The sequence below is a fragment of the Roseateles koreensis genome (genome assembly GCF_028595305.1).
In the GTDB taxonomy this organism is placed as follows: Bacteria; Pseudomonadota; Gammaproteobacteria; order Burkholderiales; family Burkholderiaceae_C; genus Paucibacter_A; species Paucibacter_A koreensis.
Genome location: NZ_JAQQXS010000015.1, coordinates 57,672 through 113,964 on the forward strand (window position 1 = coordinate 57,672; position 56,293 = coordinate 113,964).

Annotated in this window: 54 protein-coding genes, 2 tRNA genes and 1 riboswitch (1 of these 57 running past the window's edge); of the genes, 19 read left to right on the top strand and 37 right to left on the bottom strand. The window is 60.1% G+C overall.

What is annotated here, in order from left to right:
- Positions 1-9: 9 nt before the first annotated feature.
- The 12 genes from PRZ01_RS16010 to PRZ01_RS16065 form a co-directional block, all read right to left on the bottom strand.
- Positions 10-966, bottom strand: coding sequence for a GDP-L-fucose synthase family protein (locus PRZ01_RS16010; RefSeq protein ID WP_273597868.1), 957 nt, complete (start codon positions 964-966; stop codon positions 10-12).
- 117 nt (positions 967-1,083) lie between these two features.
- Positions 1,084-2,199, bottom strand: coding sequence for a GDP-mannose 4,6-dehydratase (gmd, locus tag PRZ01_RS16015; protein ID WP_273597812.1), 1,116 nt, complete (start codon positions 2,197-2,199; stop codon positions 1,084-1,086).
- Positions 2,200-2,223: 24 nt separating this feature from the next.
- Positions 2,224-2,907 (bottom strand): exosortase-associated protein EpsI, B-type, encoded by a 684-nt coding sequence (gene epsI / locus PRZ01_RS16020; protein WP_273597813.1) that lies wholly within the window; start codon positions 2,905-2,907, stop codon positions 2,224-2,226.
- Positions 2,897-3,799: an exosortase B gene (gene xrtB, locus PRZ01_RS16025; RefSeq protein ID WP_273597814.1), complete on the bottom strand. Its 903-nt coding sequence runs from the start codon at positions 3,797-3,799 to the stop codon at positions 2,897-2,899. The genes epsI and xrtB overlap by 11 nt, the downstream gene beginning before the upstream one ends.
- A gap of 12 nt (positions 3,800-3,811) precedes the next feature.
- Positions 3,812-4,702 carry a polysaccharide biosynthesis tyrosine autokinase gene (locus tag PRZ01_RS16030; protein WP_273597815.1) on the bottom strand — a complete coding sequence of 297 codons (891 nt, stop codon included), beginning with the start codon at positions 4,700-4,702 and terminating at the stop codon, positions 3,812-3,814.
- Complete coding sequence (gene epsF, locus PRZ01_RS16035; RefSeq protein WP_273597816.1) at positions 4,702-6,129, bottom strand: chain length determinant protein EpsF; 1,428 nt, start codon at positions 6,127-6,129, stop codon at positions 4,702-4,704. The genes PRZ01_RS16030 and epsF overlap by 1 nt, the downstream gene beginning before the upstream one ends.
- Before the next feature lie 10 nt (positions 6,130-6,139).
- On the bottom strand, positions 6,140-7,015 hold the full coding sequence (gene epsE, locus PRZ01_RS16040; RefSeq protein ID WP_273597817.1) for a polysaccharide export protein EpsE: 876 nt from the start codon (positions 7,013-7,015) through the stop codon (positions 6,140-6,142).
- Between the two features lie 38 nt (positions 7,016-7,053).
- Positions 7,054-8,049, bottom strand: coding sequence for an EpsD family peptidyl-prolyl cis-trans isomerase (locus PRZ01_RS16045; RefSeq protein WP_273597818.1), 996 nt, complete (start codon positions 8,047-8,049; stop codon positions 7,054-7,056).
- Between the two features lie 600 nt (positions 8,050-8,649).
- The gene (gene ubiE, locus PRZ01_RS16050; protein ID WP_273597819.1) at positions 8,650-9,381 is read right to left on the bottom strand and encodes a bifunctional demethylmenaquinone methyltransferase/2-methoxy-6-polyprenyl-1,4-benzoquinol methylase UbiE; all 732 of its coding nucleotides are present in this window, start codon (positions 9,379-9,381) and stop codon (positions 8,650-8,652) included.
- A gap of 29 nt (positions 9,382-9,410) precedes the next feature.
- Positions 9,411-9,824, bottom strand: a complete 414-nt coding sequence (locus PRZ01_RS16055) for a gamma-butyrobetaine hydroxylase family protein (RefSeq protein WP_273597820.1) — start codon at positions 9,822-9,824, stop codon at positions 9,411-9,413.
- Between the two features lie 98 nt (positions 9,825-9,922).
- Positions 9,923-10,063: a hypothetical protein gene (locus PRZ01_RS16060; RefSeq protein ID WP_263520013.1), complete on the bottom strand. Its 141-nt coding sequence runs from the start codon at positions 10,061-10,063 to the stop codon at positions 9,923-9,925.
- A 147-nt stretch (positions 10,064-10,210) separates the two neighbouring features.
- On the bottom strand, positions 10,211-10,720 hold the full coding sequence (locus PRZ01_RS16065) for a DUF1993 domain-containing protein (RefSeq protein ID WP_273597821.1): 510 nt from the start codon (positions 10,718-10,720) through the stop codon (positions 10,211-10,213).
- Positions 10,721-11,020: 300 nt separating this feature from the next.
- Here PRZ01_RS16065 and PRZ01_RS16070 point away from each other — a divergent pair, with 300 nt between their 5' ends.
- Positions 11,021-11,464, top strand: coding sequence for a hypothetical protein (locus PRZ01_RS16070; protein WP_273597822.1), 444 nt, complete (start codon positions 11,021-11,023; stop codon positions 11,462-11,464).
- Positions 11,465-11,560: 96 nt separating this feature from the next.
- Here the strand turns inward: PRZ01_RS16070 and PRZ01_RS16075 are convergent, their stop codons facing one another.
- Positions 11,561-12,502, bottom strand: a complete 942-nt coding sequence (locus PRZ01_RS16075) for an NYN domain-containing protein (RefSeq protein ID WP_273597823.1) — start codon at positions 12,500-12,502, stop codon at positions 11,561-11,563.
- A gap of 214 nt (positions 12,503-12,716) precedes the next feature.
- Between PRZ01_RS16075 and PRZ01_RS16080 the strand changes: the two genes are divergently transcribed.
- The 13 genes from PRZ01_RS16080 (at position 12,717) to PRZ01_RS16140 (ending at position 24,134) form a co-directional block, all read left to right on the top strand.
- Positions 12,717-13,484: a sulfite exporter TauE/SafE family protein gene (locus PRZ01_RS16080; protein ID WP_273597824.1), complete on the top strand. Its 768-nt coding sequence runs from the start codon at positions 12,717-12,719 to the stop codon at positions 13,482-13,484.
- A gap of 97 nt (positions 13,485-13,581) precedes the next feature.
- A complete protein-coding gene (locus tag PRZ01_RS16085; protein WP_273597825.1) occupies positions 13,582-15,309 on the top strand; it encodes a nitrite/sulfite reductase in 1,728 nt (575 codons plus the stop codon).
- A 20-nt stretch (positions 15,310-15,329) separates the two neighbouring features.
- Entirely contained in the window at positions 15,330-15,821 is a 492-nt protein-coding gene (locus PRZ01_RS16090; protein WP_273597826.1) for a DUF934 domain-containing protein, read from the top strand.
- Positions 15,818-16,636, top strand: a complete 819-nt coding sequence (locus PRZ01_RS16095) for a phosphoadenylyl-sulfate reductase (protein ID WP_273597827.1) — start codon at positions 15,818-15,820, stop codon at positions 16,634-16,636. Before PRZ01_RS16090 ends, PRZ01_RS16095 begins: the two co-directional genes overlap by 4 nt.
- Positions 16,633-17,592: a sulfate adenylyltransferase subunit CysD gene (gene cysD / locus PRZ01_RS16100; RefSeq protein WP_273597828.1), complete on the top strand. Its 960-nt coding sequence runs from the start codon at positions 16,633-16,635 to the stop codon at positions 17,590-17,592. The genes PRZ01_RS16095 and cysD overlap by 4 nt, the downstream gene beginning before the upstream one ends.
- A 2-nt stretch (positions 17,593-17,594) precedes the next feature.
- Positions 17,595-18,905 (top strand): sulfate adenylyltransferase subunit 1, encoded by a 1,311-nt coding sequence (locus tag PRZ01_RS16105; protein WP_273597829.1) that lies wholly within the window; start codon positions 17,595-17,597, stop codon positions 18,903-18,905.
- A 46-nt stretch (positions 18,906-18,951) separates the two neighbouring features.
- Positions 18,952-19,734, top strand: a complete 783-nt coding sequence (gene cobA / locus PRZ01_RS16110; RefSeq protein WP_273597830.1) for a uroporphyrinogen-III C-methyltransferase — start codon at positions 18,952-18,954, stop codon at positions 19,732-19,734.
- A 75-nt stretch (positions 19,735-19,809) separates the two neighbouring features.
- Positions 19,810-20,133: a ferredoxin FdxA gene (gene fdxA, locus PRZ01_RS16115; RefSeq protein ID WP_273597831.1), complete on the top strand. Its 324-nt coding sequence runs from the start codon at positions 19,810-19,812 to the stop codon at positions 20,131-20,133.
- Positions 20,134-20,173: 40 nt separating this feature from the next.
- Complete coding sequence (locus PRZ01_RS16120) at positions 20,174-21,298, top strand: NAD(P)/FAD-dependent oxidoreductase (RefSeq protein ID WP_273597832.1); 1,125 nt, start codon at positions 20,174-20,176, stop codon at positions 21,296-21,298.
- 125 nt (positions 21,299-21,423) lie between these two features.
- Positions 21,424-21,525: riboswitch (TPP riboswitch) on the top strand.
- A 105-nt stretch (positions 21,526-21,630) separates the two neighbouring features.
- A complete protein-coding gene (locus PRZ01_RS16125) occupies positions 21,631-23,784 on the top strand; it encodes a TonB-dependent siderophore receptor (protein ID WP_273597833.1) in 2,154 nt (717 codons plus the stop codon).
- Between the two features lie 36 nt (positions 23,785-23,820).
- Positions 23,821-23,896 (top strand) — tRNA-Asn (locus PRZ01_RS16130).
- 4 nt (positions 23,897-23,900) lie between these two features.
- On the top strand, positions 23,901-24,068 hold the full coding sequence (locus PRZ01_RS16135) for a hypothetical protein (RefSeq protein ID WP_273597834.1): 168 nt from the start codon (positions 23,901-23,903) through the stop codon (positions 24,066-24,068).
- A tRNA-Asn gene (locus PRZ01_RS16140) sits at positions 24,059-24,134 on the top strand. Before PRZ01_RS16135 ends, PRZ01_RS16140 begins: the two co-directional genes overlap by 10 nt.
- Positions 24,135-24,232: 98 nt before the next feature.
- Here the strand turns inward: PRZ01_RS16140 and PRZ01_RS16145 are convergent.
- The 12 genes from PRZ01_RS16145 to PRZ01_RS16200 form a co-directional block, all read right to left on the bottom strand.
- Entirely contained in the window at positions 24,233-26,371 is a 2,139-nt protein-coding gene (locus PRZ01_RS16145; protein ID WP_273597835.1) for a DUF6600 domain-containing protein, read from the bottom strand.
- Positions 26,372-26,477: 106 nt separating this feature from the next.
- Positions 26,478-27,026 (bottom strand): peptide deformylase, encoded by a 549-nt coding sequence (gene def, locus PRZ01_RS16150; protein WP_273597836.1) that lies wholly within the window; start codon positions 27,024-27,026, stop codon positions 26,478-26,480.
- 111 nt (positions 27,027-27,137) lie between these two features.
- Positions 27,138-28,436 (bottom strand): solute carrier family 23 protein, encoded by a 1,299-nt coding sequence (locus PRZ01_RS16155; RefSeq protein WP_273597837.1) that lies wholly within the window; start codon positions 28,434-28,436, stop codon positions 27,138-27,140.
- A 73-nt stretch (positions 28,437-28,509) separates the two neighbouring features.
- Entirely contained in the window at positions 28,510-30,054 is a 1,545-nt protein-coding gene (ntrC, locus tag PRZ01_RS16160; RefSeq protein ID WP_273597838.1) for a nitrogen regulation protein NR(I), read from the bottom strand.
- A gap of 33 nt (positions 30,055-30,087) precedes the next feature.
- A complete protein-coding gene (glnL, locus tag PRZ01_RS16165; RefSeq protein WP_273597839.1) occupies positions 30,088-31,167 on the bottom strand; it encodes a nitrogen regulation protein NR(II) in 1,080 nt (359 codons plus the stop codon).
- A 55-nt stretch (positions 31,168-31,222) separates the two neighbouring features.
- Positions 31,223-31,744: a hypothetical protein gene (locus tag PRZ01_RS16170; protein ID WP_273597840.1), complete on the bottom strand. Its 522-nt coding sequence runs from the start codon at positions 31,742-31,744 to the stop codon at positions 31,223-31,225.
- A 154-nt stretch (positions 31,745-31,898) separates the two neighbouring features.
- On the bottom strand, positions 31,899-33,314 hold the full coding sequence (gene glnA, locus PRZ01_RS16175; RefSeq protein ID WP_273597841.1) for a type I glutamate--ammonia ligase: 1,416 nt from the start codon (positions 33,312-33,314) through the stop codon (positions 31,899-31,901).
- 230 nt (positions 33,315-33,544) lie between these two features.
- Positions 33,545-34,345: a competence/damage-inducible protein A gene (locus PRZ01_RS16180; RefSeq protein WP_273597842.1), complete on the bottom strand. Its 801-nt coding sequence runs from the start codon at positions 34,343-34,345 to the stop codon at positions 33,545-33,547.
- Positions 34,342-35,259 carry an EI24 domain-containing protein gene (locus PRZ01_RS16185; RefSeq protein WP_273597843.1) on the bottom strand — a complete coding sequence of 306 codons (918 nt, stop codon included), beginning with the start codon at positions 35,257-35,259 and terminating at the stop codon, positions 34,342-34,344. The genes PRZ01_RS16180 and PRZ01_RS16185 overlap by 4 nt, the downstream gene beginning before the upstream one ends.
- A gap of 64 nt (positions 35,260-35,323) precedes the next feature.
- On the bottom strand, positions 35,324-36,289 hold the full coding sequence (locus tag PRZ01_RS16190) for a sterol desaturase family protein (RefSeq protein ID WP_273597844.1): 966 nt from the start codon (positions 36,287-36,289) through the stop codon (positions 35,324-35,326).
- The gene (locus PRZ01_RS16195) at positions 36,286-37,188 is read right to left on the bottom strand and encodes a polysaccharide deacetylase family protein (RefSeq protein WP_409993866.1); all 903 of its coding nucleotides are present in this window, start codon (positions 37,186-37,188) and stop codon (positions 36,286-36,288) included. Before PRZ01_RS16195 ends, PRZ01_RS16190 begins: the two co-directional genes overlap by 4 nt.
- Positions 37,188-38,222 (bottom strand): YncE family protein, encoded by a 1,035-nt coding sequence (locus PRZ01_RS16200; protein WP_273597846.1) that lies wholly within the window; start codon positions 38,220-38,222, stop codon positions 37,188-37,190. The genes PRZ01_RS16195 and PRZ01_RS16200 overlap by 1 nt, the downstream gene beginning before the upstream one ends.
- A 175-nt stretch (positions 38,223-38,397) precedes the next feature.
- On the opposite strand from PRZ01_RS16200, the gene PRZ01_RS16205 reads away from it, so the two are divergent.
- Positions 38,398-39,222 carry an IclR family transcriptional regulator domain-containing protein gene (locus PRZ01_RS16205; protein ID WP_273597847.1) on the top strand — a complete coding sequence of 275 codons (825 nt, stop codon included), beginning with the start codon at positions 38,398-38,400 and terminating at the stop codon, positions 39,220-39,222.
- A gap of 140 nt (positions 39,223-39,362) precedes the next feature.
- On the opposite strand, the gene phbB is transcribed toward PRZ01_RS16205, so the two are convergent.
- From phbB to phaC, 3 genes are all read right to left on the bottom strand, one after another.
- The gene (phbB, locus tag PRZ01_RS16210; protein WP_273597848.1) at positions 39,363-40,100 is read right to left on the bottom strand and encodes an acetoacetyl-CoA reductase; all 738 of its coding nucleotides are present in this window, start codon (positions 40,098-40,100) and stop codon (positions 39,363-39,365) included.
- Between the two features lie 209 nt (positions 40,101-40,309).
- On the bottom strand, positions 40,310-41,491 hold the full coding sequence (locus PRZ01_RS16215; RefSeq protein WP_273597849.1) for an acetyl-CoA C-acetyltransferase: 1,182 nt from the start codon (positions 41,489-41,491) through the stop codon (positions 40,310-40,312).
- Between the two features lie 100 nt (positions 41,492-41,591).
- Entirely contained in the window at positions 41,592-43,343 is a 1,752-nt protein-coding gene (gene phaC / locus PRZ01_RS16220; RefSeq protein ID WP_273597850.1) for a class I poly(R)-hydroxyalkanoic acid synthase, read from the bottom strand.
- A 159-nt stretch (positions 43,344-43,502) separates the two neighbouring features.
- Between phaC and PRZ01_RS16225 the strand changes: the two genes are divergently transcribed.
- Positions 43,503-43,796, top strand: a complete 294-nt coding sequence (locus PRZ01_RS16225) for a hypothetical protein (protein ID WP_273597851.1) — start codon at positions 43,503-43,505, stop codon at positions 43,794-43,796.
- Here PRZ01_RS16225 and pgeF read toward each other — a convergent pair.
- Entirely contained in the window at positions 43,728-44,543 is an 816-nt protein-coding gene (pgeF, locus tag PRZ01_RS16230) for a peptidoglycan editing factor PgeF (protein WP_273597852.1), read from the bottom strand. The two genes, PRZ01_RS16225 and pgeF, sit on opposite strands and share 69 nt — an antisense overlap.
- Positions 44,533-45,165 carry a maleylacetoacetate isomerase gene (gene maiA / locus PRZ01_RS16235; RefSeq protein WP_273597853.1) on the bottom strand — a complete coding sequence of 211 codons (633 nt, stop codon included), beginning with the start codon at positions 45,163-45,165 and terminating at the stop codon, positions 44,533-44,535. Before maiA ends, pgeF begins: the two co-directional genes overlap by 11 nt.
- A 93-nt stretch (positions 45,166-45,258) precedes the next feature.
- On the opposite strand from maiA, the gene PRZ01_RS16240 reads away from it, so the two are divergent.
- Positions 45,259-45,807: an NUDIX hydrolase gene (locus PRZ01_RS16240; protein ID WP_273597854.1), complete on the top strand. Its 549-nt coding sequence runs from the start codon at positions 45,259-45,261 to the stop codon at positions 45,805-45,807.
- Positions 45,808-45,854: 47 nt separating this feature from the next.
- Here the strand turns inward: PRZ01_RS16240 and PRZ01_RS16245 are convergent, their stop codons facing one another.
- Positions 45,855-47,813: a bifunctional diguanylate cyclase/phosphodiesterase gene (locus PRZ01_RS16245; RefSeq protein ID WP_273597855.1), complete on the bottom strand. Its 1,959-nt coding sequence runs from the start codon at positions 47,811-47,813 to the stop codon at positions 45,855-45,857.
- A 34-nt stretch (positions 47,814-47,847) separates the two neighbouring features.
- Entirely contained in the window at positions 47,848-48,558 is a 711-nt protein-coding gene (locus PRZ01_RS16250) for a transglutaminase-like cysteine peptidase (RefSeq protein WP_273597856.1), read from the bottom strand.
- A gap of 125 nt (positions 48,559-48,683) precedes the next feature.
- Here PRZ01_RS16250 and PRZ01_RS16255 point away from each other — a divergent pair, with 125 nt between their 5' ends.
- Positions 48,684-49,547, top strand: a complete 864-nt coding sequence (locus PRZ01_RS16255) for an HDOD domain-containing protein (protein ID WP_273597857.1) — start codon at positions 48,684-48,686, stop codon at positions 49,545-49,547.
- 97 nt (positions 49,548-49,644) lie between these two features.
- Here PRZ01_RS16255 and PRZ01_RS16260 read toward each other — a convergent pair whose 3' ends face one another.
- The 4 genes from PRZ01_RS16260 to tauA form a co-directional block, all read right to left on the bottom strand.
- The gene (locus PRZ01_RS16260; protein ID WP_273597858.1) at positions 49,645-50,670 is read right to left on the bottom strand and encodes a porin; all 1,026 of its coding nucleotides are present in this window, start codon (positions 50,668-50,670) and stop codon (positions 49,645-49,647) included.
- Positions 50,671-50,826: 156 nt separating this feature from the next.
- Positions 50,827-51,681 carry an ABC transporter permease subunit gene (locus PRZ01_RS16265; protein ID WP_273597869.1) on the bottom strand — a complete coding sequence of 285 codons (855 nt, stop codon included), beginning with the start codon at positions 51,679-51,681 and terminating at the stop codon, positions 50,827-50,829.
- A gap of 35 nt (positions 51,682-51,716) precedes the next feature.
- A complete protein-coding gene (locus tag PRZ01_RS16270) occupies positions 51,717-52,559 on the bottom strand; it encodes a taurine ABC transporter ATP-binding protein (protein ID WP_273597859.1) in 843 nt (280 codons plus the stop codon).
- 69 nt (positions 52,560-52,628) lie between these two features.
- Positions 52,629-53,642 carry a taurine ABC transporter substrate-binding protein gene (tauA, locus tag PRZ01_RS16275; protein ID WP_273597860.1) on the bottom strand — a complete coding sequence of 338 codons (1,014 nt, stop codon included), beginning with the start codon at positions 53,640-53,642 and terminating at the stop codon, positions 52,629-52,631.
- Positions 53,643-53,800: 158 nt separating this feature from the next.
- Here tauA and pdxR point away from each other — a divergent pair, with 158 nt between their 5' ends.
- Positions 53,801-55,306 (top strand): MocR-like pyridoxine biosynthesis transcription factor PdxR, encoded by a 1,506-nt coding sequence (pdxR, locus tag PRZ01_RS16280; RefSeq protein WP_273597861.1) that lies wholly within the window; start codon positions 53,801-53,803, stop codon positions 55,304-55,306.
- Positions 55,307-55,342: 36 nt separating this feature from the next.
- On the opposite strand, the gene PRZ01_RS16285 is transcribed toward pdxR, so the two are convergent.
- Positions 55,343-56,293, bottom strand: partial view of an NAD(P)/FAD-dependent oxidoreductase gene (locus PRZ01_RS16285; RefSeq protein ID WP_273597862.1) — the 3' portion only. 501 nt of this gene lie beyond the right edge of the window; only the last 951 of its 1,452 coding nucleotides appear in the window; the start codon falls outside the window, past its right edge; it ends in the stop codon at positions 55,343-55,345.

A 56,293-nucleotide genomic window follows, 5' to 3' on the forward strand; every position in this document is an offset into this window, starting at 1 on the left:
GCATCGAACTCACGCCTGAGGCCGTTGCCCGGACAGGAAGTCGTCATAGGCGCGCTGAATGCCTGCTTCCAGTGGAACGGCCGCGCGCCAACCCAGCGCAGTCAATTTCGCGACATCCATCAGCTTACGCGGCGTGCCATCGGGCTTGCTGGCATCAAAGACGATGTGCCCACTAAATCCCACCACCCGCATGACCGTCTCCGCCAACTCCCGAATGGTGACGTCAACACCTGTGCCCACATTCAGCAATGAGCCGGCGTAGCCGCGCTCCATCAAATAGACGCAAGCGTCCGCCAGATCATCCACATACAAGAATTCACGCTTGGGTGAGCCCGTTCCCCAGACAACCAGTTCGTTGTCACCACGTACCTTCGCCTCATGTGTTTTGCGAATCAACGCGGGCAGCACATGGCTATTGCTCAAATCATAATTGTCATTGGGGCCATATAGATTGGTTGGCATGGCACTGACGTACTCACGTCCATATTGAACGTTATAGCTCTCTGCGAGTTTTATGCCCGCAATCTTGGCGATGGCGTAAGGCTCATTGGTCAGTTCCAAGGGCCCAGTCAACAAGTATTCTTCTTTGATGGGCTGTTGGCAATCGCGAGGATAGATGCAACTTGACCCCAAAAACATCATACGCTGCACGTCCGCCAGATGCGCGCCGTGAATCAAGTTAGCCTCAATCAAGAGATTTTGGTAAAGAAAATCTGCACGATAAATATTATTAGCCTGTATACCACCCACCTTGGCCGCGGCAATAAAAATATAATCTGGCAGCTGTTCTGCCAAGAAGGCATGAACAGCTTGTTGATTGAGTAGATCCAGTTCAGCCCGTGTGCGAGTCACAATATTTTTATAGCCAGCCCGCTGCAAACGACGAACCAGAGCTGACCCCACCATGCCACGATGCCCCGTGACGAAAATTTTAGACTCATGAGTGATTGCGATACTGCGGGACATACTGAGCTGCTCCGTAAGAAAAAGCTTCAACGCGGCGTGGAAATTTTCAAGAAAAGGGGCCGGCATTGCCGACCCCTGTCTTTCGGATCCCGCTAAGATCTTGTGCTGCAACTCACCTTATTCATGATAGTCGTAGGCTTGGAATCCCGCCAATTTAACCAAGCTGTCACGCTTCGCTGAGGTGTAATCAGAATTAACCATTTCGGCAACCAATTCCCGCAAACTGGTTTTGGGTGTCCAACCCAATTTCTCCTTGGCCTTGCTCGGGTCACCCAGAAGGGTTTCAACTTCAGTGGGACGGAAGTAGCGAGGATCAACCTTGACAATCACATCACCGATCTTGCACTTCGCCTTGTTGCCCACCGTGGCAACCACACGCCCAATCTCAGCTTCACCGTCGCCCTCAAACTCAATCGTGACGCCGAGTTCGGCTGCAGCGAATTCAACGAATTGGCGCACACTGTATTGAACGCCGGTGGCAATCACAAAATCTTCAGGCTTATCTTGCTGCAACATCAGCCATTGCATTTCGACATAGTCGCGAGCATGGCCCCAGTCACGTAAGGCACTCATATTTCCCAAATACAGGCAGTCTTGCAGCCCCAACGCGATGCGGGCGATAGCCCGTGTAATTTTTCGGGTAACAAAAGTTTCACCGCGAATTGGGCTCTCGTGATTGAACAAAATTCCATTGCAGGCGTACAGCCCATACGCTTCACGATAGTTGACCGTGATCCAGTAGGCGTACATCTTCGCCACAGCGTATGGGCTGCGGGGATAGAAGGGGGTAGTTTCCTTCTGGGGAATCTCTTGAACCAACCCATACAACTCGGACGTCGAGGCTTGATAGAACCGGGTTTTCTTCTCTAGGCCCAGAATTCGAATAGCCTCCAAAATGCGCAGGGTGCCAAGGCCATCGGCATTGGCGGTGTATTCAGGCATTTCGAAGCTGACGGCCACGTGGCTCATCGCCGCGAGATTGTAAATTTCATCAGGCTGCACTTCCTGGATGATGCGGATCAGGTTGGTGCTATCAGTTAAATCGCCGTAATGCAACTTAAAATTCTGCTTGTCAACGTGAGGGTCTTGATACAGGTGATCAATTCGGTCCGTATTAAAGGACGAGGATCGACGTTTGATCCCATGGACTTCATAACCCTTACCCAAGAGGAATTCAGCAAGATAGGCACCATCTTGCCCGGTAACGCCGGTAATAAGAGCTACTTTAGTCATGATTTCAATGAGTCAAATTTATATTCAATGCAAACCGATCAACCGGCTGCGCTTTTCCGCAGGCATTGCGTCCAACAATTCTTTAAGAAAGCCACTTTGCATTGCGAATGCTTCGCTATTATTGGCATCAATTGATGACACTCTGACGAGGACACCATCTGGAATTTTTCCTTGCATGCCATAGCGAATGGCTACCCAACGGTGCGGGTAGCCAAATTCGGTCATTTCATCACCGACCATCACCCAATAGGTAATTGGTTCATTGCGTGGCCCCATCGTGGCAACCATATGCTTGACGTTCAAGGCACGCCCGTCAACCGGAAGCACCGCGTCCTCTACGGCGGAGGTCAGCTTAAAGCCTTGCGCCGGGTAGCAGATTTCCGGCCGATGGGAGAGCATGCCCTTGTGTTGATTTCGCCCATACGCAAGCGACAGCATCATCCGCACACCGGCTGCATTCTTGAACGTCATGGCCAGGGTTTCATCGTAGGTCGCATCAATGACTTTTTGAAGATCCGGACTGGGCGGAATAGGTACCACCGAATCATCCACCCGCCAGTCCCCAAATTGATTGGGAACGATCGCCGCCAGCTTTTCGCGGGCATGAACATCCGCCAGATAGGTTCGCGGGGTGATAGCCAAAGAAAGAAAGTAGGCGCCTACCATCAGCGCCGACAAAATCGACGCTTTAAACAAGTTACTTGCCATGCCGATTGCCCTCGAAAAAGAACCCAAGGACTTTATCAACCGCCAAAATCAAAACCAGTGCCACCAGGAATAAAACCATTCCAGCAAAGCCATGCACAAACCCTTGCCCGGCCTCATCACCAAAGTGATAAGTCACCAATACAAGAATCATGACTCGGATCACATTTGCAGTGAACGAAATTGGAATGATCAAACAGGCCAAAGTAATGTTGCGCGCAACCCGCGTGTAGCGCATCAGGTTCATGTATAGCAGGCCCAGAGCTTCCAAGGTGAACATTGAATTCAACCCCGCACACGCATCAGCCACCAATAGCTGATAAGGGCCAACCGTCAAAATTACGCCTGCACGGCCTACCGGATATCCAAGGCGGTACAACAAATCAGACGCAACCACCGAGACAGCGGCCTTCAAAGGAGAAGTCACCATCGACACCAGATCTGCCGGCCACGGGATCATGAAGATCAGAAAGAACAATGGAAACCAAGCCAGCCGCCACCCTGCTTTTCCGTAAAAAAACAGGAGCAAGGCACTCAGCATCAATATTTGGGAGCCAATCTCGAAGGTCCAGATGACCTGTGAACGACCTATCGCATAAGCCAATATGCCGGCCAGCATCAAGATACTCGGCATAACCGTCATCGGTGTCGGGACCAGCCTCGCAAACTCGGCTCGCTTGCTGTACAAAAGCCAGGCAACGACGGCAAGAATAATAGGACCATGGCCCTGCTCGTCGCTGGCCCATACCGTTTGGGAAAGACCATAGTAGCTGGGCACGTACATGACCAACCACCCGAACACAATCAGAACAACGGCAAGTAGACCTCGATGCTGCAATGAGGCCAGCCCTTTATATTCATTAGAAACGGCTGCAGGCTGGGGGGATCCACTCACAGAAAAGCCCTCTTAGAACTCGTTGACGACCACGCCCACGAGCTTTGCCGGGCTTTGGCTGAACATCGCCACCAAGTCCTGCAACGCATCGACACGGGACGCATCCTTTCGTGCGATGACCAGCGCAGCGCCGCACTTTGCAGCAATCACTGCGGCGTCCGCACCATGAACAGCAGCCGGTGTATCAACAACGACGTGATCGAATTTACTCAACAGCTCACGCAGCATCAAACCGAACGCCGGGCGCTCCACCAATTCGATCGGATTCGGTGGTGTCACGCCGACAGGCAGGACAAACAGGCTGGGAATATTGGGAATTTGTTGAATAACATTGGAGCCACCCCGCCCAGACAAGATGGTGGACAAACCGTCCCGATTGTCTAATTTGAAAATTTCATGCTGACGGGGGTTGCGCATATCGGCATCAACCAACAGAGTACGTCCACCCAACTGCGCCAGCGTGACCGCCAAATTGGCGCAGAAATAGCTTTTCCCGTCTTGGGTATCCGGGCTGATCACGGCCAAGGCACGACGCGGCTCACCCTCGCCATACATTCTCATGATCAGTTGGCTGCGCGTTGCGCGGAAGGCCTCGGCTTGATCGGAGAAGGGCTGAGTCAGTGCAACCAGCTCAGGGCTGAGTTGTTTTTTCTCATCCGGCGAATAAGGGTAATGAAACTGCTGCGCCAGGGCGAAAAGTACATCGTCCGAACTCGCATACCCGAGCTCGACAGCAGCTTCACCAAACCTCAGCCCGGAGCTACGTTGGTGGTCGAGAATTTTTTCGACTTGTTCAGCCGACAGATTTCTCGTTTGGCTGATTAGCGCACCAATCGAATTCTCAGGCAGTCGCGCCTCATCCACTTGAATATTGTCCATACTCGTTTCGTTAGGCATTTTCATCACGAGCTCTTGGCGGCGCTGGGTGCGTTACCCAAAATCCGCTTTTGCACACGGCCCAATTTTTGCGCCCGGATCTTGCTGCGACCGCTTGGATTGGGCATGAGGCCAATAATCGGCAGCCCAATGGCACTGATCAAATCATCAGAGGTGCGAACACGGCGATCGAACAACTCCACGGTAACTGCAACCGCCAGCGCCAGAATGACCCCTGCAAACACTCCAATCAAAATATTGACCCAAGTCCGCGGCGTGGCATGCACCAGGGGTGGCGTTGCCACCGTCAAGACATTGACGTTGCTGGTTGTCGTCTGGCTTTCCAGGCTCGTTTGATTCAAACGCGCCTGCACGGCGTCATAGGCACGTTGCGCATTCTCGACATCGCGCTGCAACACAGCACCTTCATCCCGGGTTGCCTTCAAATGCAGTAACTTGGCACGCTGGGCGTCCAAGGAGGAGCGAATTTCAGCTTCGCGTTGCTTGTTGATCGTGTTTGAAACCCCTATACCGCCAGTGACACGCTTGATTTCAGCATCGACCTTGACGCGCAATTCAGCGATATTTTCCTTGGCTTCTTGAACTTGGGGATGGCTGTCACCGTAACGAGCATTCAATTCCTTGAGGCGCACTTCAGCCCGACTGAGGTCAGATTTGAGGCCACTGATCAACGGGTTATTCAATACCTCCTGCATGCGGTCGGCAGAAACACTATTAGCTTGGGTTTGCCGGCTGGTTGATTCAGCCGAAAGCGCCTGCATGCCAACCAATTGGCTTGAGAGCTCAACCAGTCGATTGTTCTCGACGTCGAGGCGCTCTTCACTGGCGATTAAGCCGTTGTCCTTTTGAAAGGCAGACAGCCGAGCTTGTGCCTTTTCGTAGGTTTCACGCGCTTCTTTTGCTCGATTGTCAAAAAATGCAGAGTATTGGCGAGCCGGATCGACCCTCAATTCCAGCGTGGTTTCGATATAGGATTGAACAAACGCGTTCGCCAATGCAGCGGCAAAACGTGGATCTGGCGCACGGTAAGAAATCTCGATAACGCTTGATTCCTTCGAAGGCTTCACTTCCATGCTTTTCTGAAAACTTTCACTCAGCCACGATTCAACGCTGCCTTGGCCGTTGGTCGCTTGTTTCCATTGCTCCCGAATTTGCGGGTTTTCAGCGAGTTTTAAATTTTTGACCACGCGCATGGCAACCCGATCACTCTTGATCACGTCAACCTGCGTCGCCATCACACCCGGCGAAGACATCCCGGAATAAGCCAAGGAAACCGGATCAGGCTTCGCATCCACGACCACCGATGCGGTTGCCATGTACATCTTGGTGGCCAACAATGTGCCCACCACCGCGATCAAGAAAACGGTCAGGAATGTCGCCAGCGCAATGCGCCACCGAGCCCTGAAAATTGAAAGAAGTTGCGCAATCGTCATGGCTCGGACCTCAGAAGAGACTTTCTTTTACGTACACCACGTCGCCGTCTTTCAGACCGTCATCCATCGGGACCTGTATCGCTTCAATCTTGCCGTCAGCGCCCTTGCGATGCACACGGATACCCTTTTCGGTGCCGCGCAATGTGATGCCACCGCCGGTGGCCAAACACTGCATTAAAGTCATGCCGCGCTCGAGGCGCATGGGCCCAGGGCGTTGTACTTCGCCGTAGATGTAAACCATTGGCGCGCGGTCTACCCAGACCACGTCACCATTCAGCACAAACACATCTTTGCTGCTGCCGCCAGCGGCAAAGATGGAGGGCAAATCAATTTCAGCCCGATAGGGCTTGCCATTGCGGGTGCCTGTCAGCACGACTACTTCAGCGCCTGTTGGCGCCACACCCCCGGCGTTGGCCAGCAGGTCGGTCAGTCGCATATCCGCAGTTTCAAGCGGAAAGCGGCCCGGCCGATTAACTTGTCCAAGCACACTGGCCTGATTGCCACGAACTTGGAGCAGCACAATGGTTGTTTGCGGGTTTTTGACGAAATTGCCCCCCTTCAGCTCAGCATTGATCAAATTTTCCGCCTGCGTCATGCTCAGGCCGCCTACCTTGACATTGCCCAGCAAGGGGTAAGAAATCACGCCGTTTTCAGACACCCGGGTTTCCAGCGTCAGGTCCGGGTTTTGATACACCAAAATGCGAATCAAATCGCCTGAACCCAGGCGATATTCAGTGCTGGCCACCGCGGACGCAGCAGATGCCGGAGCGACGACGGGTTGGGCCATGACAGGCATCAAGGGCCCAATGCCACTCAAAAGCCCAAAGACCAAGCTCAGACACAAGCGGCCGGACAAGGTGCTGCAGTTGATTTGTGTGTGCTTCATTGATTTGGTGACTCGCGCTGTCTTTGCGGCCCAGGCCGTCATTTCAAGCCCATGCCCTTGGAAATATCGGATGCATTCAAAGCCGCGCTGGCAGGAGCTTCATGGGCCGTTGGCGCGAGGGTGGCGGCGCTGGATGCCGCCGCCGCGCTGGCGGCCCCTTCAGCGAACTTGCCCACATACTCAATCTTGGCGGCATCACGCAGGCCTTTGAGGTCTTTTTGCACCATCTCGCTCTTGCGTTGATTGGTCAAGAAGGCTTCGATGGCGGGGCGGGCATGTTCTTCATCCACCGGTTGGCTGCGAGAACCCACCAGGAACAACACCGTCAAACCGGCCGGAGTTTGAGAGATGGCCGAATCGCCGTCTTTCATGCGAGAAATTGCATCCAGCCCGGCCAGCGGCAACTGCTCAGCGGCACGCACCGCTTGATTGCCGGTGAATTTGATATCGTTGGCCTTCAAAAACTCGGCGAAATCTGTCATGTTCTTGGAGTTTTGAAGCTTTTCGCGAATTTGAGCGAACTGCTCCCGCCGGGCTTCAATGGCTACTTCTTGCAAGCTGTAGATGCGGCGATCTTTGAAGAGTGCAGGTTTCTCGTTGTAGTACTTGGCGATCTCGTCGTTTGTCGGTTTGGCGATGGCGTCACCAATCCGCTCAACGTAGGCGCGTGAAATGATTTCGCGCTTGGCGGCTTCAATTTGCTGAACCACGCGGGGGTCGCGATCGATTTTCAGTTCCTGGGCTTTTTGCACCGCCAGTTCCTGCTCAATCAGCCGCTCCAGCACCTGCTTGCCAGCAGCCTCGGCCTGCTCGGGCTTGAGGCCTTGCTGATGCTGCAGAACAAAGTTGATTTGGTGAACCGTAATTTCTTCCTTGTTCACCTTGGCGGCCGTCTGTGACGCCTTGTCGCTTTTTTTGCCATCACCACAGCCGGTCAATACCAGGGCAACAACCGCTGCGGCTACGGCCGCGACGCGAAGGTTTGCAAAGGCATTCGATGCACGAAATTCTTTTGTGTCTGTCGTCAGGTACATGGCAACTTTCTATCTTCTTCGCGAAGCGCCCGTTATGGCGCTGGCGCAATCACTGCAGTCTCGGCAGCACGCGTTTTGACCCTCTAGGGTCGGATCAGTGTAACTTTGGAAAATGACAATTCGCCGTCTGAAACCTACGCCCATCAAGGGGAGGTGTCGGTGGACAAACCCCTACAGAGCCGCTGATTTTCTGAGCGTGCAACTTGTTCGACCATCATCTCTGAATTGTCAAATTTATGACAACTCAATGACGCTATTCATGACAAGTATTCGATATCGGCAGGTCGGCATCCAAATGAACAGCGTCCGCCCCGCTTGAGGATGAGCGATGAACATGGCGTCAACTCCGGCCAAGACGTAACGATACGGCGTTTTCAGCTCACCTGCCGATTGAGAGCGGCTCGAAATGCCAAAAAAATGACAAATTTGGTAAAAATGAGACTTTTGATGGACAGCGCGCGCACGGTTTGCGCGACTGCTGCACGATCCATGGCGTCATCCCGACGCCGTACATAGCAAAACCCCCGCGCATTGGCGGGGGTCTATCTGCGGGAGCACATAGATGCAGGCCCCTCGCCCATCGTCGCGGACATCAACACATCAGCACTTGATGCCTGCGTGAAGCGCGACGACTCCTGCGCTGAGGTTGTGAACATCCACGTGACCGAAGCCGGCCGCTTTCATCATCGCCTTCAGTTCTTGCTGAGCCGGATGCATGCGGATCGATTCAGCCAGATAGCGGTAACTGTCCGCATCACCGGCAATCAGTTGCCCCAAGCGCGGCAAAATCTTGAAGGAATACCAGTCGTAAGGCTTTTGCAGGGGCGCGGCAACTTTGGAGAATTCCAGCACCAGCAGTCGCCCACCAGGCTTCAGGACGCGGCACATTTCTGCCAAGGCCTGGTCTTTGTGCGTCATGTTGCGCAAGCCGAATGCAACGCTCACCAGATCAAAGCTTTCTGACTTGAATGGCAGTTTTTCAGCGTCACACAAGCCCGTGGGCAAGATCAGGCCTTCATCCAGCAACCGGTTGCGCCCCTGGCGCAGCATGGCCTCATTAATGTCGGTGTGCACCACCATGCCGCTATTGCCGACCTTGCGGGCAAAGGCACGTGAAAGGTCGCCGGTTCCGCCGGCGATGTCGAGCACCCGGTCGCCCACCTTCAAATTGGCAACCGCGACGGTGTAGGCCTTCCAGGCCCGATGCATGCCCATGGACATGAGGTCATTCATCACGTCGTAACGAGAAGCCACCGAATCAAAAACACCGCGCACGCGGCTGGCTTTCTCGCCCTCGTCAACGGTTTGAAAGCCGAAGTGGGTACTGCTCATGGCGTGGAATCTCTCCGTCTTTTCTTCAATCAATGGCTGCTGCAGGCGCCTGCCGACTTCACCAGCATGGGGTCGTCTCGGCTTATGCCTGCAGCCTGCAGTCGCGCCTCATAGTCGAGCCACAGCGCATCTTGTCGGGCACCCAGGTCGTACAGGTAGTCCCACGAGTACAGGCCACTTTCGTGCCCGTCTGAAAATTGGGGTTGAATGGCGTAGTGGCCCACCGAATTCAGCGCGGTGATGTTGACATCGCGCTTGCCGGTCTGAAGGGTTTCCTGACCTGGCCCGTGTCCTTTGACCTCGGCCGACGGGCTGTACACGCGCAGCAGTTCGAACGGAATGCAAAAACGCGCACCGTCGCTGAATGCCACTTCCAACATACGGGACTGCTGGTGCACGGTAATTTCAGTAGGTGTCGGGGTGGAAGCGCTGAGACCGGCCATGATCAGGGTGTCGGAAAGTGGGCTGCATGCAGCCGTTGAGTGTAGCGCCGAGCACACCTTGTGCGGTCGGCTGGCGTATGGGCCAGCCGACCGCAGGCTTATTTCGCCTTCTTGCTGCGATCGGGCACCACCGTGGTGACGGTGGGCATCACAGCGCCGCTGGAGATGGGCTTCGGTGGCGAAGAGTCCTTCTTGGGCTTCTTCGTTTCCTTGTTGCTCTTTTGCTGTCCTTTGGCCACGTTAGGCTCCTTGCAATGCGTGTCGATGACGCGGGTTTGGGGTGGGCTTCAAAATAATGCCTTGTCAAGCAATGACGCTGACGCACGCTCAGTGTGCCATGCCTTAGCACCCCGCCCCAACACATCGCCCCTTGCGATTTACCTCGGTCAATAGCTGCCCATGAAGTCTTTCTTGCCAATCTCCACGCCCATGTGGCGCAAGATCGCATAGGTCGTTGTGGCGTGAAAGAAGAACTGCGGCAGGCCGTAGTGCAGCAAGTAGTCTTGCCCCTGGAACCGGCGCTCTTTGGGGGTGCCGGGACGCACGACGATTTCACGCTCGGCGGCGGCGGAAAACAAAGCGACGTCCAGGCCCTCAATGAAGATCAGCGTGCTGGATATCCGGGCCTGCAGTTCATCAAAACTTGTCTCGGTGTCAGCGGCTGGCGGGACGTCCACCCCCGCCAAACGAGCGCAGACGCCCTTGGCAAAGTCGCACGCCACTTGCACCTGCTTCAGCAGCGGAAACATGTCGGGAGACAAGCGGCCATGCAGAAAGACGGTTGGCTCAATGCCCCGAGCGAGGGCATGGGCGTCGGCTTTACCCAACACTGCCGACATGCTGCCCAGGAGTTGTTTGAAAACAGGCACGCTGGCTTGGTACATGGGCTGATTCATGAGCGGTGGCTCCGTTGAGATGTGAGCGGCCATTCTGACAGTTCATTGCGCAACGCCAGCGTTTCACTGACTTGACCTGATTTACGGCAAGCCTTTAGATCAGCCCCCCCCCTAACTTATAAATGGGGCAGCAAGCGCTTGAACATGGGGAGCCGCCTACGATTCGTCACTCGGAATCGCCTGTTTAAAGCGGAATGCACGCAGTTTCTTGCTTTTTGCAAATCTGCAGGCCCACTGAATGGGCGGTTGGCCAATCCCAAAACCCTAACTCACTGAACTGTCCATTTTCGGAGCCCCTTGATGAGCAAAATTCTGAACGCCCTCGCTGCCCTGGCCCTGGTTGCCAGCCCCCTTCTGGCAACGGCAGCCCCTTCCACTGACCCCGTCGTTCAGGGTCGGGCCGAAATCCGGAAAGCGGAAAAAAAGAAGAACGCCGAGCTGAAGGCGGCCAAGAAGACACGCAACGAAGCCCGCGCTGCAGCCAAGAAAGACCTGAGCGCCGCCAAGGCCGACAACGCGGTCAAGGCGAAGGCCGCTGCTGCTGAAGGCAAAGACCCGCTGATCGTCAAGCGCGAACTCGACTCGCAAAGCTCCATGGCCTACAAAGAAAAGGTCAAGGCCGCTGACGACCAGTACAAACAAGCCGAACAAGCCGTCAAGGCTGAACTCAGCAGCAAGAAGGACGCTGCCAATGCGTCGATCAGCAAGGAAGTGAAAAAAGCTGAAAGCGAGATGAAGAACTAAAGAAGAACTGAAACCCTGGAGGCCCGGACGTCTGAAGGCCTGAAAATTTCAAAAATCGCCCCGTTGCCTGAGAACGCATTGACGCTCTCAACAAGGTCACGGGGCGTCCGCCACCCCCACCGGTTGCGTTGCCAAGGCCACATGCCCCCCGCTGATCAAGTCCACCTCGATCACCAAGTCCGGGAAGCGGTGCAAGAACTCCGAAAAATTGGTACAGCCCAAGGCCTGCTCGTCAAATGACGGCAACAGGCGCTTGATGAAGACCTTCAAGGCGCTGCGGGACACATAGTTCTCACCATTGCGGTCCACCAGCTGCTTGAGCGCCCGTTGCAAAGCCTGCCGGGCCTCATCGAGAGACGGCGCGCCGACAGCCTCGGCATCCACCGGCATGGCCATGGCGACAACGCTCCCCACCTGGGCTGCAATGCCCGGCGCAGCCATCGATTCATTGCCGTCAGCCCCACCCGACACGGCGAGCGGCCCGCCCAAGCCCCCCCCCTCAGGCGCCGCCCCCAGCAAGTTTTGGTAGAACTTGAACTCATTGCAGCTGGCGGTCCAGAAACGATTGCTGTAACCCGCAACCCCAACGCCCGCAATGAATCGCCCGGCTTGCTTGACCTTTTGCGCCAGGCTGATGAAGTCGCTGTCGGACGAAATCACCAGCACGTGGCTCAAGTGCGGGTGGTTGTGCACGTCGCTCAGCGCATCCAGGGCCATGCGAATGTCGGCACTGTTCTTCATATTGGCGCCGCGCGGAAACATCTGGATTAAATCCACACCCGCCTCGTTCAAGGCGTGCCGGTAGTTGGCGAAGAACTGCCAGTTGCCATAGGCACGGTTGATGATGATGTCGCCCAGGGAGGCGGCATATTCAAGAATTGGCTTCAGATCCACAAACACCGGCTGAGGCTGAAAGCGGTTCTCTCGATAGGCGCCGTCGCCATGGGCCAGATTGGCCAGCACCGCGTGCAAGTTCTCAAAGTCCCAGTAAATCGCCACCTTGGTGGACTCAGTGCGCTGCAGATTGAAGTTAGACATGGGCGGGGAGAGAGAAGGGGGAGAAGGTCGATGATCGCGGCTGCGTTTTGAAAACGCATGGTGGACGCGAAGGCGGAGCAAGACAAGCAGCGCTTCGCAACCCCTTATACGCAAAACAAGATAAGCAATCTACCAACAAGTAGTTTGTTTATATAAACATTGTGCATAAAGTGCGAACCTTGTCATGCCCACAGGGCAAAAGAAAAGGCGTCAAATGGACGGATTGGCCATTGCTGGTGGGTTTGGAGTAGGTGCCATTGTCGGGGTGACCGGCGTGGGCGGCGGCTCGCTGATGACGCCGCTGTTGCTGTCCGTCTTCCGGCTCAGCCCGGCCGTGGCTATCGGCACCGACTTGTGGTTTGCCGCCGTCACCAAACTCTCAGGCTCAGCGGCACATGCCCGCCATGGCCATGTCAAATGGCGCATCACCAGCCTGCTCTTGGCGGGCAGTGTGCCAGCGTCCATCATGACCGTGATCCTGATGCACACCATTGGCCTCAGCAAAGGGGGGGCCAGCACCCTCACCTTCTCGCTGGGCATTGCTTTGTTGCTCACTGCCGTGGTCGTGGCCTTCAAAAAATCATGGCAAGCCATCGGCCTTCGCCTTGAAAAAATCATCCCGGAATCCCGTAAGCCAGCCCTGACCATTGCGTCCGGCGTGCTGTTGGGGGTGCTGGTGTCGCTATCATCCATTGGCGCGGGGGCCATTGGCGCTACGCTGATTCTGCTGATTTATCCTCGTCTTGAAACACGCTACATCGTGGGCAGCGACATCGCGCATGCGGTGCCGCTGACTCTGGTCGCCGGCATCGGACACGCCACTTTGGGCAATGTGAACTGGGCCTTGCTCGTGCCCTTGCTGATGGGCTCCATCCCCGGTATCTGGCTCGGTGCGCAACTCACCCGGCGCCTGCCAGAGAGCGTGGTGCGCGGTTTGCTCTGCGCCTCATTACTGATGGCAGGATGGAAAGTCATTCACTGAAAAATTCTCAGGCGTCGCGCAAGCAACGCACCGTTCGAACTGCACCGACTCGATGCATGCGCCTTTCGCACTGCACAAGACATAACTGATTACAACCATGTACGTCTATACCGATTTCGACCGCCAATTTGTCCACGCCCGCGCCGCTCAATTTCGCGATCAGTTAGAGCGCAACACCGCCGGCACCTTGTCAGATGAAGAGTTTCGCCCCTTGCGCCTGCAAAACGGTTGGTACGTGCAACGCCATGCGCCCATGCTGCGCGTGGCGGTGCCTTACGGCGTGCTGTCGGCCCCGCAACTGCGCCAACTCGCCATGATTGCCCGCGACTACGACCGCGCTGAGTCGGGCCCGCATGAAGGCGCTGGCGGCTACGGCCACTTCACCACGCGGCAGAATCTGCAATTCAACTGGATTCCGCTGCACAAATCTGCCGACGTGATGGACCGGCTGGCGGAAGTCGATATGCACGGCATCCAGACCAGCGGCAACTGCATCCGCAACATCACCAGTTGCGCCTTCGCGGGCGTGGCACCTGATGAAATCGTCGACCCACGCCCCTATGCGGAAGTGCTGCGCCAGTGGAGCACCCTGCACCCGGAGTTCGCCTTCTTGCCGCGCAAGTTCAAGATCGCCATCTCCGGCGCCGCGGAAGACCGTGCCGCAATCGCCTGGCACGACATCGGCCTGCAACTGAAAAAAAACGCCGCAGGCGAAATCGGTTTTCAAGTGCTGGTGGGTGGCGGCATGGGCCGCACGCCCATCATCGGTCAGGTCATCAATGAGTTTTTGCCTTGGCAGCAAATTCTGGTCTATATCGAAGCCATCGTGCGCGTCTACAACCGCTACGGCCGCCGGGACAACCTCTACAAGGCCCGCATCAAGATCCTGGTAAAGGCCGAAGGGCAAGCCTTCTTCGACGATGTGAACAATGAATTCCAGCAAATTCTCGACCGCGACGAAGGCGGCCGGGAGCACCTGATTCCACAGGCGGAACTGGACCGCGTGGCGGCCTGTTTCGTCGTACCCAAGGGCGTGCAGCCGAAGCCGGCCACGGACATTTTTGCCAATGTGCAAGCTGGCGCCTACAAGCGCTGGCTGGAACGTAACGTTCATGCTCATCGGGTCAGCGGCTACCGCTGCGTGACTTTGTCACTCAAGCGCACGGGTATCGCCCCCGGCGATGTGACAGCTGAGCAGATGGACGATGCCGCCGAACTCAGCGAGCGCTTCGGCCTGGGTGAATTGCGCGTCAGCCACGATCAGAACCTGGTGTTGACCTGGGTGCGTGAGAGCGACTTGCCGGCCGTCTTCGAGGCGGCCAAGGCGAAAGGATTTGCCACGCCGAACATCGGCCTGCTGACCGACTTGATCGCCTGCCCCGGCGGTGATTTCTGCGCCTTGGCAAATGCCCGCTCCATCCCGGTTGCGTCGGCCATTGCTGAGCGATTCGATGACCTCGATGAGCAGTACGACATTGGCGACATCGATCTACACATCAGCGGTTGCATCAACAGTTGCGGCCATCACCACAGCGGCCACATCGGCATTCTCGGCGTCGACAAAGACGGCAAGGAGTGGTACCAGATCTCCCTGGGCGGCTCCGACGGCGCCGTTTTGTCGGGGGTACCGCAAGCTGGCCGCGTGATCGGCCCCTCATTCGCCGCAGACGAAGTACCGGACGTGATCGAGTCCGTCATCCAAAGCTACCGCCAGCTCCGCAGCAGTGCCGCGGAACGGTTTATCGACACCGTGCGCCGAGTGGGCATCGAGCCCTTCAAAGCACCAGCTAACGCCGTTCGCACGCTGACCGGCGCCGCCCTTTGATTTCAGCGAGTTCTGACACCATGAAGTTTGTTGACGCCCACCGCCCTGAATGGCACCACGTACTCGGTGAAGATGGTCCCAAGCCCGATCCCGATCCAGCGCCAAATCTGCTGCTGAGCCTGGAGCAATGGCACGCAGTGCGCGACCACTGGCCTGCTGGCCTGGCCACCGGCATTGAACTGGCCAATGACTTTGACATTGAAGGCCTGGCCGCTGACTTGCCCCGCTTCGCCCTGATTGTTCTGCAATTCCCGAAATGGGTGGATGGCCGCGCCTACAGCCAGGCACGCCTGCTGCGCTCGCGTTACCGTTTCAATGGCGAGTTACGTGCCACGGGTGAGGTGCTGGTGGACATGCTGCCTTTGCTGGCGCGCACCGGCTTCAATGCCGTGCAGCTGCGCGGCGACCAAAGCATTGAAGCGGCTCAGCGGGCACTGCGCTTTTTCCCGGCCCACTACCAAGGCGATGTCGACGCGGCGCAGCCCATTTTTACCCGCAAGGTGCCGGCATGAGCGGGGAGCAATCCAGCCTGAGCTCGTCCCTGTCCTTCACCTCGGCGAGCCCTGCCGCCTCGGCCTCTGCCATTTCGTTGTATGCCCGGGCAACGCCGGGGTTTGACCAGCGCGTGGCGGAAACCGTTGAGCTGCTGCGCAATGCCTCGGCCAAGTATGGCAAAGGCCTGGTGCAATCCAGCAGCTTGGGTGTCGAGGACATGGTGATCACGGACTTGATCTCCCGCCACCAATTGCCCGTGGCCGTGGCCACGCTCGACACAGGCCGCCTGCATGCCGAAACCCTGGCGCTGCTGCCGCAAATCGAGCAACGCTACGACTTGAAGGTACAGGTCTTCAGCCCGGTGCACGATGCGGTGGTGAATTTTGTCCGCGTTCGGGGCGAAGACGCCATGTACGACAGCCTGGCCTTGCGCAAGGAATGCTGCGCAATCCGCAAACTCGAACCGTTAGGGCGCATGCTGGACGGGCGCAGTGCCTGGATCACCGGCTTGCGCCGGGAACAATCGACCAACCGTGCCGAGGTGCCGTTTGTCGAGTTCGACCATGTCGGGCGAGTCAAGTTGAATGCGTTGGCAGCCTGGAGTTGGGCCGATGTATGGCATTACATCCAAACCTTCGACGTGCCCTACAACGCGCTGCATGACCAATTCATGCCCAGCATCGGCTGCGCGCCCTGCACCCGCGCCATCTCGGTCGGAGAAGACTTCCGCTCGGGCCGCTGGTGGTGGGAGTCGGAAGATGCCAAGGAGTGCGGCCTGCACAAAGCCCACTCGAACGAAGATTTGAAAAAGAACCCAGGAGCCCCGGCATGAACGCCCCGCTGAATTTGCAACAACTGGCGGCCACGGTCGACCAACGCCATCTGGACCATCTGGAAGAAGAGGCCATCTTCATCCTGCGCGAAGTCGCCGCTGCTTTTGAGCGTCCGGGGCTGCTGTTCTCGAGCGGCAAAGACTCCTGCGTGGTGTTGCGCCTGGCCGAAAAGGCCTTCAAGACGCGCATGTCCGGCAACGAGTTCAAGGGCAAGCTGCCCTTCCCGTTGGTGCATGTGGACACCGGCCACAACTTCCCTGAAGTGATCGAGTTCCGGGACCGCCGCGTCGCCGAAATGGGCGAACGCCTGATCGTGGCCCACATGGATGAGTCGATCAAGAAGGGCACGGTCCGCCTGGCCCACCCGCTGGAGTCGCGCAACGGCCATCAAACCGTGACCTTGCTTGAGGCGATTGAAGAACACCGTTTCGACGTGCTGATTGGCGGTGCCCGCCGTGACGAAGAAAAGGCTCGCGCCAAAGAGCGCATCTTCAGCCACCGTGACGCCTTCGGCCAATGGCTGCCAAAAGAACAGCGCCCCGAGCTGTGGAACTTGTTCAACACCCGCATTCGCCCGGGCGAACACTTCCGCGCCTTCCCGATCAGCAACTGGACTGAGCTTGACGTGTGGCTCTACCTGGCGCGCGAAAACATTCCTCTGCCCAATCTGTACTACGCGCATCAGCGCCAGGTGATTCGCCGCAAAGGTCTGCTGGTGCCGCTGACGGAAGTGACGCCACCTGAAGCCGGCGAGCAAGTGGAAACCGCCACCGTGCGCTTCCGCACCGTGGGAGACATGACCTGCACCTGCCCGGTTGAAAGCGAGGCCGCCAACGCCGCCGACATCGTCGCTGAAACGCTCACCGTCACCGTGAGCGAACGCGGCGCCACCCGCATGGATGACCGCACGTCCGAGGCCTCGATGGAGCGCCGCAAAAAGGAAGGGTATTTCTGATCATGAACGCAGTTTTGAACAATCTGGTCCACGAGCAAGACGTGGATACGCACCACCGCGCACTGCGCTTCCTGACCGCCGGCAGCGTTGATGACGGCAAGAGCACCTTGATCGGCCGGCTGCTGTATGACAGCCGCGCGATCCTGGCCGACCAACTCGACACGCTGGAAAAGCGCGCCGCTGGCGAGCCCATCGACCTGAGTCTGCTGACTGACGGCCTGGAGGCCGAGCGCGAGCAAGGCATCACCATCGACGTGGCCTACCGCTACTTCGCCACCAAGACGCGCAAGTTCATCATTGCCGACGCGCCCGGCCATGAGCAGTACACCCGCAATATGGTGACCGCCGCGGCGGGCTCAGACGCCGCCGTCGTGCTGGTGGACATCACCAAGCTCGACACCTCGGTGGAAGAGGTGGTGCTGCTGCCGCAGACCCGTCGGCATAGCTTGTTAGCTCATCTGCTGCGCGTGCCCAGCATCGTGTTCGCAGTCAACAAGCTGGATGCCGTGGCATTGCCTGGCCCCGCTTTTGAAGCCGTGAGCAAAGCGCTGCGCGCGTTTGCACAGCAAGCCGGCATCGAGGTCACGGCAATCGTGCCCGTGTCGGCCTTGCGCGGCGACAACGTCACCCAGCCCCTGGATGCAGACTGGTACAACGGCCCCTCGCTGCTGCAGGTTCTAGAGAGCCTGCCCAGCGTGCAGGAAAAGGTTGAAGGCCAGGTGCTGATCCCCGTGCAATATGTGGCGCGTGACGCCGGCGAGCAAGGCGAAGGCACAGGCCATCAACCGCGCGTGCTGTGGGGCCGCATTGCCCATGGTCAGATCAAGGCTGGCGATGAAGTGCAGATTCTGCCTAGCGGCCAGACCGCCCTCGTGGCGGAGGTTCGCCGCGCCGGCGAAACGGTGGCCCATTGCGTGGCGGGTGAATCCGCAGGCGTGGTGCTCGACCGCCAACTGGATGTGTCGCGCGGCGATTGGATCGTCACGCCTGGCTCGGCCACACCCACGCAAAGTTTTGAAGCCACCCTCGCTTGGCTGGACACCGAGCCCGCTGTGCCGGGCCGCAAATACTGGCTGCGCCATGGCAACCGCTGGGTGCAGGCCCGCATCAGCGCCATTGAGCATCGCCTGGACATTCACAGCCTGCAGGAGCAAGCCGCGGAGTCACTGAACGTGAACGAGATCGGCCACGTGCGCATCGAGGTGCAAACCGCTCTGCCGGTGGAGCCCTACACGGCCAACCGCGTAGGCGGCAGCCTGATCGTGGTGGACCCGACCAGCAATCGCACCAGCGGCGCCTTGTTGGTACGCTGAACATCAGCGTTATTGGCCGCAGCCTTCTCAAGCTATTTCGCACACCATGGGCAAAGTCATTTTCGTCAGCGCAGGTCCTGGCGCCGCTGATCTGATCACACTGCGGGGTGCGCGTGCACTGGAGGCGGCGCAGGTGGTGCTGTTCGATGCGCTGACCGACCCAACTTTGCAGGATTTGGCCCCGGGCGCCACTTGGATCGATGTGGGCAAGCGCGGTTTTTGCGACTCCACCCGGCAAAGCGCCATCAACGCGGCGCTGGTGAAACAGGCCCAGACTCATGAGCGGGTGGTGCGCCTGAAGGGCGGCGATGCAAATGTGTTCGGCCGCCTTGAAGAAGAGTTGGCGGCGCTGCAAGCAGCCGGCATCACCTGCGAGGTGGTGCCCGGCGTGACGGCCGCCCTTGCCGCCGCAGCCCATACCCAGCGCCCATTGACACGTCGCGGTCTGGGGCGCAGCGTCAGCCTCACCACCGCGATGACGCAAGACGCCACCCTGCAAGCAGCGCCAGCCAGCGCGGACACTGAAGTGTTTTACATGGCGGGCCGGCAACTGGCCGCCCTGGGCCGCAAGCTCGCGGCTGCGGGCTGGGCGCCGGACACGCCCGTCAGCGTGGTGTCTCGCGCCGGCTGCCTGGATGCCATGGCCAGCGAGCACGAGATTGCCACGCTGGCGGCTGCCTCGCTGCTGCACAAGGGCCGGCCTACCGTTGTCATTGTGGGCGTAGGCGCTGCCGCCGTGCAGTCCCAAGTCCACACCGGATTGGCAAATTCCGATAACACGGCCGGACTTGCGCCGCGTCAAGCGGCAAACACGAGTCTGACCGACTAAAATACCGGGTTTCCGTTGTTGGCCTTCAGCAACGTCGAACCTTTTCAATACACGCCTTCAACAACGAGCTGATTTATGACCCACGTCGTCCTCGAATCCTGCATCCGCTGCAAGTACACCGACTGCGTCGATGTCTGCCCGGTCGACTGCTTCCGCGAAGGCCAGAACTTCCTCACGATCGACCCCGATGAGTGCATCGACTGCGCCGTCTGCATCCCCGAGTGCCCAGTGAACGCCATCGTCCCCGAGGAAGATGTGCCGGGCAATATGCAGCACATGATCAAGCTGAATGCCGATCTGGCCAAAAATTGGCCCAGCATCACCAAGCGCAAGGCATCTCTGCCGGATGCCGAAGAATGGAAGGACCGCACGGACAAGCTGTCCGAGTTGATCCGCTAAGTCCGCCTGGCGTGGTGCAAACCGGGCCGGGAACAAGCGCATGGAACCTCAATTGAATACTGAACTTGTGGCGAACAGCGCCGACCTCCCCCAGCCCGGCCCCCACGCGATTGAAACTGACGCCGTCATCGTCGGCGCAGGCCCGGTTGGACTCTTTCAGGTCTTCGAGCTGGGCTTGCTCGAAATCAAGGCCCATATCATTGACTCGCTGGCTTACCCCGGTGGCCAGTGCATTGAGCTGTACCCGGACAAGCCCATCTACGACATCCCTGCCGTGCCCATCTGCACGGGCAAAGAGTTGACCGACAACTTGCTCAAGCAGATTGAGCCCTTCGGCGCCACCTTTCACCTGGGCCAGGAAGTGACCACGGTGCTGAGGCAAGCGGATGGGCGCTTTTTCGTGGCCACCTCCAAGGGCACAGAGTTTCTGGCCAAGACCTTGTTCATTGCCGGCGGCGTGGGCTCCTTCCAGCCCCGGTTGCTGAAGGTCGAAGGCATCGAGAAGTACGAAGGCACGCAACTGCACTATCGGGTTCGCGATCCGGCGCAATTTGCGGGCAAAAACTTGGTGATCGTGGGCGGCGGTGATTCGGCACTCGACTGGGCCCTGAACTTCTGCGCAGGCAATGCGGACGGCGGTGCGCACAAGGCGGACAGCGTCATTTTGTTGCACCGCCGGGACGGCTTCCGCGCCGCGCCCGCCAATGTAGCCAAGATGCGCGAGCTGTGCGAGGCCTACGAAATGCAATTCGTTGTCGGCCAGGTGACAGACATCGTCGAAGCCGATGGCCAGCTGAGTGGTCTCAAAGTCACCGGCGGCGATGGCGTGACCCGTGCGGTGCCCTGCGATCAAGTGCTGGTGTTTTTCGGCCTGTCGCCCAAATTGGGCCCGATTGCCGAATGGGGCCTCGCGCTGGACCGCAAACAAATCGTGGTCGACACCGAAAAATTTGAAACCAGCGTGCCCGGCATCTTCGCGGTGGGCGACGTCAACACCTATCCCGGCAAGAAAAAGCTGATCCTGTCGGGCTTTCACGAGTGTGCGTTGGCCGCTTTTGGCGCGGCGCCCTACGTCTTTCCGGAAAAGCGCATTCACCTGCAATACACCACCACCAGCCCCAAACTGCACAAGGTGCTGGGCGTGGAATCACCGGTGTTCGACTGAACCTGCAGAGCGCGCGGTAAGCGGTAAGCGGTATCGCTGCCCGCCGCGCGTCGTCCGTAGCCCGCTTAGGCAGGCATTTTTTACGCGACCGTTACAATGCAAGGGTCGCTGCCATCCAGGGCAGCAAACATCGCTAGGGGTGCTGGCTCACGCAGTGAGCTGGCTGAGACAGTCCCTTTGAACCTGATCGAGGTAATGCTCGCGCAGGGAAGCCAAGCCAGCATGGCACTGGCGTCGGCGCTCATCCGCATGCGGGTGGGGCTCGACAGTCCAGCGCCGCCGCTCCCCCTGCGGCTCGGCCACTCCCTGCGTTTTTTACAAAGCGCAAGCCGATGAAACACCACCCGTCCTTCTCCCCCATCTCGCTGCCTGCCTGCGCGGCAGCCCTGCTTTGTGCCAGCCTGGCACAGGCGCAGACCTTGCCCCTGGTAACCATCACCGGCCGCGCTGCGGACGCGCCCGTCAACGTGGGCGGCTTTGGCGAGACTCCAATTGCCAAGCTGCCCTTGCAAGCTGCCGTGCTGAGCGCCGATCGCCTGCTGGATGCCGGCATCACGGCGCTGTCGGGCCTCACCGACGCAGATGCGTCGGTGAGCGATGCCTACAACGCTGCAGGCTATGTGTCGTACCTGAAGATTCGCGGCTACGACCTTGACAACCGCTTCAACTATCGACGCGACGGCATGCCTATCAATGCGGAAACCGCCTTGAACCTCGCCAACAAATCGAGTGTCGAAATCTTCAAAGGCACCAGCGGCATTCAGGCTGGCACCAGCGCGCCAGGCGGCCTCGTGAATCTGATCGTCAAACGGCCAACCAGCAATCTAACGACGCTCACGGCCGGCGTCAGCCAGCGTGGCACCGTGGATGCAGCGCTGGACTGGAGTCGGCGCATGGGCGCAGGCGAGCAGTTTGGTCTGCGCGTGAACGTGGAGGCCGCGCAGCTCAAGCCCGACCTGCGCGACGCCCAAGGGAATCGACAGCTGTTCGCCGTTGCTGGCGACTGGCGTGTGGCGCCTCAGACCCTGATCGAAGCCGAATTTGAATGGAATCGCCAAAGCCAACCCAGTCAACCGGGATTCAGCCTGCTGGGCGACAAGCTGCCCAGTGCGCAGGCCATTGACCCGCGCATCAACCTGAACAACCAGCCATGGTCGCAGCCCGTGGTGTTCGACAACCAACACGCCTCGTTGCGCATCCAGCAACGATTGAACGCCGACTGGACAGCCGAGGCCCATCTGGCCACACAGCACCTGAAATCAGACGACCGGTTGGCCTATGCCTATGGCTGCACAGCCGCCGATGGCAGCTACTACGGCGACCGCTATTGCCCTGACGGCACATTCGACATGTACGATTTCCGCAGCGAGAACGAGCGCCGCGACACCGATGCGCTGAATCTCTCGCTGGCCGGCAAGTTCTACGCCGCCGGCATGAAGCACGAGTTGCAGACCGGCGTGCTGGCGAGCCGCTTCAAGAGCCGCTTCCAAGTACAGGCCTACAACTGGGTGGGCACCGGCAATATCGACGGCAGCGTCCGCACGCCGGCCGACTCCAGCCTGACCAACCAGACCACCAACCGTGACGAGCACAGCACCGAGTTTTACGCACGTGATGCTGTCCATCTGAGCACCGATTGGCAAGCCTGGGCGGGCCTGCGCCACACCCGCCTCAGCCGCGACAGCGTGCAAACCGATGGCTCCCAATCCACCCACTACACCCAGGCACTCACTACCCCTTGGCTGGGCTTGAGTGTCAACCTCAGCCCGCAGTTGCTGGCCTATGGCAGTTGGGGTGAAGGCATGGAATCCGACGTCACCCCCAACAAGCCTCGCTATACCGCGCCCGGCCAAGCTTTGGCAGCGCTAAAAAGCCGCCAGTTTGAACTCGGCCTGAAAGCGGGGTCGAACACGGTGGACTGGTCCGTCGCCTATTTCGACATCAGCCAGCCCGTGTGGCGCGACATCGGCGCCTGCGTCGACACCGCCCCCGGCAGCTGCGCTCACCAAGCCGATGGCACCGACCACCATCAGGGTATTGAAGCCCAGGCTGATTTGAAATGGAACGCTGGGTCGGGCGGCGGCCTGCTGGCCAGCGCCATGAAGCTCAAAGCGCGCCGCGAAGGCAGTGCAGACCCCACCTTAAACGGCCTGCGCCCTGTCAATGTGTCCGAGAACAATCTGCGCCTGCAAGGGCGACAAAACATCGAAGCCCTGCCCGGGTTGCAATTGCAAATGGGGTTGATCTACGAAGGCCCCCGTGCAGTCTTACCCGACAACAGCCTGCAAATCGGCGGCTGGACACGCCTGGATGCAGGGATACGGCTGGACCAAAATTTCGGCCAGCACCTGGCGACCTGGCGCGTTGGCGTCGACAACCTCAGCGACCGCCGAGCCTGGCGCGAGTCGCCCTACCAATACGGTCACGTCTACCTTTATCCCTTGGCGCCCAGAACTTGGCGAACAAGTTTTGAGATGAGCTTGTAAAGCTCTAAATTTCTGGTCTATAATGCAAGGCTTAGTTCCTCGATAGCTCAGTTGGTAGAGCGCCGGACTGTTAATCCGTAGGTCCCTGGTTCGAGCCCAGGTCGAGGAGCCAAAGATTGCTGAAAGCCTTCGGGCTTGAAAGCCGCAATGCTGAAGTCGTGACGCACCACAAGTGCCGCGAAACAAGCAGTGCGGCTTTAAAAATTGAGGCAGCCGCTCTTCTGGAGCAGTTGCCCGATTCACAAGAAATTCTTGTGAATGTGTACCGATCAATTCCTCGATAGCTCAGTTGGTAGAGCGCCGGACTGTTAATCCGTAGGTCCCTGGTTCGAGCCCAGGTCGAGGAGCCAAAATTGGCGATGAACTCAAAGGCTTGCAGTGAATACGCTGCAGGCCTTTTTTCATTGCTCGGCCATACTCCCCTCCCCGGGGCGTTCAGCCGCCTGCGTCAGCGCTCCTGCTCACCCCGGCGCCGCTCCGCGTCATTGCGACGATTGCCGCCACCGTCGCTCTTGGGTGAACCCGGCTGCGTAGCCTGGGATGACGGCCTTGCTTCAGGGGCTGGACGAGGCACCGATTCAGCCGGGCGGCCTCGCTCGGCTTGTTGCTCCTGCTGACGCTGCTGTTGCTGTTGCTGTTGCTGTTGCTGAACCTGCGCTTGCGCACCGGCTCTTGCCCGCTCTTGCTGCTGCTGCTGCTGCTGTTGCTGTTGCTGTTGCTGTTGCTGTTGCTGTTGCTGTTGCTGGGCCCAAGCTCGCACACGCTCTTGCGCCTGCTGTTGCTGTTGCTGTTGCTGTTGCTGTTGCTGTTGCTGTTGCTGTTGCTGTTGCTGTTGCTGTTGCTGAGCTTGCTCCAGAGACCGATCCCGATAGCGCCCTGCGCCCCCACGGTCAAAAGCCGCTTCACCCGGGGCGCTGCGCTCAGGTATGCGCTCAACGCCTCGAGGTGCGGTGGCGGGTTGCTGGGCCACGGGCGGCAGGGGTTGTTGCATTGGCTGCTGCGATGAAATCACGGGCCGAGCGGCGCCCCCTTGGAACGGTTCACGGTCTCGTTCACGGTCGCGCTCCAACCCTCTCTCTCGCCGGCTCATGCTGTCGCTGTGCCATTGCTGATTGGCCATTGCGGGCTGTTGAGGATTCGATGACGGGCCCGGTCCCGCTGCGGGAACAGGCGCCTGATTTTGATAACTTGGCCCGCCTTGGCCCTGCCCTTGTGTCGAAGTTTGCAGCGGGGTTTGCGGCAAGTCATGGCGTGCGGGTGCGGTGGGCAGCACATGCACGGGCGAGGTCTCCATGGAAGAGTTGCCGCGCGGCGAGCCACCCGCCGTGGGCAGATAGCTGATGGCACCGCGCGCGTCACGATTGCTGCGCACGGCCGGCCCGATGGGCACGTCATGGCGGTCACGCTCGCCATTCAAACGTTGCTCGTACCCTGCGCCGTGGTGATAGGGCGGCACATAGACCTCCCGGGGTGCCAGGGGATACCAGCCATAACGCGGCGGCGGGGGGCGCCCACCGCCGATGGTCACGCTGACGCTCACAGCCGGGCCACCGACCCAGGCCACCAAGGCCGGGGCGTAGACCGGGCGCACCACATAACGCCCAGGTGCCCAGCACCAGCGGTTGCCCCAATGCACCCACCGCCCGTAGTGGAAGGGCGCAAACCCCCAGGGCGCGTCGTCCACCCAGGTCCAGCCCCAATGACGTGTCCACACCCAATGGCCGAAACGGTAGGGCGCCCAGTCCAGCGCCACGGCAGCGGGAATCCACACATTGCCGTAATCGGGCGATTGCTCCCAACGGCCGTAGCGGTCCAGCTCTTCAGCGCCGGTCATTTCCGGTGAGATGTAGCGCGGCGTCACGCCGCCGACGAAGTCGCCCTCGTTGCGGCTTTGTGCACGCAGCCAATCGCTGAAGATGTCGCCCTCTACGCGCTGGCGCTCAGTACGGGGACCGGCGGCCCACCACAACTCGATTTGCTCACCGGATTCAACCCAGACTGGCGGCGTATCGCCGCTGCGCGTTGATTCAAAGCGAAGACGGCCCTGCCAGGCCTCGGCACGGCTGCCGCGGTCCATCTGCGCCAAGCGATACAAACCTTCTCGCTCGGCAAAAAACAGGCCGTCGTGCGTTTGGACCTTGTACTCGCTCACCGCCTCTTGCGAGCGCAAGCGTAGGCCCAAATCACCCCGATCCAACTGCAGCAAGACCCGGCCTTCGTCCAGTTGGTTGAAGGCCAGATCAGCTCGTTCATCCAACCACAAACTGGTGGAACCTACCCGCAGGCTGACGCGCGAACGGTCGTCAGTGCGCAAACGGTCTCCCTCAGCCACCGTCTGGTTGCGGACAAGCGGCAGCCATTCGCGGGTTTCTAGGTCAAAGATCCAGGCCGTGCCGATGACCTCGGACACGCGCGCAGCCCGTGTGGGAGGATCAGCCAATGCGGGCCGCCCCAACAGCAAAGCAAAACCGATGCACAGGCCCAAGCCGAGGCGCCGCGCCAACGCCCAGAGGAGGCCAGCCCACTGCAGAACGCGGCGCGGCTGAAAGGTACGATGAAATTCAAAAGGAAATGCGGCGGCACTCATGCGTTGCTCCTGTAGTGAAGACTCAACGCTCGGCCGACTCATGCCGCCGACCGCACTTACAAACTATTTCCACACTCCACGAGCAGATCGAGTTGGCCAGAAAAATTCAGTCGTCCGACTGAGGATCCAACTCAGGAAACAGCACCGAGGTGTAGCCAAAACGACTGAAGTCCCGCACCCGCATGGGGTACAAAATACCCTGCAGGTGGTCGCATTCATGCTGCACCACGCGGGCGTGAAAGCCATCCACCTCCCGCTCGAAGGCTTGGCCCTCGGCATCAAAACCGCTGTAGCGCACGGCGCGATAGCGCGGCACCATCCCGCGAAGACCCGGCACGGAGAGGCAACCTTCCCAGCCCTCCTCCATCACCTCTCCGGCCATCTCACCCAAAGGCGTCACGACCGGGTTGATCAACACCGTCGGCGGTACGGGCGGCGCATCGGGATAACGGGCATTGGTCTGATAGCCAAAAATCACCAACTGCAGGTCTACCCCAATCTGCGGCGCGGCCAAACCGGCACCTTGTACGGCCCGCATGGTGTCAAACATGTCGGCAATGAGTGTGCGCAAAGCCGGCGTACCAAATTCGAGTACAGGCTGGGCCACGCGCAGCAAACGGGTATCGCCCATTTTCAGAATCTCATGCACGGCCATAAATTTCGAGTTCCTTCGCTTGTTGTTGCGGCATTTTAGGGACGCTTGAACGCAACAAAGCACCAGGTTGGGGCGCCCGATGCATCAAAACGAACCCGGCTTGAACGGGGCCTAACGCCTTTTCTCGGCGGCTTTGCCCAGTGAAAGCAAAGCATTCAACAGGATGGCGCCAAACGTGGCCGTGCCGATGCCCCCCAAGGCCACACCGCCGAGCTTGAGCGTGTAGTCACCGGTTCCCAGAATCAGGGTGATGGCGACAACCATCAGGTTGCGGGCCTGCGAAAAATCAACACGGTTATCGACCCAAATCTTGGCGCCTGCCACCGTGATCAAACCGAACACCACGATGCTCACGCCGCCCATCACCGCCAGGGGAATGGCTTGGATCAAGGCCCCGAACTTCGGGCTGAAACCCATCAAGATGCCCAACAACGCCGCGAACACAAACACCAGGGTAGAGTAGATGCGTGTGGCGGCCATCACGCCGATGTTCTCGGCGTAAGTCGTGACGCCTGTGCCGCCGCAGGCACCGCTGACCATGGTGGCCAGCGCGTCGCCCATGAAGGCACGCCCCATATAGCGGTCCAGGCTCTGCCCAGTCATAGCGCCGACCGCTTTGATGTGGCCCAGATTTTCCGCCACCAAAATCACCACGACCGGCGCGATCAGCAAGATGGCCGCAGGATCGAAAACAGCAGTCGCAAAATGCGGCATGCCCCACCAAGCGGCGTGCGCCACACCTGAAAAATCGATGGGTTTACCCAAGCCCAGGCCGTTGGTCAACAGCGCGTAGACGGCACTGGCCACCAACAGGCCAATCAAAATCAGCAAACGCTGGGCCATGCCCCGGCTGTAGACCGCCACCAGTGCGACGCTGCAAAACGTCGCCGCCTGCATCCATGCATCAAAAGCGGTGGGGGCCATGTTCTTGATGGGAATGCCGGCAAGATTCAAACCGATCACGGCCACTACGGCGCCCGTCACGACCGGCGGCATCATGCGTTCGATCCACGCGGTGCCCAACAGGCTGACCAGCCCCCCGATACCCAAGTACACAGCGCCGCAGGCGATGATGCCGCCCAGCGCCACACCAAGATTCAAGTTAGGCCCCGACCCGCCGTACCCGCTGGCCGCAATCACCACGCCAATGAAGGCGAAACTAGAGCCCAGATAACTGGGTACCCGACCGGCCACGGTCACGAAGAAGATCAGCGTTCCTACCCCGCTCATCAACACCGCCACATTGGGGTCAAAACCCATCAGCAACGGCGCCAACACGGTGGCGCCAAACATAGCGATCACATGTTGAATGCCCATCGCCAAGGTTTGCGCCCACGGCAAACGCTCATCCGGCGCGACCGCGCGGCCGTCTTGCGCCGACACTTCACGCCAGCGAGGAAAATAAGTCATGGTCAGGCTCCCGATTCTGTGGTGGGAGTGTAGTCAAGCGCCGCACACACCGGCGCGGCGAAACCCGCCAGGCTCAAACGTCGAGATCTAGTTCCTGAATCTTGCGGGTGATGGTGTTGCGACCAATGCCCAACTTCTGTGCAGCCTCGATTCGCCGTCCACGGGTTACGTCGAGCGCGGTCAGGATCAAACTGGCCTCGAAACGCCGTGTCAGCGAGTCCCATACATCAGGCTCACCGGCAGCGAGCAAACGGCGGGCTTCGCGCGCCATCTCCGCCACCCAGGCGTCGGGCGCAGCACCCAATGCAGACATTTGAGGAACTACACCGGGCACCGCCGGGGTCGAGCGGAGTGCCGCAGCGGATTCCGATGACTCTGCCGGAAAGGCGGGGGAAGCCACAGAAGATAACAATGCCGGAGAAGGTGCAGACAAAGACGGGGGCCGCGCGGCCACATCATTCAGCAGCTCCGGGGGCAGATCTTTGGCGTCAATTAATTGGCTGGGCGCCATCACGCTCAACCAATGGCAGATGTTTTCCAGCTGGCGCACGTTGCCGGGGTAGTCGAACGCGCACAGCTTGGCGAGCGCCGCTTCGCTCAGCCGCTTGGGCTCCACCCCCAATTCAGTGGCGCTGCGCTGCAGGAAGAATCGCGCCAACACCGGCACGTCTTCGCTGCGCTCACGCAGCGCAGGCAGGCGCAGCCGGATCACGTTCAGGCGGTGAAACAAGTCTTCACGAAAGACGCCCTGGCGCACGCGTTCTTCCAGATTCTGGTGCGTCGCCGCAATCACCCGAACGTTGGAACGCAGCGGGCTGTGGCCGCCCACGCGGTAGAACTGGCCGTCGGACAAGACGCGCAACAAGCGGGTTTGCAGGTCCAGCGGCATGTCGCCGATTTCGTCCAGAAACAAGGTGCCTCCGTCGGCTTGCTCAAAGCGGCCGCGCCGGCTGGCTTGTGCGCCGGTGAACGCGCCGCGCTCATGGCCGAACAATTCAGACTCCAGCAAATCCTTGGGAATCGCCGCGGTGTTGATCGCCACAAACGGGCCATTGGCGCCGGCATCACCCCGGGGGCTGTGCTTGTGCAGCGCACGCGCCACCAGCTCTTTGCCCGAACCGGACTCACCGGTGATCAAAACGGTTACGTTACTCTGACTAAGCCGGCCGATGGCGCGGAACACGTCCTGCATGGCGGGCGCTTGGCCCAGCATTTCAGGCAATTGGGCGGCGGCCTCTTCGGCCACGGCTTCCCGCTGGCTTTCTTCTTGGGCGCGGCGGATCAGCTCCACCGCGCGCGGCAGGTCAAAAGGCTTGGGCAGGTACTCAAACGCCCCGCCCTGAAATGCCGCCACCGCGCTGTCCAGATCGGAGTATGCGGTCATGATGATCACCGGCAACAGCGGCAACTTGGCCTTGATCTTGGCCAGCAAATCAAGACCTGACCCCCCTGGCATGCGGATGTCGGACACCAGAACCTGCGGGCTCTCGGTTTCTAGTGCGGCCAGTAGGTCGCGGGTATTGCTGAAGGTGCGCACGGGCAAGCCTTCACGGCTCAAGGCCTTTTCCAGCACGAAGCGGATGGAATGGTCGTCGTCAACAACCCAGATGGATTTCATGCGTCATCTTTCGTGCACTGATCACTCGTGGTGTCAGGGCAAGGGCAAGGTCATTCGAAAATCGGTCCGACCCGCTTCACTCTCGCAGTCCAGCATGCCTTGGTGTTGCTGGGCAATGGTCTGTGAGAGTGTCAGGCCGAGGCCGGAACCACCCTCCCGCCCCGATACCAAGGGGAAGAAGATGCGATCTCGGATTTCGGCCGGTATTCCGGGGCCGTTGTCTTCCACATGCAATTCCAATGCCAAGCGCCAGCGCTGCTTGCCAATCGTCACCTGGCGCGCCACGCGCGTGCGCAGGCAGATACAGGCATCGCCTTCCTGAATGCGCGTTTGCAGGGCCTGGGCTGCGTTCTGCACGATATTGAGCACGGCCTGAATCAGCTGCTCGCGGTCGCCACGGAAATCGGGCAACGAGGTGTCATAGTCGCGCAGCACCTTGAGCCCGCGTGGGTACTCCACCAGGATGAGCGAGCGCACCCGCTCGCACACTTCGTGGATGTTCACGTCGCCCACCACCTGGGCATGGCGGTGCGGCGCGAGCAAACGGTCAACCAGGGACTGCAGGCGATCCACCTCATGGATGATGACCTGCGTGTACTCCAGCAACTCAGGCTGCAGCTCCATGGCCAGCAGTTGGGCCGCGCCCCGGATGCCGCCCAGAGGATTCTTGATTTCATGCGCCAGATTGCGCGTCAACTCTTTGGTAGCCTGCACTTGGTCGAAGCTGCGCTCCTCCCGCTCCTGGCGGTTTTGCTGCGCGTTTTCAATCAACTCGACCAGAATCAAATCATCAAACTCGGTCTGGGAGACGATCACATGCACTGGCAGGTCTTCAGCGCCGAAGCCCGGCCCGTTTGAGCGGCTACCACGCCGCAACACGGCATCGAAACGGCTACTGGAATAGGCATTGCGTGCCACGCCCTGCACCGTGTCCCTCAGGCGGCTGTCGTCAACAAACCAATCAAAGAGATGGCTGCGTTGGACAGCACGGCGAGACAGCCGCATGGCGTTCTCGAACGCAGCGTTGGCGAACAGGCATTCGCCGTCGTGTTGAATGATGGCCACCATGGTGGCCAAGGTGTCGAAAGCGTCGAATTTGGGGCTTGGGTTCATGATGAAAGTCTGTTGCCCCGGCTCGGTGATCCGCCGCTGATGGGGGGTGTCGCCGTCAGGGCAATTTGCTGATTTCGCGTTTGATGGCCTGAACATCACTTTCCTGACGGGCCACATTGGCCTTGAGCTCATTCATGCGGTCCACATAACGCTGGTAGTTGTGCTCGTCGCCGCGCCGCTCCGCGCCGTTGCTGAGTTCACGCTGAGCATTGGCCAGGCGCTCCTCGGCCTCGCGCAGTTCGGTCTCCAGCACACGGCGTCGCTCGTTGTCGCGGCCACGCTGCTGAGCCGGATCAACCCGCGCAGCCTCTGAACCCGCCATCGCGGGGGTTGACGCCGCCGCTGCGCCGCCTGAGCCAGCCCGGGGTTTGGGGGCCTGCAAGACGGTGATGGGCGTGCCTTCGATCGTGCGGCACCCCTTGGCTTGCGCCTCTTTGGGTGACAGTGCATCGGTATACAACACCGGCGGGCCGGGGCAGCGATAGACCGGCGCCGACGCATTCGACTGGGCCTGTACAGCACTCACGCCACCCAGCAAGACCAGGCAACTCAGCGATAAAACGGTTCGGATCAGCATGCCGCGATTGTGAATCAAAGACTTGCCGGGGCAAGGCGTTAAATAGCAGGCACAAAGGCCCAAACTGTCGCCGCAAACAAAAAGGGGCAACCGAAGTTGCCCCTTTGCATGCTGCATGGACGGGCTGACGCCGGCCCTTGATCGCGATCAGCGATTACAGCGTGTAATACATGTCGAACTCGACCGGATGCGTGGTCATGCGCATGCGCGTGACTTCTTGCATCTTCAGTTCGATGTAGGCGTCGATATAGGCATCAGTGAACACGCCACCCTTGGTCAGGAAGGCACGGTCCTTGTCCAGATATTCCAGCGCCTGCTCGAGGCTGTGGCAAACGGTCGGCACCAATGCGTCTTCTTCAGGCGGCAAATGGTACAGATCCTTGGTGGCTGCTTCGCCCGGATGGATCTTGTTTTCCACGCCGTCCAGACCCGCCATCAGCAGGGCCGAGAAACCCAGGTAGGGGTTCATCAGAGGATCGGGGAAACGTGCCTCAATGCGACGCCCCTTGGGGTTGGCCACGAAGGGGATACGGATCGACGCTGAACGGTTGCGAGCCGAGTAAGCCAGCTTGACCGGCGCCTCAAAGCCAGGCACCAGACGCTTGTACGAATTGGTACCGGGGTTGGTGATGGCGTTCAGCGCGCGAGCGTGTTTGATGATGCCGCCGATGTAGTACAGGGCGAATTCGCTCAGGCCACCGTAGCCGTCACCGGCAAACAGGTTCTTGCCATCTTTCCAGACCGACTGGTGCACGTGCATGCCGCTGCCGTTGTCGCCAACGATGGGCTTAGGCATGAAAGTGGCGGTCTTGCCGTAGGCATGGGCCACGTTCTGGATCACGTACTTTTGCAGTTGGGTCCAGTCGGCGCGCTCAACCAGCGAGCTGAAGCGGGTGCCGATTTCCATCTGGCCTGCATTAGCCACTTCGTGGTGATGCACTTCAACCGGGATGCCCAGTTGTTCCAGGATCAAGCTCATTTCCGAGCGCATGTCCTGGCCCGAATCCACCGGAGGCGTGGGGAAATAGCCGCCCTTGACGGTCGGACGGTAGCCGCTATTGCCTTGCTCGTAGTCCTTGCCCGAGTTCCAAGCAGCTTCTTCGGAGTCGATCTTCACGAAGCAACCCGACATGTCCACGTTCCAGCGGATGCTGTCGAACACGAAGAATTCAGGTTCCGGACCGAAGAAGGCGGTGTCGCCCAGGCCGGAGGACTTCAGGTAGGCTTCAGCGCGCTTGGCCAGCGAACGCGGATCACGCTCATAAGCCTTGCCATCGCTGGGCTCGACCACGTCGCAGCTCATGATCAGCGTCGGCTCTTCGAAGAAAGGGTCGATGTTGGCGGTGTTCGGATCGGGCATCAACAGCATGTCGGAGGCCTCAATGCCCTTCCAACCTGCAATCGAGGAGCCGTCAAAAGCGTGGCCGGAAACGAACTTGTCTTCGTCGAAATGCGACACGGGCACAGACACGTGCTGCTCCTTGCCACGGGTATCGGTGAAGCGGAAGTCAACAAACTTGACTTCGTTTTCCTTCACCATCTTCATCACGTCGGCGACGGTCTTGGCCATCAATAGCTCCTAGCGGAAAAATCTTGGGGGGGACTGATATTTATTCGGCACACGCACGTTTTTGAGTCGACTGACATGCACCGTGCATTGACTTAAGCAGTTTATGTGCCAGCACAGTGCGCAAGCCGCCAAATTCGGGCGCAGCGGAATTATGCGGGCTTCACGGCGCAGCACAAGCCATCGGCAAAAAACAATTCATCGACAGCCACCGACTTGGTGCGCAGAATGACTCACTGCCGCACCAATTCGGTGCTTACAACCGCACCAAACTCGAGCACGCCCGCTTTAAGCGCTTCATAAGCGGATGCCAACTGCCCTGCGTCTCCTTTGACACCCAGTTCGATATGGCGGCCCCATTGAGGATGGTCGACGCTAGGTAGGCTGAACACCTTGATCCCTGTAAAGTGGGCTTCAATGGATTCCATCAAGGGCGTGAGGCTGGCCTCCATGGCGCCCAGAACAATCAAGGAACGCTCCAACACACCGCGCGCACGGTGCAGTTCGGCGTGGCGTTGGTCGAGCACCCAGGTCATCATGGGGTGAGCCATCACCGGAAAGCCGGGCACGAAATACACGTTGCCCACGAAAAATCCGGGAATGCCGTTGAAGGGGTTGGGAATGATCTCCGCCCCGGTCGGAAACACACCCATCTGAAACCGGCGCAGGCTGTCCCCCGCCGCCGGGTCCGGTGGGGCGTGCCCCTGCTCTTGCGCCATGTGCTGGATGCGGGCCCAAATCAACTCACGCGCCTCAGGGTGAAGCTGTAATTCACGCCCCAGGGCCGCTGCGGCGGATTGCCGGGTGTGATCGTCCGGCGTGGCGCCGATGCCGCCACAGCTGATCACCAGATCGCCGCTGGCAAAGGCCTGGCGCAATTGCGCCGTGATACGCGCGGGGTCGTCGCCAAGGTACTGGGCCCAGTCCAGCTGCATGCCCCGCTCCGACAGCAGTTCGATGAACTTGGACAGGTGGCGATCCTGACGCTTGCCGGACAGGATTTCGTCACCAATGATGATCAAACCGATGTTCATGGGGCGGTGGCCGCGGGCGGCAAAGAGATGGTAGGGGGTGCGGGCGGATCAAGCACTTCGGCCAATGCCGGCACGCTGGGCGGCACAGGCGGGATGGTCGTCCCACTGCGCGCATTGCGCAACTCTTGCAACGCAGCCAGCGCATAGTGCGTGAACCACAGCATCGAAAAAGCGAATACCAAGGTGTACAGCCAGATCGACAGCAAAACCAGCAGGGGCGCCATCGCCACGGCCATCACCCCCAAGGCCCAGATGGCCGCGGGTGCAGCGCCGAGATAGCCCGTCACCAGTCCCAGGATCAACAAGGGAAACCGATGCTGGCGCATCAGTTGGCGCCGCTCCTGCACTGACGCATGCAGGGCCAACGCATCAAAGCTGAACACCTTGTAACCCAGCCACCCCCAAATCAGCGGCGGCAAAAACAACACCAGCGGCGGAATCAGCCAAAACGGCATGCTTACCAACAAGGCCAGCAAGGCCAGTATCGAATACCAGAGCGAGTAGCCCAGCGACTTCCACCAGGCGCCGCCCTGCTTCTTTTCGAGCAGAGGAAAGCGCCGCTCGCCAACCAGCGCCACCAGCGACGACGACATCAGCATCGCCACCAGCAGCAAGCTCAGCACCACGATCACCGGCAGGGCAAAAGCCAAAACCAGCAGCGGCGCCATGACGCTGCGGAACCCGCTCGCGCCGACATGATCCAGCCAACCCAGCAGGGTGTCGATCAACCGCCAGGAGTCCAAGGTGGCGCGCATGCCCGCAACCGTGTCTTCCCAATAAAAATAGCCCAGCGCAAATGCCAAGCCGGCCGATAGCAATAGCGGCAGCACCGACATGGCAATGACCCGCGGATGCAGGCAATAGGCCGCAGCCCGCCAAAACGCATCGGCTACCCGCCCCATAGAATTGATCATCTTGTTCGCCTCACTCACTCACAGTGGTCGCCATCTTGCGGCGAACAAAGCCAATGTCAAGCGATCACGCCCGTTGAAACAGTCGCAGCACGCCCAGCCACTGCTGCGCCCAGAAGCCACGGCCGTAGTCACGCCCGCCCTCCTCGGGCAGTTGATCGCGCACGCCGGTGGCGTCCCATTGCAGCTTGAAATCGGCGGTACCGAAGATCACGTCCCAGAACGCAAACAGCACCGCAAAGTTATGCCCACCCAGGGTACCCTTGCCGTCTGACTCATGGCCGATGCCGATGGAGTGATGGCGCCGATGAAACCGGGGGCTCACCACCAGCCGCTCAAACACGGACCCGAACCACACGCGAACATTGGCATGTTGCAGGTTCTCCATCAGCTGAGACACCGCCACCAGCGCGACGAACTGCCCCGGCTCCACGCCGATGAATCGGGCCAACAGCACAAACACCGCGTCACGGATCACATCGTCCAGCAAGTGGTTGCGGTTGTCGCTCCACAGAGTCATCTGTCGCTGGCTGTGGTGCAGCGAATGCAGTGCCCACCACCAATTCCACTGATGCTGGGCGCGATGCAGCCAATAATTGACCCCGTCGAACACGAGCAAATAAAGCACGAAACTCACCAGGGGCAAATCGGTCACGCCGGGCCACAAGGCATCCAATTGAAAGCTGGGAACACCCGCCAGCCGCATCTGCCCGGCCAACCAATCCCACGCCGGATCGATGCTGAAAAACATCACCAACCGGAACAGGCCCAAGCGGTGGATCAGCGTGTAGACCACGTCAACGTGAACGGCGGCGCGATCGGTCACTGCTTCCACCGGCCGCCAGCGCTCCAAGGCACGAATGAAGGTCAACATCACCAAGATTTGGATCAGGCCGGCCAGTAGCCAGCCGGTCGCGGCAAAGGCCTCCTCCAGCAAATTGCCACCGCCCAAGCCAAAGACCAGGGGCTCAACCACCCCCTCGAACAAGTACAGCTGCGCTTGGTTGAATCCGTCAACGATGGCTTCGATCATGGTTTTCGTCCGCCCGGCTTGCTCTCGGGTTTGGCGTCAGGCTTGCCTTCTAGCTTGCTGATGGGATTGCTAGCGGCATGGCTAGCCGCACTGGCCGCCGGATGCGCCGCAGCCGCCTTGAACAGGCCCGCAAAACGGGGATGCTCATGCAGCGGCGCAAAGCACATGCCTTTGTCTTTCAGCCCCTGCATCAGCGGCTCGAGCACCGCGGGCGCCCAAGGCTCCTGGCGCGACCAGATGCCCAAATGCGCCATCAAGATATCACCGGGCCGGATGTCGCTCAAAGCCCGCTCGAGCAGCATCGCGTTGGGGTAGCGGCTGCTGGACAACTCGTCTCCCAAAAAGCCGGCGGCGCTCCATCCCACATGGGTGTAGCCGCAGCGCTGGGTCGCCGCGAGCAACGCGGGTGAGGCCTTGCCAGCCGGCGCACGGAAGATAGGCCCCAGCGGTTTGCCCGTCATTTCGGTGAAGCGTTTGGCCACTTTGTCCAAGCTGTCGCAGTACTGCTGCGCCGTCACTTCTCGCACCACAGGTTTTTGCATGCCCGCAGCGGTGCGAACTTTGAAGCGCCCGTCGGGCAGGTCTTCCAGCCAAACGTCGTGGTCCCAGGTGTGCGCACCAAAGTCATGGCCCTGCGCGGCCAAGGCCTTCCACCAAGGAGCCCACTTCTCGTCCAGCGTCTGCCCGCCGGTTTGGGTCGGCTCATTGGCCAGGAAAAATGTGGCCTTGGCGTCAAAGCGTTTGAGCGTCTCAACAATCAGCGGCGCCACGCCCATATGACCGGTGTCGAAAGTGAGGTAGACCGGCTTGTCGCAAACCGGAGCGGCCTGCACACCCCAAGCCAGCGCCCATCCCACGATCCCCCCAACCCACGGGCGAGCCAAATGCAAAAAGCCCATCACTGACGCGGCATGTGATCCAAGGTCCACACGCCGTGCGGCGATTTACCCACGCTGACTTGCTGAATCACCTTGCGGCTCACTGTGTCGATCTTGGTCAGCTTGCCCGCCCAACGAGAGGTCACGAGAATCGTCTTGCCGTCGGCCAGCACTTCCATGTCATCCGGGCCGTTCGGGCCGGGAAACTCGTCAACCACCGCAAAGGTCTGCAAATCGATCTTGCTGATGGTGTTGCCAGCACGGTTGCTGACCAACACATGGCGCCCGTCGCCCCAATTGCGGAAGGAGTGCGCGCCTTTGCCTGAAGCGATGCGTTTGACCAACTTGGCAGGTACCGCCGGGTTGCTGACGTCGTAGACCTCCACCTCCTTGGCACCCGTCAAAGCCACCAGGATGTGTTTGTCATCGGGCGCCAGAAAAATATCTGCGGGCATGGGCCCAACCTTGACCTTCCAACGCGGTGTCTGGGTGGCCAGGTCCACCGCCAGCAACTCATCGCTGTCTTGCAGGCTCACGTACAGCACCGTGCTCTTGGTGTCGATGTAGAGATGGCTGGGCGTCTTGGGCGCAGCAATGCGCTTGACCAGTTGGAAAGGATTGTTGGCGTCCGCCGGCACCCAGCGATAAATGCTCACGTGGTCGAGCCGGTTGGCTGCCGTCACAAACCACTTCATATCGGGCGAAAAACGCAGATGGTAGGGGTCGGAAATCCCGTTAATCACCCGCTGCACCTCGGCCGTTACCGGGTTGACAAAGGTCAGCGAGTCCCCCAGCGCATTGGCCACGACCAAGGACTTGTCGTCCGGGGTGAGATAGAGGTGATGCGGCTCTTTGCCCGTGGGGATCCGTTTGATTTCAGTGAAGGTGACCGGGTCGATCACGCTGATGTTGGCATCCAGTGAATTCAAGACAAAAATCGGCTTGGCCGCGCGCGCCAGCGCTGCACCAACTGCAGGCGGTGCCGCCAATGCCGACAAGGCGGAACCAGCAAGAACCCAAGAGGCAAGAACGCGCGGCCGGAACAAAAACAACATCAATGCAACCTCAGGCAGAAAGAAAATGGAGGGCCACCCACCGAGCGGCACCAAGCGCCAGTGTAGTAGGCAGGCGCCAGCGGGTCTTGCCCAGGGTCAATGCACCTGCCGGTTGGCCGCCTGAATGTGCGCGCAGCAACACAAGTCCATCAGCCCCGCTGCCTATACTGCCCGCATGACTGAACACACCCCTGAGCAGACCGCAGCCGGCCCCAACGCTGTGCTCAAACCCGGCGACAGTTATGTACAGTCCTTCGCCCGGGGTTTGTCAGTCATTCGCGCTTTCAATGCGGACGCACCGCAGCAAACTTTGAGTGAAGTGGCCAAACGCTGCCAACTCAGCCGCGCCGGTGCGCGCCGAATTCTGCTGACGCTTGAAACGCTGGGTTATGTCAGCTGCGACGGGCGTCAATTCGCCCTCACGCCGAAAATTCTGGACCTCGGCTTTGCCTACCTCTCCAGCCAACCCCTGTGGCACTTTGCCGAGCCAGTGATGCAGACCCTGGCCAGCGAGCTGGGGGAAAGCGTGTCCGCTGCTGTCCTGGAAAGCAGCGACATCGTCTACATCCTGCGCGTCCCGGCCCGCAAGATCATGAGCGTCAATCTGGGGCCCGGTAGCCGCCTGCCCGCTTGGTGCACCTCGATGGGCCGCGTCTTGCTGGCTGGCCTGAGCCAAGACGCCCTTGACCGCTATCTGCAAGGCCTGGCCGACGGGCCCATGGCCCGCCACACCGTGCGCACGGTTACCAATGAAGAGGAACTGCGGCAGCGGATCGCACAGGTTCGCGAACAAGGCTGGTGCCTGCTGAACCAGGAATTGGAAGAAGGCTTGGTGTCGCTCGCCGCCCCCATCGTGGACCGCAATGGCCACACGCTGGCCGCGCTCAATATTGGCGCGCAAGTCAATCGAACGCCGCCAGAAGCCTTGTTGGAAAACTGCCTGCCCAAACTGACGGAAGCCGCCCGGCGAATCTCCGCCCTGTTGCAAACCAAGGGCTGATTCAAACCACGACGGGCTTGCCACCACGTCGCGAGGCCCTCTCCAACGAAGATCGGCGGTGAAGGCGCCTCCCTCACCGCCGACTGCTGAGCTTGATGAACTCAGGACTCAGGCGCCATGACCCGGCGCCTGTAACCGCATCAACCCATGTGCAAACCGCCGTTGCAGCTGAAATCAGCCCCGGTGGTGAAGCCCGAATCCTCGCCCGCCAGCCACGCCACGATCGCCGCAATTTCTTCAGGCGTACCAAGGCGTTTGATGGGGATGGTCGCGACGATTTTCTCCAGCACCTCAGGCCGGATCGCCTTGACCATATCGGTGCCGATATAACCCGGGCTCACCGTGTTGACCGTGACGCCCTTGGCGGCAACTTCTTGCGCCAAGGCCATGGTGAAGCCATGCATACCGGCCTTGGCGGCCGAGTAGTTGGTTTGCCCAAACTGGCCCTTCTCACCGTTCACCGACGAGATGTTGATGATGCGGCCCCAGCCCCGCTCCATCATGTCTTCAATCACCTGCTTGGTCACGTTGAACATGGAGTTCAGGTTGGTGCCAATCACCGCGTCCCAGTCCGCACGGCTCATCTTGCGGAACATGCCGTCCCGGGTGATGCCGGCGTTGTTGACCAACACGTCCACGGGGCCGTGCTCCGCGCGCACCTTGGCAAAAGCTTCTACGGTGGAGTCCCACTCGGCCACATTGCCCACGGACGCATAAAAGGTATAGCCCAGTGCGGCTTGTTCATGGAGCCACTTGGTGAAGTCGCGGCTCGGGCCGCAACCGGCGATGACCTTGAAGCCCTCTTTGTGCAAGCGCTGGCACATCGCGGTGCCAATGCCGCCCATGCCGCCGGTGACATATGCAATTTTCTGACTCATTTGAATCTCCTTCGCCTCCAGGGCTCGCTGTTCAGGGTCGCTCGCAACGTCGCGTCCAAAACGCTGCTTGCGACTTGTCTCTATTCATCGAAGAAGACGCAGGTAATCTACAGTGCCAGTCAAGGCTCCCGCATGCCCTACAGGTGGTCAAGCGGGTTGACCCTATTGGTGCAAATCCACATCCACCAAGTCTTGATTCACATCAAAACTCAACGTTCCACCGTCAGTGCCACACCCATGCCGCCACCGATACACAGCGAGGCGATGCCCTTCTTGGCGTTGCGTCGCTGCATTTCATGCAGCAGCGTGACCAAGATGCGGGCGCCGGAAGCACCGATGGGATGACCCAGGGCAATCGCGCCGCCATTGACATTGACCTTGCTCATGTCCCAGCCCATTTCCTGGTGAACGGCACAGGCCTGTGCGGCAAAGGCTTCATTGATTTCAAGCAGGTCGAGGTCTTGCGCCTTCCAACCCGCACGCTCCAACGCCTTGCGAGCCGCAGGCACAGGCCCCATGCCCATGATGGCGGGATCGAGGCCTGCCGATGCATAAGAAGCAATGCGCGCCAAGGGCGTCAGACCCAATTGAGCCGCCTTGGTAGCCGTCATGAGCAGCAGGCCCGCCGCGCCGTCGTTCAAGCCGGAGGCATTGCCCGCCGTCACGCTGCCGGCCTTGTCGAAGGCAGGGCGCAAACCCGCCAGCACGTCGGCATTGGATTTGCGGTTGATGAATTCATCGGCATCAAAGACGATGGGGTCGCCCTTCTTCTGGGCGATCGACACAGCGGCAATCTCATCCTTGAACCGGCCGGCATCCTGAGCAGCGGCAGCCTTTTGCTGAGAACCGAGGGCCAGCGCGTCTTGCGCCTCCCGACTGATGCCGTATTGCTTAGCCACATTTTCAGCGGTGATGCCCATGTGGTATTGGTTGTACACATCCCACAGGCCGTCGGTGATCATGGTGTCAATCAACTTCCAGTCGCCCATGCGTTGACCGTCACGCGAGCCGGGCAGCACGTGGGGGGCGAGGCTCATATTTTCCTGGCCACCAGCGATGACGATGTCGCTGTCACCGTCGCGAATGGCCTGCGCGGCCAGCATCACAGCCTTCAAGCCGGAGCCGCACACCTTGTTGATCGTGAAGCCCGGCACCGACTGCGGCAAGCCCGACTTGATCACGGTTTGGCGCGCAGGGTTTTGGCCGGCGCCGGCGGTCAACACTTGGCCCAGGATCACTTCATTGATCTGCCCGCCCTCCAGGCCCGAGCGACGCAGCAGGTCTTTCACCACGGTCGCACCGAGCTCAACGGCGGATGTCTTGGCCAAGGTGCCGCCAAACTTGCCAATGGCGGTACGCGCTGCGGCCACAATCACGATGTCTGTCGTCATGTCTGTCTCCAATCCGTTCAATTAAAAGGTTATGTTTTCGCAAGACCCGATCGGCTGCCGGGTCGCTGCGCGGTGAAATTTAGAACTTGTCCGCAACTTCTCAGGCTTTTTGCTTGACGTAGCGGCCGGGCGCCGCCTCGATAGCTTTGTATTTACGATTGCCCGGCGTTTTGGGTGCCGGCACCTGCGCGCCGGCGTGGGTCGCCAGCCAGTTCGACCAATCCGTCCACCAGCTGCCGGGATGCTCCACCGCGGTGGCCTGCCATTGCTCGGCGGTTGCAGGCAAGGCTGCACTCGGGGCGATCCAATGGCTGCGCTTGTTCTTGGCGGGCGGGTTGATCACCCCGGCGATATGGCCGGACGCCCCCAGCACAAATCGTTTGTCACCCTTGAAGATCTGCGTGCTCCGGTAGGCGGCATCCCAAGGCACGATGTGGTCTTCACGCGAGCCGTAAATGTAGACCGGTGATTCAATACGCCCCAGGTCAATCGACTCGCCGCAGACGGTCAGGCGCCCAGGAATGCGCAGCTCATTCTGCAAATAGGTGTGGCGCAGATACCAGCAGTACATGGGGCCAGCCATATTCGTGGCGTCGCCGTTCCAGTAGAGCAAGTCAAAGGCTGGTGGCGCTTCGCCCTTGAGGTAGTTGCCCACCACATAGTTCCAGACCAGGTCGTTGGGCCGCAAAAAGCTGAAGGTGGTCGCCAGTTCCTGGCCTTTAAGCAGGCCGGGGCCTTTGGGTGCATCGGGGCCGATGGATTTCTCGCGCATCTGCACCAAGGCCTCATCGACAAAAATGTCCAAGATGCCATTGGCCGAGAAGTCAATCAGCGAGGTCAACAAGGTAACACTGGCAGCCGGTTGCTGGCCGCGCGCCGCCAGCACCGCCAAGGCCGTGGCCAAAATGGTGCCGCCTACGCAAAAGCCCAAGGTGTTGATGGTCTTGGTGCCCGCAATTTCCTGTGTAACGGTAATGGCCTTGATGGCGGCCTGCTCGATGTAGTCGTCCCAAGTCCAGGCGGCACAGCTGGCATCCGGATTGCGCCAACTCACCACGAACACCCGGTGGCCCTGTGCCACCGCATAACGGATCAGGGAGTTCTCGGGCTGCAGGTCAAGGATGTAGAACTTGTTGATGCAAGGCGGGATCAATAAGAAGGGCCGCTCATGCACCTTGTCCGTCAAGGGCTTGTATTCGATCAACTGAAAAAAGTCGTTCTCGAACACGATGTCGCCCGGCGTGCTGGCCACGTTGCGGCCCACTTCAAACGCGCTTTCATCGGTTTGGGACACATGGCCGCGTTGCACATCGGCCCACAGCTGTTGCATGCCCTTGGCAATGCTTTCGCCTTGCGTCTGCAGGGCCAGCTTTTGGGCTTCAGGGTTCAGCGCCAGAAAATTACTGGGCGAGGCCGCGTCCACAAACTGCTGCACGGCGAAACGGATGCGCTGACGGGTCTTTTCTTCCCCCTGCACCTGATCGGCCATCTGCTGCAGCGTCTTGGCGTTGAGCAAGTACAGCTGCGCCATGAATGAAGCCGCCGGATTGGCCTGCCAGGCCTCGTCGGCAAATCGGCGGTCGGCCAGCGGCTTGGGTGCCGGCGCTTGTAACGAGCCCAAATGCAAGGCGCTGTTCCATATATCGGTGGCCTGCTTGATGTAGTTTGACTGCAAGTCGCTCAACGCAGTCGGCGGAATTTGCAGACTCAACATGGCGTTCCACAGATCACCCAGCCCGGCCGCCTTGCCCGCCGCGCTCTCACCCCCAGGGGCACTGGCAGATGCCGCTGCGGCATCTTTTTCAACGGAACTTTCAGACGCCGCTGTGGCGGCTTTCGATTTACGTGCCATGGGTCTCCTCCCAACGGTCTCAGACCAAAAACTTGAATGTGCCACGGCAAGAGCGGGTTCAGGATTGCGGCGCTGCCCGGCCCGCTTGCCATGGCCTGTTCGGCTCATTCTCGTCAATCGATGTTGTAACCTCCATCCCTTACCTTGCCATGACACAACATGAATTTGATTGCAATCACCTGGGGCTATGTGGCGTTGATGATGGCCTTGGCCGAGGCCACCAGTACGCAGGGCAGCATTCTTGGCGCGGTGATCACCTTCTTGCTGTACGGAGTGCTTCCGATCGCCATCCTGCACTACATCCTTGGCAGCCCCGGTCGACGAGCGTTGAGCAAAAAGCGTGCCTTGCTGGAAGAAACGGGCGATCAAGCCCCCGTGCCCACTTCAACACAAGGCAATGGCGGCGACCATGCGCCCACCGGGCGGCTCCCGGCGGAAGGAAAAGAACCGTGAGCGTTCACTGAACGTACACCACTCACCGCCGCTGACGCGCCCCACCCCCAGTGCCTGAAGACGCAGGCGCGCCAAACCCGCCAAGTCGGCATGCCAGCGCGCCTCGCCGGACGCCTTGGGGCGGTAGCGAAAAAAGGCGGTGTCCGCCAACACCGGAGCTTGGCCAAAAGCCTGCAAAACGTCGGCCCCCACTTCAAAGGCATCCGGGCCGATGCAAGCGCCCAACCAGGCCTGCACCTTTTCGGGGCGGCACCCTGCGGCGGTGCACAAGGCGGCCACTGTGTTCTCCAACACGCCGCCGGCCAAACCGCGCCAACCCGCATGGGCCCCCGCGACCCCGCCAGGCGCAGCGAACAACACCGGCAAGCAATCCGCCACCTGAATGGCCACGCCCACGCCGGCTTGCGTACTGACGCCTGCATCAGCCACCCACAAGTGGCCGGGCGCACTCTGGACTGCCTGTGTCTCATGGGCCGCGCACAACACGGCCACGTCAACGCCGTGGACTTGCTGCAAAAATACCGCCTCAGCCCCCAGGGCTTGGCTTACTCGCGCCCGGTTTTGCGCAACCGCTTCAGGCGCATCCCCCACGGCAGAGCCCACATTCAAACTGGCAAACATGCCTGCGCTCACGCCGCCCGCACGGGTGGTCATAAAGGCCCGCACGGGCAAACCCTCAAACGCTGGCCGCAGCCAGTCGGGGTGGATCAACGGGCTGACTTCATTCAGCCTGATTTCATTCAGCATCAGGGCAAGCGCTCGGCTGCGTCTTGGCAAAAGCGTCCAGCGTCATGCAGTGCTCAAACACTCGCATCACGGTGGGCACATGATCCAGCCGGCAGTCGAAGCGCTGCGCATTGAAAATCTGCGGTACCAGCAAACAGTCGGCCAAACCCGGCGTGTCGCCGTGGCAAAAGGCGCCACTCATGCCGGCCAGGCGCTGCTCAACAACCGCCAGACCCGACTCCACCCAATGGCGGTACCAGCGGTTTTTGTTGTCTTCGTCCATGCCCAACTCTTTGCTGAGGTAGCGCAAGACCCGCAGATTATTGAGGGGATGGATTTCACAAGCAATGTCTTGCGCCAAGGCACGCACCCGCGCGCGGCCCAAGGCATCAGGCGGCAACAACGCGGGCTCCGGATGGGTTTCATCCAGGTACTCGATGATCGCCATGGACTGGCTGACCAAGGCATCGCCGTCGCGCAGCAGCGGCACCAGCCGCGACACCGAGGCGCTGGCATACGCCGGGTCAAACTGCTCGTTGCGTGCGAGATGTACCGAGCGATAGTCGTAATCCAGCCCCTTGAGTGCCAAAGCAATTCGCACCCGGTACGAGGCTGACGAGCGGAAATAATTGAAGAGTTCCATGGAGGGGAATCATGCCATGGTCATGCCCCTCTGGCACCTGATTCTGCAGCCTGTTGCGGCTCCCGAATCGAACACCCAGCTACACTGAATCCCATGTTCACGCACCGACGCTTCAAGTTCTGCCCCAACTGCGGCGCCGCCGTCGATTACCGGGTACCGGCTGATGACAACCGGGCCCGCGCCACCTGCGACGCCTGTAGCAGCATTCACTATGAAAACCCGATCAATGTCGTCGGGACCCTGCCCGTTTGGGGCGAGCAGGTGCTGCTGTGCCGGCGCGCTATCGAGCCGCGTCACGGCTTCTGGACGCTGCCCGCTGGTTTTCTGGAACTGGGCGAAAGCTGCGCCGATGGCGCCCTGCGTGAAACCGACGAAGAGGCCGGTGCGCAGATCGAATTACAGCCGCTCTACACCTTGATGAATGTGCTGCGCGTGGGGCAAATTCACCTGTACTACCGCGCCCGGCTGCTGTCACCCACCTTCAACCCCGGCCCAGAGACGCTGGAAGCGCGGCTCTTTCATGAGCACGAGGTGCCGTGGGAGGAACTGGCGTTCCGCACGGTGCGCGAAACCCTGCAACGCTTCTTCGAAGACCGCCGGCTGGGGCGCCCGTTCGAGCTGTACTGCGCGAACATCGAATAGCCGCTGAAGGCCGGCGTTAGTGATTCGCTCGGCCCGTCTGGCCACCCTCAGCGCGCCGCAGCGCGGCCCGTGGCCCAAGGCCCGGTCACGCCGTCAAGCTCGCAATCCCAAAGCGCCTGTACATCCATGGCGTCGCTGACCCCCTCGGCATAGACCTTCAGCGCCAAGCTGCGCAACATCACCACCATGCCGCGCACAAAGGCGGCGCGTGCGGCGTCGCCAGAAACACCGCTGACCACGGCGACGTCGAGCTTCACGTAGTCCAAGCCCGCTTGGTAGAGGCGATCCACCTCGGCCAGACCGGCGCCCACATGCTCCAGCCCCAGCTTGACGCCCAGCGGGCGAAGTTGGCGGCCCATCTCCAGCAGCAGATCGAAATGTGCGACCGCGGCCCCTTCCGCCAGCTCAAGACCCAATTTCCGCGCCGCCTGCGGCGACTGGAACACCGACTCCCGCAGCCGGGCTACAAAACCTCCGTCCAGCAGGGAGGCGGGCGCAATATTGACGCAACGAGGCAAGTCATCGGCCGCAATGGCCTCCAATGCGAGGGCGACCGCCAACAAATCAACCTCAGCAGTCAAACGGCTGCGCTGGGCCAGGGGCAACCAGCGCGCGGCGGGCTCAAAGGCTCCGCCTTGCTCCAGTTGCAACTGGAGCGGGCATTCCTGATGCGCCAGGTGGCCGGCTTTGTCCAGCACCGGATAGGCCACCAAACGCCCGCGGCGGTCTTTCAACGCAGCCAAAATTTGCGCCCGCCACGCTTGCTCGCCCTGTGCCATCCCTGCGGGCCCTGCCAGCCCCGCCGGGCCAGACTCCGCCGCACTGATGACCGGGGGACTCACCACCACCGCGAAGCCGGCCAGGCTTTCAGCCTGCGCCAAGGCCGCGTCGGCCGCGCCAAACCATTGGCCCACGGCTTGGTGGCGCGGCAGATCCACAGCGCTCAAGGCCAATTGAATGCCATTGCCAATAGCCGGCAAGCTGGCACGCAAGGCTTCATTCAAGGCATGCGCTGTCTCACCCGCCACATCGGGTGCGGGCAGCCACAGCGCAAAGTCAGCGCCATTCAAACGCCCGGCTAAACATCCTCGCACGCGGTCCGGGTAGGCTTTCACCGCTTTAGCAATGGTCAGCAGAATTTCGTCCACCGCCGGCCGGCCCAGGCGTTGGTTGAGCCCGACCAGATCCCGCAGTCTCAACAGCACCAAGCCAGCACGCGCCGGCCCCTCATCTCGGCCCAGCGCTGAACTCAATTCAGCCATGAAGTGTTTGCGCGTACTCATGCCGGTGAGCGGATCGCAATGGGCTTGGATGCGTAGCACATGCAGCTGCTCCGCCTGGGCCTCAAACATGCCGCCCAGGCGCTGCACCATCGCGTTCATGGCCTGCGTCAGGCCACGCAACTCAGGTACCTCGGACTCCGGCACCACCTTGAAATTTCCCTCCACCACGGCATGGGCCTGCGCAACCACATCGTCCAAGGGACGGCGAATTCGCCGCAACACCGAAAACGCCGCCAGGCCAGCCAAGCCGCCCACGCAGGCCAGGATCAGTGCAATACGGGTCACGCAGCGCCACAGCTCGTCATGTGCATAGGCAGACTGGCTGCTGACTTCGACGGAACCAATGGCATTCCAGCCATTCGACACCTGCGCCACGCCGGGCTGCACCACGATGGGCGTCAGCGCAACAAACCAGGCCGGCGCGTGGCTCAGCGCGGGCGGGCCATGGCGCTCCACCTTCGGTTTGCCATCGGCCCCGCGCAAGGTCACGCTCTGGTAGTAACCGGTATCGAACAAGGCCGACATCTGCAGGTCCATCAGCACCGGGTCGCCTTGTTGCTGCGACAACACCAGTGCCAGCGCCTGCGCGTTGTCACTGTTTTTCATTTGCAGCTCGGTTTGCAGCAACAAGCGCACCGAGGCCGTGGACACCGCCACGCTGCCCAGCAAAGAGGCCAACACCAAGCCAATCACCAACAAACCAATCTGACGCATCAAGGACATGAACAACCCCCAGCAGAAATCATTTTTTCGTTCCTCAGAAACCTTCAGCCCGCGCCTTGGCCAACAAATCGCGCCACATCGACAAGCGCTGCAAAGGGTCGCCCGCTGACGTAGAACCCACCCCCTGCCACAAGCCCTCGCCATTGAAGCTGAACACCGGCTGCAAATCGGGGCGCTGAGACGCGGGACGCACATCGGCAATCAGATTGTCCAAAATCAAAGGCTCGGCCCCAGGCTGTGCATAGTAGGCCAGCACCATATGGGCCACCGAGCGCCCTGCCTGCGAAGCACGCACATACACCATGCGCAGCTTGGCAACGGGAGTGCCCGCCGACAGCAGACCGTAGTATTTGGCGATGGCGTAGTCTTCGCAATCGCCTTCGCCTTTGCTCAAGGCTTCAAGCGGACTGGCCCAGTAGTCGATCTTCCCCCACACCTCGATGTCTTCATGAAATTCGATGTGCTTGTTGAAGAACGCATTCACCTCCGTCAGGCGCTGCACTTCGTCCAGGCTGGCAACATGCTCGATCATGGCCAACATCAGCTTGGCTTCTGACACCGTTTTGGGCGAATGCTTTGCCGCGGCTTCCAACACCCGCGCCGTGTCAAGCGCCTGACTGACCGACCCGCTGAACATAGCCAGCAAACACACCATCGTCATCACCGCCGCCGCGCAGGTGCGTGAATTCAGACGCGCCAGCCGGGCGGGTCTGAATAGTGCAATGCGATGAGCATTAAGTGGCATTCAGTGCAGGTTTAAAGTTATCAAACTCCGGGGCAAGAAGCTGTTACCCGGGACATAATCCGTTGCACTTTACAGGCTGATTCTGGTTAATGCGCCTTACCACCAGCCAAATTCACTCTCGCCCCATGAGCACCCTCACGATCCGCCAAGAAATTGACAAAGCCCGCCAGACGGGGCCGCTCAAGCAAATCGTTATTCCCCCATGCCCTGAGCTGTTGGCTCGCTTGCAACAAGCCATGAGCAGCAGCCAACCTGACCTGACTGAAGTGGCCCGCATTGCGGCCAGCGACGTGGCCATGTCGGCCACCTTGCTGCGTTTGGCCAACAGCCCCATCCATCTGTCGGACGGCATGCCTTGCAACACCGTAGGCCAGGCCATGACCCGCATCGGCTTGAACGAAACCAGCCAGGTGATGACCGGCTTTCTGCTGCGCAATGCCATCCCGGTCAACAACCCCCACCTGACCCGCTTTTGGGAGCGCTCAACCAAGCGCGCCATCGCCATGGCCTTTGTGGCGCGCCAACTGCCCGGCTTGTCGCCAGACTTGGCGCACACCTTCGGCTTGTTCTGCCATGTCGGCATGCCCGTGCTGCTGCAGAGTTTGCGGGGCTATGGCTCCACCATGGTTGAAGCCGCCGCGCGCATCGACCGTCCCTATATCGCCACCGAAAACGCCAATCACCGTACCGATCACGCGGTGGCCGGCGCCTTGCTGGCCCGCGCCTGGAACATGGCCCCCGAATTGATGGCGGCAATCCGCCTGCACCACGACTACGCCTCTCTCGGCAGCTCCGACATCGAGCCCGAAGTGCACACCCTGGTGGCCGCCGGCCTGATCGCTGAACACCTGATGCGCCAGCACGAAGGGCTGAACGACGACACCGACTGGGCCACCCACCACGGCGCAGCCATGGACTGGCTGCACGTCACGCCAGCCGACATCGAACAGTGGGACGATCAGTTGCGGCCGGTGCTGGATTACGCTTGATCTGTTGATGAAGGGTCGTCTGAGCAAAGCAGACAACCCCTCGAAGCAAGCCACTCAATGGCCCGTCACCGGGCTGCTGAGTCTGAGTTTTCCAAAGTCAAAAGCTATGGCGAACACCAAGCTGCAAGGCCGTCACGTCTTGGCCCAAACCGGTGTGGGGCCCGGCGCCGGTGGCACCGTCGGTGGAATAGCCTGTCAGGCTGCCGTTTTGGATGCTGGAAACCACCGCGTAAACGCGCGTGCGTTGACTCAAATCGTGACTGTAGACCAAGCTCCATTGGCTTGCGCGACTGCCTTCCAGATGGCGAGTTCGACTGCTCGCCACACCGGCACTCAGAGTGTCTCTGCTTGACAGGGGAATATTGGCGCCCAGAAATGCCTCGGTTCGGTCCACCGCATCCAATCCACCAAAGTTTTGAATGGCCTGCATCCCGCCTGACAGGCGAACGACGCCAAAGTCATAGGCCGCCACCATGACCGCGAAGGTTTCATCCCGCTGATCCGCCGAGTCACGGCGCGTCTGGCTCCCTGAGACGCCGACGCTAAAGGCTCCGCCCACATACTGGGCGCTCAAGGCATAGTGATTGCCTTGGCTCGTGGCGCCTTTTTCGCCCAGAGCCAGCATGGCCGAAGCCGAGAAGCCCCCCCAAGTCGGCGTGGCGTAGACCACGGCATTGTTCTTGCGCAGATTTACCGACGCCACGCCACTGGCGAAAGGCGAGCCAGCGGCCGTCCCCAGGGCATCGAAGTTGTCAACCAGCAGGTAAGTCGGCGTGTGTTGCCGCCCCAGGGTCAGGGTACCCGCCGTGCTGCTGGCCAGGCCCGCATAGGCCTGACGCCCGAATGCCAGCCCGCCTTGGCCCTGCGTGCCTGTGTCGGCATTGATGCCCATTTCCAGTTGGAACACCGTTTTCAACCCTTGCCCCAGGTCTTCAGCCCCCTTGAAGCCCAGGCGCGACCCGTTGAGGCCGCCAGATTGCAGGGCAAACTGGTTGCCCCCTCCGCCATGCCCGTACTGGCCAAAGAGGTCAACCATGCCGTAAACAGCGACGGATGAGTCCGCAAAGCTTGCCAGAGGAGCCAGCAGAATCGAGAGGACCAGAGGAATTTTTTTGCAATGCATGTCAATACTCCATTGAATAAATGCGAGACGTGAGAACAATAAAAGCGACGCCGTCAGGCATGCGGCGGCCCGCCCTGCACTCGTGCGCGAGGACAAACTGGGCTACGAGGATGCGAAGCAGTGGATGTTTTGTGTCGGCTCAGTGCGCGCGATGGCTCATGCCCGACCCTTCCAGGGCACCAGGCGACGCTCCAGCCAGCGCATGGTCAGGTCGAACATCAGCGCCAGCGCGCCGATGACCAGGATGCCCATGATCACGACTTCGGTGACCAGGAACTTCGAGGCGCTCAGCACCATGAAGCCCAAGCCGGCGGTGGCGGCCACCATTTCAGCAGCCACCAACGTTGTCCAGCCAAAGCCGATGGCGATGCGCATGCCGGTCAATATCTCGGGCAGCGCTGCGGGCAGGATCACATGCCGCAACACCTGACCCCGTGTTGCACCCATCGAATATGCCGCGTGGATCTGCTCAATGGCCACGGAACGAACACCGGCCCGAGCACTCATCGCCAAGGGAGCGAACATGGCCAAGTAGATCAACAGCATTTTTGAGGCTTCACCGATGCCCATCCAGATCACCACCAACGGCAGGTAGGCCAGTGGCGGCAGAGGCCGGTAGAACTCGACGATAGGGTCGAACACACCGCGGGCGATGCGATTCACGCCCATGAGAATGCCGATGGGCACGGCCGTGAGTGTGGCCGCAGCAAAGGCGCCGAAAACCCGCATCGAACTCCAGGCGATGTGCGTCAGCAAGGTGGCATCGGCAAACCCCTCGGTAGCGACCAGCGTGAACTGCTCCCACACGGCCTGCGGCGAGGGCAAAAAGAGCGGTTTGATCCAGGCCATATGGGTGACCCAGGCCCATAGGGCGATCAGCAATGCGCTGGTGACAAGACTCAGCACCAAGCTACTGCCATTGCCGGGCGCGCCGTACTGTTCACCCGGCTTGACAGGCCTGGCTTGGCGGATCCGTTGAATCAGGCTACGGCGGCGGGTTGCCGTGCTCATCGGCTCTGCAGTTGGCAGAGTGAGGTTAGCGGTGTTCATGCGGTGACCTCCTCGTCGCCATGGATGATGCTGAGCACCTGCTCCCGCAGGGCAATGAACTCTGAGCTGGATTTGATGGCCCGTGCGTCACGCGAAGCCAGGAAACGGCGCCCGAATTCCAGCGAAAACTCGCGGGTGATGCGCCCCGGTCGTGGCGACATGATGATCAGCCTTGTGCCCATGAACAAAGCCTCTTCCACATCGTGGGTAATGAAGAACATCATCTTGCGGGTACGCTGCCAGATGTCGAGGATCAGCTCTTGAACCCGCTCACGTGTCAGCGCATCCAGAGCACCCAAAGGCTCGTCCAACAGCAGCATGTGCGGGTCATTGGTCAGCGCGCGCGCAATGCCCACGCGCTGCTGCATGCCGCCTGATAGTTGGTAGATCGCGTGGTGCTTGAAGTCGGCCAACCCCGTCAGCGTCAGAAAATGCATGGCACGCTCTTCCCGTTCGGCCTTGGCAAGACCCTTCAACTTCAACCCCAGGCACACGTTGTCCAGCACATTGAGCCAAGGCATCAACGCATGCTTCTGAAACACCACGCCACGGTCGGCACCTGGGCCCGTCACCTGGTCGCGCAGCAAGCTGGAAGCGTCTTGTTGCTCAGGGGGCTCGCCCGGATAGTGCCCAAGGGTGATCAACCCCGTGGTCGGCTGAATGAAGCCGGACATCAGGTTCAAAAGCGTGGTTTTGCCACAGCCTGAAGCACCCAGCGCCACGACGAAATCACCTTCGACAACTTCCAGATTGACCCCGGACAAGGCCACCACGTCCTGGCCCGGAATGCGGCCAGGATAGACCACAGACACATCATGTATTTTCAAACTCAGGCTCATGGCCTCTCCTTGGGGGTCATCGCGATGCAATCCGCGTCTATGCGTTGCAGACCTTGTGCGCCGTCAGAGTCACTTTGAGACAGCACTCACAAAGGCGGGATTCACGGCGAGGCTGTAGTCGGGCAGCAACGCACTGATCTTCTTGCTTTCTTTCAAGAACGCGGCAGTAGCGGCAAGTGCTTTGGCAACACCGCTGGTCTTGCCGCCGCCCAACCAGACCGGGCCGGCCTGCTCTGCAGCCAATGGAAACTTGTACAAGCCCATGACCTCGGGCACTTCTTCGGGCTTGGCGCCGGAGAGTTGCGCTACCTTCGCTACCTTGGGCGATTTGGCGGTCCAGTTCTGCGGGGCCTCGACATAGTCGGCCGTTGTGGTTTGCAACACTTTGGTGAAGGCGGTCATGGCCGCTGTGTTCTTGGCGGCGAAGGTTTTGTCCACGACCAGGGCATCGAACGTCGCCTTACCCCAACTGGTGAGCAAGCCGGAGGTCAGCAACACCTTGCCGCTTTGCTTGAGGTGGCCCAAGGCCGGATCCCACACGAAGGCCGCATCGATATCACCGCGCTCCCAAGCCGCAGTCATGTCAGAAGGCGCCAGGTTCAAGACCTTGACCTTGTTTTGCAGGCCAAATTGTTCCAACGCGAACAAGGCGTGAAAGTGCGTGGTCGACACAAAAGGCACAGCGAGTCGTTTGCCAGCCAGATCTTGCGGCGACTGAATGCCGCTGCCGTTGCGAACGACCAAAGCTTCGGCATCGGCAATGTTGTCCAACACCCAGAACACCTCAATGGGCATGCCACGGCTGACTGCGGCTGCCACTGGGCTGCTGCCTGCCACACCGATCTGCACGTCTCCTGAGGCCATGGCTGTCATCACATCGCCACCGCTGTCGAAGTTGCGCCATTTGATGGTCCATCCTGTGACCTTCTCGAACTCCTTGGCCGCAATTGCGGCCTTCCAGGGGGCGAACATGGACTGGATGCCGACGGTCACGGTTTCGGCCTGAGCAGCGGCGGTGCCCCCCAAGCAGCTGACCGCAGCGGCCATCAGGAGTGCACGGCGAATGAGAGAGATCGATGTCATGGCAACAGCTCCAAATTGAAATACAAGGAAAAGAAGTGTTCGTGTGCTTTGCATCGTAGGGATGGCGCGTGATTTGCTTTAGATCCACCAGGCAAGCGATTTGGTGCCAACCATGCAAGGTGCAGGCCAGGCCGCAGGAACCCAAAGGACATGACACGATGCTGGAACGATATCTACGGCCTTTTGAAGCCGGCCGAGGCCTGCAGGCCCAATTGCGAGAGAACCTACTGGACGCCTTGCTAGACGGCGCCCTCTCACCTGGCGAGCCCATGCCTTCGTCACGCCACCTGAGCCAGCTCTTGAAGGTGTCGCGCAACACCGTCGTGCTGGTCTACGAGCAATTGGTGCAGGACGGATTTCTCACGTCCGCAAAACGGCGGGGCTACTTCATCAACGAGAAGTTCGTGAGCCAGCAGCTGCGCGTGCGCTTCAAGCCAGCCGCACCCGCATTGGGCGAGCGGCCGGACGACGCACCGAACTGGGGCCAGCGGATCAAATGCCACCCCTCGCAATTCAGCGCCATTGTCAAACCGCGCAACTGGCGCGACTACGACTACCCCTTCATTTATGGGCAAGTCGAATACGACGAAGTCACCACCACGCGTTGGCGCAACTGCACCCGGCTGGCCAGCTTGCGTGCGCATATGCGCAGCTGGATCGACGACCATGTGACTCTGGACGACCCGATCTTGGTCGAGCAGATCATGCAGCGCATCCTGCCCAAGCGGGCCATCACGGCGCGCCCCGAAGAAATCATGGTCACCATCGGCACGCAAAACTCCCTGTATTTGGTGGCCCAACTGCTAGGGGGGGGAGGAACGGTTCTCGGCTTGGAGAACCCGGGCTATGTGGATGCACGCCACATTTTTGAGCTCTCGGGGACGCAACTCCGGCCCCTGCGGGTCGACGCCCAGGGCCTGGTGATCAACGAGCAATTGAATCCTTGCGACCTCGTGTTCTGTACCCCGAGCCACCAGTCACCCACCGGCGTGACCCTGCCCATCTACCGGCGCATGGCCTTGCTTGAAAAGGCGCGTGAGCAAGATTTTTTGGTGATCGAGGATGACTACGACACCGAGCACAACGCATTGGGCGGCAACCACCCCGCGCTCAAAAGCTTTGACCACAGCGGACGCGTGATCTATCTCGGCAGCCTGACCAAGAACCTGTTGCCCGGCGTGCGCCTGGGCTACATCGTCGCCGATGAAGAGCTGATTCATGAGCTGCGTGCACTGCGGCGCTATATGTACCGTCACCCGCCGCAAAACAACCAACGCACCATGGCGTTGTTTCTGTCGATGGGGTACCACGACGAGCACGCGCGCCGGCACCAGGAGATGTTGGGCCGCAAATGGCGCTTGGTGACGCAAGCCATGCACCAGCACCTGCCGGAGTTCGAGTACTCGGGCATGCCGGGCGGATCAAGCATCTGGGTGCATGGGCCTCTGGGGTTCGACGCCTGGGACTTTCAACGGCGCGCGGCACAACGGGGTGCCCTGATCGAGCCCGGCGATATCCATTTCATCGGGCAGGAAGCCCCCAAGGATTACTTTCGCCTAGGTTTCAGTGCGATTGCCGATGAGCGCATCAACCCGGGCATTGCGGCACTGGCGCAAGCTTGGCGGGCAATGGCACCCGGCAGGTCGCTGGCGGACGCTGCCTGATGGCCTGTCTGCAACTTGGCGAGATATTTAAGGCATTCAAGGCGCCTCGTCGCGCAGGTGGTACCAGTGGTACAAGGCACGCTGCCCCAGCCGCCTGAAGGGCGCGAAATAGCGGGCCCGGACCCAGTTGGCCACATTCGGATATTCCAGTGGCGTGTTGTAGATTGGCAGCTCGAACACCTTGCCGGCCTGACCCGCAATGCGTTGAGCCAGACGCTTGCCAGCATGGGCTGAGAACGCCACCCCGTTGCCGCCATAACCCAGCGCATAAAAGATGTTTTGCATCGGATCCGGCTGGGTGACGCGCGGCATCATGTCGTGACTCACATCCACCCAGCCCCACCAACTGTGGTCGATCTGTATGCCACGCAACGCCGGAAATTTTCGGTGCAGCCCCTCAACCAAAACAGCCAGGTGCCGGGGGTTCGCCGCATCGGCGCCGGTAATGGCACTGCGGCTGCCGATCTGGACCCGGTTGTCCGGTAATTGGCGGTAGTAAAAACGCAAAGTACGGGTGTCGGTGATCACCTCCTTGGTGAGGAAGTTGGTGGCGGCCAGTTCGTCCGGGGTGAGCGGTCGCGTCACCAGCGAGTTTGACAAAATTGGCATGATCTTCGACTTCAACTGCGGGTGTAGACCGTTGCTGGTGTAGCCCCCCGTGGCAAAGCCCACCGCCCGGGCACGCACGGTGCCACCTGGCGTGCGCAAATGGTGTACCCCATTTCGGGTTTCAAAGCCGATCACTGGGCTGGCGGGATGTACTTTTACCCCTAGAGCCCGCGCCATGCGCAAGTAGCCAAACGCCAACTTGAGGGGATGCACGCCGATGCCATCAGGCTCATGGAGCGCGCCAAAGGCTTCCGCATCCTTGACGTATTCCTCAGCCAACTCCTCACGCGACAGCATGCGCGTGTCGTAACCGAAGATCTCCCGCATGACTTGGGCCTCCTTGCGCAGAAAGGCCATTTTCCGTTCGCGGTGCGCAAT

Excerpts from the sequence above, each read along its gene's own strand:
- PRZ01_RS16010 (WP_273597868.1), bottom strand. The coding sequence starts at position 966 with ATGTCCCGCAGTATCGCAATCACTCATGAGTCTAAAATTTTCGTCACG.
- gmd (WP_273597812.1), bottom strand. The coding sequence starts at position 2,199 with ATGACTAAAGTAGCTCTTATTACCGGCGTTACCGGGCAAGATGGTGCC.
- epsI (WP_273597813.1), bottom strand. The coding sequence starts at position 2,907 with ATGGCAAGTAACTTGTTTAAAGCGTCGATTTTGTCGGCGCTGATGGTA.
- PRZ01_RS16030 (WP_273597815.1), bottom strand. The coding sequence starts at position 4,702 with ATGAAAATGCCTAACGAAACGAGTATGGACAATATTCAAGTGGATGAG.
- epsF (WP_273597816.1), bottom strand. The coding sequence starts at position 6,129 with ATGACGATTGCGCAACTTCTTTCAATTTTCAGGGCTCGGTGGCGCATT.
- epsE (WP_273597817.1), bottom strand. The coding sequence starts at position 7,015 with ATGAAGCACACACAAATCAACTGCAGCACCTTGTCCGGCCGCTTGTGT.
- PRZ01_RS16045 (WP_273597818.1), bottom strand. The coding sequence starts at position 8,049 with ATGTACCTGACGACAGACACAAAAGAATTTCGTGCATCGAATGCCTTT.
- ubiE (WP_273597819.1), bottom strand. The coding sequence starts at position 9,381 with ATGAGCAGTACCCACTTCGGCTTTCAAACCGTTGACGAGGGCGAGAAA.
- PRZ01_RS16055 (WP_273597820.1), bottom strand. The coding sequence starts at position 9,824 with ATGGCCGGTCTCAGCGCTTCCACCCCGACACCTACTGAAATTACCGTG.
- PRZ01_RS16065 (WP_273597821.1), bottom strand. The coding sequence starts at position 10,720 with ATGAATCAGCCCATGTACCAAGCCAGCGTGCCTGTTTTCAAACAACTC.
- PRZ01_RS16070 (WP_273597822.1), top strand. The coding sequence starts at position 11,021 with ATGAGCAAAATTCTGAACGCCCTCGCTGCCCTGGCCCTGGTTGCCAGC.
- PRZ01_RS16075 (WP_273597823.1), bottom strand. The coding sequence starts at position 12,502 with ATGTCTAACTTCAATCTGCAGCGCACTGAGTCCACCAAGGTGGCGATT.
- PRZ01_RS16080 (WP_273597824.1), top strand. The coding sequence starts at position 12,717 with ATGGACGGATTGGCCATTGCTGGTGGGTTTGGAGTAGGTGCCATTGTC.
- PRZ01_RS16085 (WP_273597825.1), top strand. The coding sequence starts at position 13,582 with ATGTACGTCTATACCGATTTCGACCGCCAATTTGTCCACGCCCGCGCC.
- PRZ01_RS16090 (WP_273597826.1), top strand. The coding sequence starts at position 15,330 with ATGAAGTTTGTTGACGCCCACCGCCCTGAATGGCACCACGTACTCGGT.
- PRZ01_RS16095 (WP_273597827.1), top strand. The coding sequence starts at position 15,818 with ATGAGCGGGGAGCAATCCAGCCTGAGCTCGTCCCTGTCCTTCACCTCG.
- cysD (WP_273597828.1), top strand. The coding sequence starts at position 16,633 with ATGAACGCCCCGCTGAATTTGCAACAACTGGCGGCCACGGTCGACCAA.
- PRZ01_RS16105 (WP_273597829.1), top strand. The coding sequence starts at position 17,595 with ATGAACGCAGTTTTGAACAATCTGGTCCACGAGCAAGACGTGGATACG.
- cobA (WP_273597830.1), top strand. The coding sequence starts at position 18,952 with ATGGGCAAAGTCATTTTCGTCAGCGCAGGTCCTGGCGCCGCTGATCTG.
- fdxA (WP_273597831.1), top strand. The coding sequence starts at position 19,810 with ATGACCCACGTCGTCCTCGAATCCTGCATCCGCTGCAAGTACACCGAC.
- PRZ01_RS16120 (WP_273597832.1), top strand. The coding sequence starts at position 20,174 with ATGGAACCTCAATTGAATACTGAACTTGTGGCGAACAGCGCCGACCTC.
- PRZ01_RS16125 (WP_273597833.1), top strand. The coding sequence starts at position 21,631 with ATGAAACACCACCCGTCCTTCTCCCCCATCTCGCTGCCTGCCTGCGCG.
- PRZ01_RS16145 (WP_273597835.1), bottom strand. The coding sequence starts at position 26,371 with ATGAGTGCCGCCGCATTTCCTTTTGAATTTCATCGTACCTTTCAGCCG.
- def (WP_273597836.1), bottom strand. The coding sequence starts at position 27,026 with ATGGCCGTGCATGAGATTCTGAAAATGGGCGATACCCGTTTGCTGCGC.
- PRZ01_RS16155 (WP_273597837.1), bottom strand. The coding sequence starts at position 28,436 with ATGACTTATTTTCCTCGCTGGCGTGAAGTGTCGGCGCAAGACGGCCGC.
- ntrC (WP_273597838.1), bottom strand. The coding sequence starts at position 30,054 with ATGAAATCCATCTGGGTTGTTGACGACGACCATTCCATCCGCTTCGTG.
- glnL (WP_273597839.1), bottom strand. The coding sequence starts at position 31,167 with ATGAACCCAAGCCCCAAATTCGACGCTTTCGACACCTTGGCCACCATG.
- PRZ01_RS16170 (WP_273597840.1), bottom strand. The coding sequence starts at position 31,744 with ATGCTGATCCGAACCGTTTTATCGCTGAGTTGCCTGGTCTTGCTGGGT.
- glnA (WP_273597841.1), bottom strand. The coding sequence starts at position 33,314 with ATGGCCAAGACCGTCGCCGACGTGATGAAGATGGTGAAGGAAAACGAA.
- PRZ01_RS16180 (WP_273597842.1), bottom strand. The coding sequence starts at position 34,345 with ATGAACATCGGTTTGATCATCATTGGTGACGAAATCCTGTCCGGCAAG.
- PRZ01_RS16185 (WP_273597843.1), bottom strand. The coding sequence starts at position 35,259 with ATGATCAATTCTATGGGGCGGGTAGCCGATGCGTTTTGGCGGGCTGCG.
- PRZ01_RS16190 (WP_273597844.1), bottom strand. The coding sequence starts at position 36,289 with ATGATCGAAGCCATCGTTGACGGATTCAACCAAGCGCAGCTGTACTTG.
- PRZ01_RS16195 (WP_409993866.1), bottom strand. The coding sequence starts at position 37,188 with ATGGGCTTTTTGCATTTGGCTCGCCCGTGGGTTGGGGGGATCGTGGGA.
- PRZ01_RS16200 (WP_273597846.1), bottom strand. The coding sequence starts at position 38,222 with ATGTTGTTTTTGTTCCGGCCGCGCGTTCTTGCCTCTTGGGTTCTTGCT.
- PRZ01_RS16205 (WP_273597847.1), top strand. The coding sequence starts at position 38,398 with ATGACTGAACACACCCCTGAGCAGACCGCAGCCGGCCCCAACGCTGTG.
- phbB (WP_273597848.1), bottom strand. The coding sequence starts at position 40,100 with ATGAGTCAGAAAATTGCATATGTCACCGGCGGCATGGGCGGCATTGGC.
- PRZ01_RS16215 (WP_273597849.1), bottom strand. The coding sequence starts at position 41,491 with ATGACGACAGACATCGTGATTGTGGCCGCAGCGCGTACCGCCATTGGC.
- phaC (WP_273597850.1), bottom strand. The coding sequence starts at position 43,343 with ATGGCACGTAAATCGAAAGCCGCCACAGCGGCGTCTGAAAGTTCCGTT.
- PRZ01_RS16225 (WP_273597851.1), top strand. The coding sequence starts at position 43,503 with ATGAATTTGATTGCAATCACCTGGGGCTATGTGGCGTTGATGATGGCC.
- pgeF (WP_273597852.1), bottom strand. The coding sequence starts at position 44,543 with ATGCTGAATGAAATCAGGCTGAATGAAGTCAGCCCGTTGATCCACCCC.
- maiA (WP_273597853.1), bottom strand. The coding sequence starts at position 45,165 with ATGGAACTCTTCAATTATTTCCGCTCGTCAGCCTCGTACCGGGTGCGA.
- PRZ01_RS16240 (WP_273597854.1), top strand. The coding sequence starts at position 45,259 with ATGTTCACGCACCGACGCTTCAAGTTCTGCCCCAACTGCGGCGCCGCC.
- PRZ01_RS16245 (WP_273597855.1), bottom strand. The coding sequence starts at position 47,813 with ATGTCCTTGATGCGTCAGATTGGTTTGTTGGTGATTGGCTTGGTGTTG.
- PRZ01_RS16250 (WP_273597856.1), bottom strand. The coding sequence starts at position 48,558 with ATGCCACTTAATGCTCATCGCATTGCACTATTCAGACCCGCCCGGCTG.
- PRZ01_RS16255 (WP_273597857.1), top strand. The coding sequence starts at position 48,684 with ATGAGCACCCTCACGATCCGCCAAGAAATTGACAAAGCCCGCCAGACG.
- PRZ01_RS16260 (WP_273597858.1), bottom strand. The coding sequence starts at position 50,670 with ATGCATTGCAAAAAAATTCCTCTGGTCCTCTCGATTCTGCTGGCTCCT.
- PRZ01_RS16265 (WP_273597869.1), bottom strand. The coding sequence starts at position 51,681 with ATGAGCACGGCAACCCGCCGCCGTAGCCTGATTCAACGGATCCGCCAA.
- PRZ01_RS16270 (WP_273597859.1), bottom strand. The coding sequence starts at position 52,559 with ATGAGCCTGAGTTTGAAAATACATGATGTGTCTGTGGTCTATCCTGGC.
- tauA (WP_273597860.1), bottom strand. The coding sequence starts at position 53,642 with ATGACATCGATCTCTCTCATTCGCCGTGCACTCCTGATGGCCGCTGCG.
- pdxR (WP_273597861.1), top strand. The coding sequence starts at position 53,801 with ATGCTGGAACGATATCTACGGCCTTTTGAAGCCGGCCGAGGCCTGCAG.